This window comes from Actinoplanes sp. SE50/110 (genome assembly GCF_900119315.1).
GTDB lineage: Bacteria > Actinomycetota > Actinomycetes > Mycobacteriales > Micromonosporaceae > Actinoplanes.
The window spans coordinates 8,994,114-9,050,690 of record NZ_LT827010.1 but is presented as its reverse complement, the minus strand read 5'-3'; the positions used below and the strand labels follow the sequence as shown (position 1 = coordinate 9,050,690).

General features: G+C 71.2%; 54 protein-coding genes (2 of these 54 running past the window's edge). 26 read left to right on the top strand and 28 right to left on the bottom strand.

All coding sequences use genetic code 11. The annotated features are described in order from the left end of the window. Positions 1-281, bottom strand: partial view of a DUF4097 family beta strand repeat-containing protein gene (locus tag ACSP50_RS40560; RefSeq protein WP_014695146.1) — the 5' portion only. The gene continues 385 nt to the left of window position 1, outside the view; 281 of the gene's 666 nt are visible here — the first part of the coding sequence; it begins with the start codon at positions 279-281; its stop codon lies off the left edge, out of view. Positions 282-490: 209 nt separating this feature from the next. On the opposite strand from ACSP50_RS40560, the gene ACSP50_RS40555 reads away from it, so the two are divergent. From ACSP50_RS40555 to ACSP50_RS40540, 4 genes are all read left to right on the top strand, one after another. After that, the gene (locus tag ACSP50_RS40555; protein ID WP_014695145.1) at positions 491-1,210 is read left to right on the top strand and encodes a GbsR/MarR family transcriptional regulator; all 720 of its coding nucleotides are present in this window, start codon (positions 491-493) and stop codon (positions 1,208-1,210) included. Positions 1,211-1,252: 42 nt separating this feature from the next. Next, the gene (locus ACSP50_RS40550) at positions 1,253-1,474 is read left to right on the top strand and encodes a hypothetical protein (RefSeq protein WP_014695144.1); all 222 of its coding nucleotides are present in this window, start codon (positions 1,253-1,255) and stop codon (positions 1,472-1,474) included. A 2-nt stretch (positions 1,475-1,476) separates the two neighbouring features. Next, positions 1,477-2,613 (top strand): flotillin family protein, encoded by a 1,137-nt coding sequence (locus tag ACSP50_RS40545; RefSeq protein ID WP_014695143.1) that lies wholly within the window; start codon positions 1,477-1,479, stop codon positions 2,611-2,613. A 528-nt stretch (positions 2,614-3,141) separates the two neighbouring features. Next, positions 3,142-5,004 carry a trypsin-like serine protease gene (locus ACSP50_RS40540; protein WP_014695142.1) on the top strand — a complete coding sequence of 621 codons (1,863 nt, stop codon included), beginning with the start codon at positions 3,142-3,144 and terminating at the stop codon, positions 5,002-5,004. Between the two features lie 67 nt (positions 5,005-5,071). Here ACSP50_RS40540 and ACSP50_RS42875 read toward each other — a convergent pair whose 3' ends face one another. From ACSP50_RS42875 to katG, 10 genes are all read right to left on the bottom strand, one after another. Then, a complete protein-coding gene (locus ACSP50_RS42875; protein ID WP_014695141.1) occupies positions 5,072-5,212 on the bottom strand; it encodes a hypothetical protein in 141 nt (46 codons plus the stop codon). A 2-nt stretch (positions 5,213-5,214) separates the two neighbouring features. Further along, entirely contained in the window at positions 5,215-6,699 is a 1,485-nt protein-coding gene (locus tag ACSP50_RS40535; protein WP_014695140.1) for a GTPase domain-containing protein, read from the bottom strand. A gap of 5 nt (positions 6,700-6,704) precedes the next feature. Further along, positions 6,705-8,927 carry a GTPase-associated protein 1-related protein gene (locus ACSP50_RS40530; RefSeq protein ID WP_014695139.1) on the bottom strand — a complete coding sequence of 741 codons (2,223 nt, stop codon included), beginning with the start codon at positions 8,925-8,927 and terminating at the stop codon, positions 6,705-6,707. Beyond that, entirely contained in the window at positions 8,927-10,117 is a 1,191-nt protein-coding gene (locus ACSP50_RS40525) for a hypothetical protein (protein WP_014695138.1), read from the bottom strand. Before ACSP50_RS40525 ends, ACSP50_RS40530 begins: the two co-directional genes overlap by 1 nt. Positions 10,118-10,119: 2 nt before the next feature. Beyond that, positions 10,120-12,738, bottom strand: coding sequence for a fibronectin type III domain-containing protein (locus ACSP50_RS40520; protein WP_043513149.1), 2,619 nt, complete (start codon positions 12,736-12,738; stop codon positions 10,120-10,122). Then, positions 12,735-14,339, bottom strand: coding sequence for an Hsp70 family protein (locus ACSP50_RS40515; protein ID WP_014695136.1), 1,605 nt, complete (start codon positions 14,337-14,339; stop codon positions 12,735-12,737). Before ACSP50_RS40515 ends, ACSP50_RS40520 begins: the two co-directional genes overlap by 4 nt. A 7-nt stretch (positions 14,340-14,346) precedes the next feature. Next, positions 14,347-14,853, bottom strand: coding sequence for a hypothetical protein (locus tag ACSP50_RS40510; protein WP_014695135.1), 507 nt, complete (start codon positions 14,851-14,853; stop codon positions 14,347-14,349). A gap of 94 nt (positions 14,854-14,947) precedes the next feature. Further along, positions 14,948-15,499: a thymidine kinase gene (locus ACSP50_RS40505; protein WP_014695134.1), complete on the bottom strand. Its 552-nt coding sequence runs from the start codon at positions 15,497-15,499 to the stop codon at positions 14,948-14,950. A 49-nt stretch (positions 15,500-15,548) separates the two neighbouring features. Further along, the gene (locus ACSP50_RS40500) at positions 15,549-16,628 is read right to left on the bottom strand and encodes a serine hydrolase (protein ID WP_014695133.1); all 1,080 of its coding nucleotides are present in this window, start codon (positions 16,626-16,628) and stop codon (positions 15,549-15,551) included. Positions 16,629-16,751: 123 nt separating this feature from the next. After that, the gene (katG, locus tag ACSP50_RS40495; protein WP_014695132.1) at positions 16,752-18,944 is read right to left on the bottom strand and encodes a catalase/peroxidase HPI; all 2,193 of its coding nucleotides are present in this window, start codon (positions 18,942-18,944) and stop codon (positions 16,752-16,754) included. 221 nt (positions 18,945-19,165) lie between these two features. Here katG and ACSP50_RS40490 point away from each other — a divergent pair, with 221 nt between their 5' ends. From ACSP50_RS40490 to ACSP50_RS40470, 5 genes are all read left to right on the top strand, one after another. After that, positions 19,166-19,348: a hypothetical protein gene (locus tag ACSP50_RS40490; protein WP_014695131.1), complete on the top strand. Its 183-nt coding sequence runs from the start codon at positions 19,166-19,168 to the stop codon at positions 19,346-19,348. Positions 19,349-19,484: 136 nt separating this feature from the next. Continuing rightward, positions 19,485-23,408, top strand: coding sequence for a bifunctional nitrate reductase/sulfite reductase flavoprotein subunit alpha (locus ACSP50_RS40485; RefSeq protein ID WP_014695130.1), 3,924 nt, complete (start codon positions 19,485-19,487; stop codon positions 23,406-23,408). 399 nt (positions 23,409-23,807) lie between these two features. Then, complete coding sequence (locus ACSP50_RS40480) at positions 23,808-24,959, top strand: Gfo/Idh/MocA family protein (RefSeq protein WP_014695129.1); 1,152 nt, start codon at positions 23,808-23,810, stop codon at positions 24,957-24,959. Continuing rightward, entirely contained in the window at positions 24,959-26,101 is a 1,143-nt protein-coding gene (locus ACSP50_RS40475; protein WP_014695128.1) for a dihydrodipicolinate synthase family protein, read from the top strand. The genes ACSP50_RS40480 and ACSP50_RS40475 overlap by 1 nt, the downstream gene beginning before the upstream one ends. Next, positions 26,098-26,904, top strand: a complete 807-nt coding sequence (locus ACSP50_RS40470; RefSeq protein WP_014695127.1) for a sugar phosphate isomerase/epimerase — start codon at positions 26,098-26,100, stop codon at positions 26,902-26,904. The genes ACSP50_RS40475 and ACSP50_RS40470 overlap by 4 nt, the downstream gene beginning before the upstream one ends. On the opposite strand, the gene ACSP50_RS40465 is transcribed toward ACSP50_RS40470, so the two are convergent. After that, the gene (locus ACSP50_RS40465) at positions 26,889-27,290 is read right to left on the bottom strand and encodes a TfoX/Sxy family protein (protein ID WP_014695126.1); all 402 of its coding nucleotides are present in this window, start codon (positions 27,288-27,290) and stop codon (positions 26,889-26,891) included. The two genes, ACSP50_RS40470 and ACSP50_RS40465, sit on opposite strands and share 16 nt — an antisense overlap. Before the next feature lie 96 nt (positions 27,291-27,386). On the opposite strand from ACSP50_RS40465, the gene ACSP50_RS40460 reads away from it, so the two are divergent. The 6 genes from ACSP50_RS40460 (at position 27,387) to mgrA (ending at position 33,232) form a co-directional block, all read left to right on the top strand. Then, entirely contained in the window at positions 27,387-27,932 is a 546-nt protein-coding gene (locus ACSP50_RS40460) for an RNA polymerase sigma factor (protein WP_014695125.1), read from the top strand. Then, complete coding sequence (locus ACSP50_RS40455; protein WP_014695124.1) at positions 27,929-28,729, top strand: zf-HC2 domain-containing protein; 801 nt, start codon at positions 27,929-27,931, stop codon at positions 28,727-28,729. Before ACSP50_RS40460 ends, ACSP50_RS40455 begins: the two co-directional genes overlap by 4 nt. 225 nt (positions 28,730-28,954) lie before the next feature. Then, on the top strand, positions 28,955-29,755 hold the full coding sequence (locus tag ACSP50_RS40450; protein ID WP_014695123.1) for an ATP-binding cassette domain-containing protein: 801 nt from the start codon (positions 28,955-28,957) through the stop codon (positions 29,753-29,755). Next, complete coding sequence (locus ACSP50_RS40445; RefSeq protein ID WP_014695122.1) at positions 29,752-31,038, top strand: hypothetical protein; 1,287 nt, start codon at positions 29,752-29,754, stop codon at positions 31,036-31,038. Before ACSP50_RS40450 ends, ACSP50_RS40445 begins: the two co-directional genes overlap by 4 nt. Then, positions 31,038-31,724 (top strand): hypothetical protein, encoded by a 687-nt coding sequence (locus ACSP50_RS40440; protein ID WP_014695121.1) that lies wholly within the window; start codon positions 31,038-31,040, stop codon positions 31,722-31,724. The genes ACSP50_RS40445 and ACSP50_RS40440 overlap by 1 nt, the downstream gene beginning before the upstream one ends. 518 nt (positions 31,725-32,242) lie before the next feature. After that, on the top strand, positions 32,243-33,232 hold the full coding sequence (mgrA, locus tag ACSP50_RS40435; RefSeq protein ID WP_052311844.1) for an L-glyceraldehyde 3-phosphate reductase: 990 nt from the start codon (positions 32,243-32,245) through the stop codon (positions 33,230-33,232). Positions 33,233-33,456: 224 nt separating this feature from the next. Here mgrA and ACSP50_RS40430 read toward each other — a convergent pair whose 3' ends face one another. Continuing rightward, entirely contained in the window at positions 33,457-33,789 is a 333-nt protein-coding gene (locus ACSP50_RS40430) for a helix-turn-helix transcriptional regulator (protein ID WP_014695119.1), read from the bottom strand. A gap of 219 nt (positions 33,790-34,008) precedes the next feature. On the opposite strand from ACSP50_RS40430, the gene ACSP50_RS40425 reads away from it, so the two are divergent. Continuing rightward, on the top strand, positions 34,009-34,380 hold the full coding sequence (locus ACSP50_RS40425) for a hypothetical protein (protein WP_014695118.1): 372 nt from the start codon (positions 34,009-34,011) through the stop codon (positions 34,378-34,380). Here ACSP50_RS40425 and ACSP50_RS40420 read toward each other — a convergent pair. The 5 genes from ACSP50_RS40420 to ACSP50_RS40400 form a co-directional block, all read right to left on the bottom strand. After that, complete coding sequence (locus ACSP50_RS40420; protein WP_014695117.1) at positions 34,349-34,942, bottom strand: GNAT family N-acetyltransferase; 594 nt, start codon at positions 34,940-34,942, stop codon at positions 34,349-34,351. The genes ACSP50_RS40425 and ACSP50_RS40420 overlap by 32 nt on opposite strands. A gap of 79 nt (positions 34,943-35,021) precedes the next feature. Beyond that, positions 35,022-36,038, bottom strand: a complete 1,017-nt coding sequence (locus ACSP50_RS40415) for a hypothetical protein (protein WP_014695116.1) — start codon at positions 36,036-36,038, stop codon at positions 35,022-35,024. Between the two features lie 62 nt (positions 36,039-36,100). Then, positions 36,101-36,700 carry a biotin transporter BioY gene (locus tag ACSP50_RS40410; protein WP_014695115.1) on the bottom strand — a complete coding sequence of 200 codons (600 nt, stop codon included), beginning with the start codon at positions 36,698-36,700 and terminating at the stop codon, positions 36,101-36,103. A 143-nt stretch (positions 36,701-36,843) separates the two neighbouring features. Then, positions 36,844-38,787 (bottom strand): M4 family metallopeptidase, encoded by a 1,944-nt coding sequence (locus ACSP50_RS40405; protein ID WP_014695114.1) that lies wholly within the window; start codon positions 38,785-38,787, stop codon positions 36,844-36,846. Positions 38,788-38,951: 164 nt separating this feature from the next. Beyond that, entirely contained in the window at positions 38,952-39,527 is a 576-nt protein-coding gene (locus ACSP50_RS40400) for a hypothetical protein (RefSeq protein WP_014695113.1), read from the bottom strand. A gap of 28 nt (positions 39,528-39,555) precedes the next feature. Between ACSP50_RS40400 and ACSP50_RS40395 the strand changes: the two genes are divergently transcribed. The 6 genes from ACSP50_RS40395 (at position 39,556) to ACSP50_RS40370 (ending at position 45,010) form a co-directional block, all read left to right on the top strand. After that, on the top strand, positions 39,556-40,242 hold the full coding sequence (locus ACSP50_RS40395; RefSeq protein WP_043516439.1) for a response regulator transcription factor: 687 nt from the start codon (positions 39,556-39,558) through the stop codon (positions 40,240-40,242). Further along, on the top strand, positions 40,239-41,516 hold the full coding sequence (locus tag ACSP50_RS40390; RefSeq protein ID WP_014695111.1) for a HAMP domain-containing protein: 1,278 nt from the start codon (positions 40,239-40,241) through the stop codon (positions 41,514-41,516). Before ACSP50_RS40395 ends, ACSP50_RS40390 begins: the two co-directional genes overlap by 4 nt. A gap of 94 nt (positions 41,517-41,610) precedes the next feature. Continuing rightward, positions 41,611-42,390: a lytic polysaccharide monooxygenase gene (locus ACSP50_RS40385; RefSeq protein WP_014695110.1), complete on the top strand. Its 780-nt coding sequence runs from the start codon at positions 41,611-41,613 to the stop codon at positions 42,388-42,390. Then, positions 42,387-42,965: a DUF305 domain-containing protein gene (locus ACSP50_RS40380; protein ID WP_052311843.1), complete on the top strand. Its 579-nt coding sequence runs from the start codon at positions 42,387-42,389 to the stop codon at positions 42,963-42,965. The genes ACSP50_RS40385 and ACSP50_RS40380 overlap by 4 nt, the downstream gene beginning before the upstream one ends. Before the next feature lie 73 nt (positions 42,966-43,038). Further along, positions 43,039-44,100: a PQQ-binding-like beta-propeller repeat protein gene (locus ACSP50_RS40375; protein WP_014695108.1), complete on the top strand. Its 1,062-nt coding sequence runs from the start codon at positions 43,039-43,041 to the stop codon at positions 44,098-44,100. A 73-nt stretch (positions 44,101-44,173) separates the two neighbouring features. After that, positions 44,174-45,010, top strand: coding sequence for a phosphoribosylaminoimidazolesuccinocarboxamide synthase (locus ACSP50_RS40370; protein ID WP_014695107.1), 837 nt, complete (start codon positions 44,174-44,176; stop codon positions 45,008-45,010). Here the strand turns inward: ACSP50_RS40370 and ACSP50_RS40365 are convergent, their stop codons facing one another. The 5 genes from ACSP50_RS40365 to ACSP50_RS40345 form a co-directional block, all read right to left on the bottom strand. Then, positions 45,011-45,307 (bottom strand): DUF3040 domain-containing protein, encoded by a 297-nt coding sequence (locus ACSP50_RS40365; RefSeq protein WP_014695106.1) that lies wholly within the window; start codon positions 45,305-45,307, stop codon positions 45,011-45,013. A 162-nt stretch (positions 45,308-45,469) separates the two neighbouring features. Then, positions 45,470-46,081 carry a malonic semialdehyde reductase gene (locus ACSP50_RS40360; RefSeq protein ID WP_014695105.1) on the bottom strand — a complete coding sequence of 204 codons (612 nt, stop codon included), beginning with the start codon at positions 46,079-46,081 and terminating at the stop codon, positions 45,470-45,472. A gap of 57 nt (positions 46,082-46,138) precedes the next feature. Then, a complete protein-coding gene (locus ACSP50_RS40355; protein ID WP_014695104.1) occupies positions 46,139-46,459 on the bottom strand; it encodes a helix-turn-helix domain-containing protein in 321 nt (106 codons plus the stop codon). 58 nt (positions 46,460-46,517) lie between these two features. After that, complete coding sequence (locus ACSP50_RS40350; RefSeq protein ID WP_014695103.1) at positions 46,518-46,700, bottom strand: hypothetical protein; 183 nt, start codon at positions 46,698-46,700, stop codon at positions 46,518-46,520. Then, on the bottom strand, positions 46,697-46,984 hold the full coding sequence (locus ACSP50_RS40345) for a hypothetical protein (RefSeq protein WP_231956817.1): 288 nt from the start codon (positions 46,982-46,984) through the stop codon (positions 46,697-46,699). The genes ACSP50_RS40350 and ACSP50_RS40345 overlap by 4 nt, the downstream gene beginning before the upstream one ends. Before the next feature lie 324 nt (positions 46,985-47,308). Between ACSP50_RS40345 and ACSP50_RS40340 the strand changes: the two genes are divergently transcribed. Next, the gene (locus ACSP50_RS40340; RefSeq protein ID WP_014695101.1) at positions 47,309-48,199 is read left to right on the top strand and encodes a helix-turn-helix transcriptional regulator; all 891 of its coding nucleotides are present in this window, start codon (positions 47,309-47,311) and stop codon (positions 48,197-48,199) included. Positions 48,200-48,791: 592 nt separating this feature from the next. On the opposite strand, the gene ACSP50_RS40335 is transcribed toward ACSP50_RS40340, so the two are convergent. Beyond that, entirely contained in the window at positions 48,792-49,028 is a 237-nt protein-coding gene (locus tag ACSP50_RS40335) for a DUF397 domain-containing protein (RefSeq protein ID WP_014695100.1), read from the bottom strand. A 259-nt stretch (positions 49,029-49,287) separates the two neighbouring features. On the opposite strand from ACSP50_RS40335, the gene ACSP50_RS40330 reads away from it, so the two are divergent. Continuing rightward, positions 49,288-49,539, top strand: coding sequence for a hypothetical protein (locus ACSP50_RS40330; protein WP_043513139.1), 252 nt, complete (start codon positions 49,288-49,290; stop codon positions 49,537-49,539). A 28-nt stretch (positions 49,540-49,567) separates the two neighbouring features. Next, positions 49,568-49,906: a hypothetical protein gene (locus ACSP50_RS40325; protein WP_231956816.1), complete on the top strand. Its 339-nt coding sequence runs from the start codon at positions 49,568-49,570 to the stop codon at positions 49,904-49,906. A gap of 342 nt (positions 49,907-50,248) precedes the next feature. Here the strand turns inward: ACSP50_RS40325 and ACSP50_RS40320 are convergent, their stop codons facing one another. The 3 genes from ACSP50_RS40320 to ACSP50_RS40310 form a co-directional block, all read right to left on the bottom strand. Beyond that, positions 50,249-51,013 (bottom strand): SAM-dependent methyltransferase, encoded by a 765-nt coding sequence (locus ACSP50_RS40320; protein WP_043516434.1) that lies wholly within the window; start codon positions 51,011-51,013, stop codon positions 50,249-50,251. A gap of 127 nt (positions 51,014-51,140) precedes the next feature. After that, positions 51,141-52,715: a GGDEF domain-containing protein gene (locus ACSP50_RS40315; RefSeq protein ID WP_014695096.1), complete on the bottom strand. Its 1,575-nt coding sequence runs from the start codon at positions 52,713-52,715 to the stop codon at positions 51,141-51,143. Between the two features lie 196 nt (positions 52,716-52,911). Beyond that, positions 52,912-54,486, bottom strand: coding sequence for an MDR family MFS transporter (locus ACSP50_RS40310; protein WP_014695095.1), 1,575 nt, complete (start codon positions 54,484-54,486; stop codon positions 52,912-52,914). A gap of 107 nt (positions 54,487-54,593) precedes the next feature. Here ACSP50_RS40310 and ACSP50_RS40305 point away from each other — a divergent pair, with 107 nt between their 5' ends. Beyond that, entirely contained in the window at positions 54,594-55,187 is a 594-nt protein-coding gene (locus ACSP50_RS40305) for a TetR/AcrR family transcriptional regulator (protein ID WP_014695094.1), read from the top strand. A gap of 93 nt (positions 55,188-55,280) precedes the next feature. Here the strand turns inward: ACSP50_RS40305 and ACSP50_RS40300 are convergent, their stop codons facing one another. After that, a protein-coding gene (locus ACSP50_RS40300; RefSeq protein ID WP_014695093.1) for a cellulose binding domain-containing protein crosses the window boundary here: on the bottom strand, positions 55,281-56,577 show its 3' portion. 143 nt of this gene lie beyond the right edge of the window; the window shows 1,297 of its 1,440 coding nt (coding positions 144-1,440); its start codon lies beyond the right edge, outside the window; its stop codon occupies positions 55,281-55,283.

Below are 56,577 nucleotides of genomic sequence, written 5' to 3'. Positions count from 1 at the left end.
GCCCGCACTTCGACCCGGGAGCCGGCGGGCAACTGGACGGTCACCTCCACGGACCCGGAAGCCCCGAAGATCTGATTCTTCGCCTCGGCGACGATCCGCAGGATCCCGTCGGTGAAGTCGACCGCGGTCTGCTCGGCGACCTTGACGTCGCGGCTCTTCGCGGCGTCCAGCGGCCGGACCTCGACCACGGTGTCGGTGCGGTCGGCGGCGATGACCTGGACCCGGCCGGCCGGGATGTCGATGACGGCGGCGATGGCGGTGCGGGTGTCGTACTTCTTCATCGTTCTGCCCTGTCTGCTCGGTGTTTCTGACATGAGAAACGCTACGTTGCGTTCGCAGAACGGGCAACATACTCGTTGCGATGGGTAAGCATCACTGCAGCTCAGGGTTAGGAAATCATTGCAATGGTGATGAAAGTGAATGCAACGCCGTTGCAATGGAATAGCGGTGAACGCTACGCTGAGCCGGGACCGGGGAGAGGGAGTGCACGATGCCGGGCGGCAGGCTCAGTCAGCAGGAACGTCATCAGATCGCGCTGGGGTTGGCCGACGGCCTCGCCTACGCGGAGATCGCCCGGCGGCTCGACCGGCCCACCTCGACGATCACCCGCGAGGTGCTGCGCAACGGCGGTCCGGCCGGCTACCGCGCCGACCTGGCCCAGCACGCCACCGAGCGCCGCGTCCGCCGGCGCCGGCAGTCCGCCGCCCGCGGCCCGGAGACACCGGCGTCGCCCTCCGGTCGCGACGACGCCGCCATCCGGGAGTACGAGGAGTCCTTCACCGCCGTCCTGATGGCCTCCGGCCTGCCCCGGATGGTGGCCCGGGTGCTGACCTGCCTCTACACCTCCGACACCAGCCCGACCGCCGCCGACCTGGTCGGCCGCCTGCAGGTCAGCAAGGCCTCGGTGTCCAAAGCGGTCGCCCTGCTGGAGAGTCTCGGCCTGATCCGCCGCGAGCGCGACAAAAGTCGCCGGGAACGGTACGTAGTCGACGACGACGCCCTCTATCAGTCGATGATCGCCAGCGCCCGGGCCAACGAACGGCTCGCGGTGACCGCTCGGGAGGGGGTGCGCCTGCTCGGTCCGGACACGCTTTCCGCGGCCCGGCTGGAGAACATCGCCCGCTTCGCCGACTTCGTCGGGGAGAGCATCGTCCGCGCCGCCGAACAGGCCCGTGCCCTGCTCTCCACCAGGCCACCGGCCGCCGGCTGAATGGGGCGGCGCGGGCTCGCACGGCAGGAGCACAATGCAGGCGTGACGAGAGAAACGCTGGTCGGCCGGATCGGAACGGTGATCACCGCGATCCGCGGCGGCGAGCGTGCGGGGGAGGTGCGTCTGGTGGTCGCCGGTATCGCGCACTACTACCTCGCCTACGCGGCCGCACCCGTTCCTCCCGGTTCCGAGGTGCTCGTCATCAATCACCGTGGCGCACGCCAAATCGACGTCGAGCCATGGCCCATCGAAGAAGGGCTGTAGGAATGTTCGGTTATCGGGTGCCCGCCCCCAACGAGGCGCTGCTCATCAGCGGTCGGAAACAGCGGGGTGCGGACGCGTTGCCGTTCAAAATCGTCACCGGACATGGCGTCTTCGTCATGCCCGTCTTCTCCAAGGCCACCCGCCTCACGCTGGCGATGCAGGAGGCCGAGGTGGTCGAGGACTGCTACACCAAGCAGGGCCTGACCCTCGGCGTGCAGGCGGTGATCGCGTTCAAGGTCGGTGACGACCACGAGTCGATCGCCGCGGCCGCCCGCCGGTTCCAGGGCGACCAGGGGCAGATGCCCACGCTGGTCGGCCGGATCTTCTCGGGCCACCTGCGCAGCATCATCGGCAGCATGACGGTCGAGTCGATCATCCGGGAGCAGCAGACTCTCGCGGACGCGATCGTCGACGCCAGCAAGACCGAGATGGCCCGGATCGGCCTCGCCGTCGACTCTCTGCAGATCAGCAGCATCGACGACAAGGGTGTCGGCTACATCAAGGCGCTGGCGGCACCGCACCAGGCCCGGGTCAACCAGGAGGCGCAGGTCGCCCAGGCCGCCGCCGACCGGGAGAGCGCGATGGCCCAGCAGGAGAGCGCCCGCCACCAGGCGGAGTACTCGCGGCAGACGGCGATCGCCAAGGCCCAGTTCCAGGCCGAGATCGATCAGGCTCAACAGACCGCGTCCCAGGCCGGCCCGCTCGCCGCCGCCCGGGCCGCCCAGGAGGTGCTCGCCGAGCAGGCGCTGGTCGCGCAGAAGAACGCCGAGCTGCGTCAGGCCCAGCTGATCGCCGAGGTGGTCCGCCCGGCCGAGGCCGAGGCCGAGCGGATCCGCGCCCTGGCCCGCGCCGAGGCGGATGCCACCAAGCTGTCCGCCGAGGCCGCCGCCGCCCAGGACCGGATCGCCCTGGACCAGGCCATCATCGACAAGCTGCCGGAGATGCTCCGCGCCGCCGCCGAGGGCCTGCAGGGTGCCAACGTCACCGTTCTGGACGGCGCCGAGGGCCTGAACAGTGTCGTCGCCTCGCTCGCCGCCCAGGGCATGACCATGCTGGAGACGCTGCGCAGCGGCATGCGCCCCGAGCCGGCCCAGCCGGGCAACGCGGTCGCCCCGATCAACGCCAAGTCGGTCGCCTGACCCCGCCGCGGCGCCGGGCTCCGGCCCGGCGCCGCGGTCTTTCCCGTGCCCGGTACGCCGTGCCGACCCCCGTCGTGACCGGTCGCGGAGAGCTCCCGCCGGACGCCGCTCGATCGTCTCCGTCGAGCCGCACCGAGCGCCGATTCCCGTCCGGGAAAGTCACTGAAAATTCATCGCGAGGGCCTGTTTCGACAACCGTCTTTGGACGCCGGTACGGACCCGTACGTTCCGGCGGCGCAAGATAGCCGTTCGGACAGTTTTTCGCCAGTGGTGATCGCCTCAAACCCGCTGGCCAGGGCTTCGTCCAATTTGCTGATATCGAAACAGCAACTTTCCTGTGAAAGGGTCTTTCCAGGTCAAGATCTGACTTGTTAGCGTGTCGCTCCCGGCCTTACATCGAGCCACGGAAGATCACGGATCCATCGACATCCCTTGTGATCAACCGAGCGCTGACATGCGGTGTACGCCGGGTCACGAGGCCCCCTTGGCCTCGTGGCAAATCGGGGAAATTCCGACAGGAGACTTCGCGTGCCCAAGAAGACCACGCGTCGCCGCATCGCCAGTGCGCTGACGGGGGTGTCAGTGGCGGCCGCTGCGGTCGCGCTGGTTCAGCTTCCGGCCTCGGCGGCTGGAAGCACCGGCGGAAGTGCGCTGCTGCCGCCAATTCCGGCGAACGCCCGCCACTTCGCACTGCCCTACGACAAGATCCCGGCCGGAGCCGTGAAGGCGAAGACCGGTCCGCTGAAGGCCGGCAAGCGCGCCAAGGCCTTCCAGACGCCGGGCTCGAAGACGAAGATCGTCAACGGTGACATCGCCCACTCGGCGGACTTCCCGGGCGTCGTCGGCATCCAGTCCGACTTCATCGCCAATGACGCCAACGGCAACCCGGCGTGGTGGACCAGCACCTGCACCGGCACCGTTCTCAGCCCGACCCGGGTGCTCACCGCCGGCCACTGCACGGTCGACCTGCCCTACGGCTACACCCAGGTGATCGCCGGTCGGGACAACCTGGCCGACAACACCTCCGGTTTCGTCGCGCGGGTCTCCAACACCTGGCTGCACCCGAGCTACAACTACCAGGCGCAGGTCACCGACCCGCAGAACACCCCGCCGAAGAACGACGTCAGCGTCCTGGACCTGAAGGACGCGCTGCCCGACGTCTACAAGGCGACCGACCTGATCGCCCAGGGGGCGGCCGACCCGGCCGCCGGCCAGGACGCGACCATCGTGGGTTACGGCATCACCAAGGAGGGCGGCAGCGACTCCGGCGTGCTGCACTCCGCGACGGTGCAGACCCAGAAGGACAGCACCTGCACCCAGCCGAGCCAGTTCGGCACCCAGTTCGACCCGACGACGATGCTCTGCGCCGGCGACGTGGTCAACCACAAGGACACCTGCCACGGTGACTCGGGCGGCCCGATCTTCCTCGGCGGCCCCGCGGCCCGCGTCGAGATCGGCGTCACCAGCTGGGGCAACGTCTGCGGCGGTGCCTACTACGGCGCCTACGCGGCTCTGAACCAGCTCTCCGGGGCGGTCAAGGCGCAGGTCACCAACCTCCAGCCGACCAACCTGGACTTCACCGGTGACGGTCACTCGGACCTCATCGTCCGGGAGCCGGGCACCGGCTACCTGATCGTCGCTTCCGGCGCCGGCACCCTGGTCGGCACGCCGTACATCGACGAGACGTCGTCGTACGACGTGGGCTTCAACTACTACCGCTACCTGGACAAGAGCCACAACTACGAGGCCTACTCCAAGCTGTTCCGGGTCACCAACTGGAACGCGGACGGCAACGAGTCGATCTTCGGCCGGGACCGGAACGGCACCCTGTGGCAGTGGAAGGGTGACGGCCGCGGCGATCTGGTCTCCACCACGCCGACCAAGATCGGCAGCGGCTGGAACATGTTCACCGACATCGTGGTGACCAACAACTGGAACGGTGACGGCCGCTCCAACCTGCTGGGCCGCAAGGCCGACGGCACGCTGGTGATCTACAACAGCGACGGTGCCGGCGGCTGGGAGAACCCGCAGGGCACGGTCATCGGCTCCGGCTGGAACCAGTTCAACACCGTGCTGACCCCGGGCTCCTGGCTCGGTGACGGCCACCAGTCGCTGATCGGCCGCAACGCCGCCGGCGAGCTGTGGCTGTACAACAGCAACGGTCACGGTGGCTGGATCAACCCGCGCGGCACCAAGCTCGGCACCGGCTGGAACGGCATGCCGACCTTCATGTCCCCGGGTGACTTCGACGGTGACAACCTGGTCGACCTGATCGGTGTCCGCACCAACGGTGACCTCTACCTGTACCCGACCAACGGCAAGGGTGCCTGGAAGAACGGCCGCGGCAAGCTCCTCGGCTACAGCTGGGACTACTACAAAGCCGTGTTCTGATCCACCAGCTTCACCGGACGGCCCCCGCGGGATCTCCCGCGGGGGCCGCTCCGCTTTCCGGCCGGCCTCACTTCGTGAAGCTGTGCAGGAGGTCGATCAGTACGCTCACCAGCAGCAGCAGGGCGGCGAGGGTGAGCACGCAGACGACCGCCGCGGTCGCGTAGTAGAAGGCCCGGCGCCAGCGGCGGTAGGGATTGACCGTGACCATCGTCAGTTCACCCCGTATCGCCGGAGGGTCCAACCCAGCAGCTCGTGCACGTTCGGGTCGGTCGCACCGGGATCGAAGACCGCGGTGGTGTGGAAGTAGCGGACCTCCCCGAACGATTTCTCGATCGACCGCACCATGTTCGCCATCCCCACCCGGTCCCGGAGCCAGCCGCGCACGTCGTCGTCGATCCCGTCGCCGATCGGCAGGCCCGCGGTCAGGTCGCTCTTGGTCACCGCGACCGCCAGGGCCTTGTCCGCGGTCCGCACCCCCATCCCGGTCAGGTTGTCCAGCACCTGCTCGAAGATGTAGCTCGGCGGCTGCGCGGAGCGGATCGCCCGGTATCGCTGCTGTGTCGCGGGATCCAGCGAGTTCCACACGTCCGGGATCGCGAACGGGTCGATGACCAGGACGAAGGCGTGCGCCCCGCGGAGGAACCGGCGAGCCTGCAGGCGGGCCGAGTCGCTGAAGTCCTCGCCGGGCGGGTCGTAGATGTGGACCAGCCGCCGCACCCGGTTCGCGGTCAGGTTGAACGAGTACGCCCGCACCGCGTCCTCCGCGATGGTCTTCCGGGTGGCGCCCCGGACCTGCAGCGCCTCCCGCATCTCGGCGAGGGCGTTCCCGGTCGGCACATCCGCCGGGGTGGCCCGCGGCAGCAGGGTTTCCGCCAGGGCCAGCATCATCCGGGTCTTGCCGGCGCTGGTCGCGCCCAGCATCGGCATCACGATCTCGCGCGCGGTGCCGGCCCCGGAGGCCATCGCCGCGTGGCAGTGCGGGCAGTACGCCGTCATCCGGTGGCTGCCCAGCACCAGCAGTGTCGGCATCCGGTAGCCGCACGCGCAGGTGCGCCGCAGCAGCCCGTACCGTCCGGGCCGGACGTCCTCGTGCCGGTGCGTGCACTCCGGGTTGGGGCAGTCGTAGGCCGGATACACCACCCGGTGGTGGCAGGACGGGCAGGTCAGTTTGATGCCGCGCAGGTGGGACAGCGCCGAGTCGACGCCGCGCAGCAGGTACAGCAGGCTCTTGCCCAGCACGAACAGCAGGCCCCAGACCAGCAGGGCGCCGAGCGCCACGAAGATCATCACCAGGCCGCTGATCGCCGCGCCGCCGACCGTGCCGACGGTGACCAGAACGCCGACCGCTTTGCGATAACTGCTCATGCTGAACTGGAAGAATTCGCGTTTCAGCCAGCTCCGGGTGAGGTCCGCCTGCCGTTTCGTCTCCTGCGCGGTGAGCAGGGCGACCTGCTGCAGGTCACGCCCGGCCGGCCCGGACAGGTAATGGACGTGGGCGGGCACGTCCCGCGGCTCGGGCACCGGGACGGAGGCGTCCGGCCGTCGCACGCCCAGCGCCTGGCCGCTGGCCTTGAGGTAGGCGCCGGCGCAGCGGACGAGGATCACGCCACTGGTGATGATGATCAGCGGGATGCCGAGGATCAGGAAGGCGGCCCCGACGAGCAGATACCAGGCGATGGTGAACAGCAGGGGCATGGTGGTCACCGCTTCCGGGGGAGGAACCGGCTGAAACGGCCCGGCACGCGCGTCTCACGCCACTGACGGACGTACCCCGGCAAGCCTTTGATCGTGCTTTTCGCCAGAAATCTCTCCAGGTCGTCGAGATCGCGGGTCTTCCACCGGGCGACCGTCGCGGTCAGCACCTCGTCGAGCTCCGCATACCGCTTCGGGTGGGTGTGCAGCAGTTCGAACGTGGTGGCGGCGACGGCCAGGTCGGCCGGCCGCCGGTCGAGCGTGCGGCTCAGCTGGTCGCGGTAGTGGCGACGGATCTCCGGCGGCACGGCCGGCAGCAACTCGGCGAGTGCCCGGGCGTCCTGTGTAACCAGCAGTGCGGGCAGTTGGGAGCCGAGCCAGGCACGCGCCGGCTGGCCGACATGTCCAAAGTAGTCGACCACCGCGCGCGCCGGGGAAGCCGACCGGATCATCTCCCGGGCGGCGCGGAGTTGCTCGACGTGGGTCCGGGCGGCCGGCGACATCCGGCCGGTGAGTTCGCGGACCGCGGCGAAGTCGGCAGCGGCCACGTAGTGCGGCCATCCGCCCGGTGGCACCTGGGTCCGCGCCAGCACCCGGTCCAGCAGCTCGACCAGCGCCGCCGACTCCCAGAACTCGTCCGGGGCCTCGCGGATCACCTCAGCGGCCTCCTCCAGACCCCAGCCGCCGGCCCACAGCGCCGCGAGCACCGCGCGGTCCGGTCCGAGAAGGCGCAGTGCGGGCACCCGTTTCGCCGGATCGGTCGCCGCGCGGGACAGCTGCAACAGGCGCTGCAGCGCGGGGTAGGCCTGCAGTTCGGCATCCGGCGCGCCCAGCTGTTCGAGGGCGGGCAGCACCCCGGGATCGCCGGCGACCCGGGCCAGCCCCTGCAGCACTCCCCGCCGCAGTGCCGGCACGTCCCCGAGCGGGCGCGGGTCGACAAGGATCAAGGGCAGGATCAATTCTCGGCCGTACGCGGTCAACTCCTGATCCGTCAGCTCCACCCCGGCCCGGACGGCCAGGTCGAGCACAGCCGCCGTGTCCGCCCCCGGCACCGCCCCGTCGAGCCGGGTCAGCACCTGCTGCCGGGCATACCGCCGCGCTTCCGGCGTTTCCAGCCGCGGCGCGGGGGCCTGCGACGGATCGCGCAGCAGCATGTCGAACGCGCTGACCTCGGCCGCCGCTCGCAGATCCGGATCACCGGCGGCCACCTCGACCAGGGTGAGGCACTGCGGCAGGGTGAGCGCCTCGTGGTCGAGGCACGCCTCGGCGATCGGCGCGACCGCCCGGGGCCCGAGCCGGGCGGCGTTGCCGGGCAGCCAGTCCAGCACGGCGGCCAGGTCCCCGTCGGTGACCGGCAGCCGTTCGCAGAGCGCGGCGGCCGCCACCGCCGGGTACCAGCCGTCGAAATCCTCCGCCGCGGCGTAGTCGCCGGCCAGGTCCCAGAGGATCCGCGCGTTCTCCGGGCCGGCCGCGGTGAGCAGCTCGGCCAGCGGGTGCTCGTCGGCCGCCGACTCCGGCCCGCCGGTCAGGTCGAAGACCGCGAAGCTGCGCAGTACCGGCTCGGTCACCTCGAAGCCGCTGCCCGGAACCGTGCCGATCAGGTGTTCCCGGCCGCGGCCCGGCTGGTACTGATAGGTGGCGAAGGCGAAGCGCCGGACCATCCCCGGGGGCAGCAGGTCGCACAGGGCACCGATGCAGCGGGCCACGTCGGCGCTCCGCTCGGCCACGACGATCACCGGGCGGCCCTCGGCGACGACGGCCCGCGCGACCGCGGTGAGCATCCGTGGCAGCCGGCCGATCTCCGGTGACGGGTCCGGCCGGCCGGCCGGCACCGGGGTCAGCTCCGGCAGCTCGCGGGAGTCCGACTCGGTGTGGACCCAGAAATCCGCCGCCCAGAAGTCGATCGGCCGCGCACCCTCGAAGCCGGCGGGAAGGCTCAGCGCGTGCACGAAGTAGTTGCCGAGCCGGTGCGAGTAGTCGGTGCCGACGAACACCGTGCGGGCCAGGACGGCCGGCTCACCGGGCAGGTAGCAGAGGTTCACCGGGGCGTCCGCGATCTGCTCGGCGGTCGGCTCCCAGCCCAGCGAGCGCGGCGGCTGATACGCCGTGGCCTGCTCCACCCGGCGCAGCACGGCCTCGCTGATCCCGGGCGTCACCGCGTTGAACTGGAAGCCGGGGAAGCCGCTCAGCCCGGACAGGCACGACGTGTAGTACATCTGCGGGACGCCCATCAGTCCCTCCCCGTCTCGATCACCTTGAGCCGGCTGAGCAGCCAGAGGAACGGGTCGGCGACGCGGTGCGGCTGGATGCCGGACTCGGCCACCCGCTGCCGGGAGGCGATCCCCACGGACGGGACGGCGCCCAGGGCGGACAGCGCGAAATACCGGTACGTCCGGTAGTGCTTGTGCAGGAGCTGGTCGATCTGCCCGCCCTCCCATTCCTGCAGCAGCGCCTGCACGTGGTCGTGCAGGGCCACGCTGTCGCGTTCCGGGAAGAACGGCTCGTCCGGCGCGGGCTGGCGCAGCGGGCTGTCCGCGGGCAACGCCTCCCAGAGCACGTCCACCTTGGAGAACGCGATCGCCACCGGCACGTCGATCATCCGGTGCGGGCCGGTGCCGGGCAGGTTCTGCAGCACCTCGGTGACCCGGGTGAGGATGTTGAGCGGGGTGTCGCCGGCCGCCGCCGGGCCGGGCAGCAGGCTCGGGTCCAGGCCGAGAGTCGCCGGCAGCCCGGGCACGGTCAGCGGGTCGAGCAGCACGATGATCCCGTCCGCGCTGCTCAGATAGCCGACGTTCTGCGCCACCCCGCGCGCCGACTCGAGGTCCTCGCCGGCGGTGTCGAAGAACGACAGCACGGTGTGCCGCAGCGTGCTGCGGAACCGTTTCCGCTCGCCGAGCGAGAACTTGAAGACGAACGGCTGCCGCCCCTGCTCGTCGGCCCGGGCCGGCCGGGTGGTCGCCGGCAGCACCCGATCGGTGTAGAGCGCGTGCTCCTCGGCCCCGAACTCCCGGCGGGTCCGCTCGTCGGCGCCGAGCACCGCGGCGTCGAACCGCCGGCCGACCCGGTGGATCAGCTCGTGCATCAGCACCGTGGTGAAGACCGACTTGCCGCTGAACTTGGCGCCGATCATCGCCACCATCCGGGTGTCGAGCTTGCCGTAGTGCACCGGCAGCTGCGCGTGACAGTGCGGGCAGAGCTGGATCGTCGCGGTGTTGCCGCACTGCGGGCAGACCGCGGACAGCTTCCGGCCGTTGGCGACCACCACCGGCGGCACCTCGTCCCGGTCGCCCAGCTCCACCCGGACCGGATCGGGCGCCGGCCGGCAGAACTTCCCGTCGGCCGCGCGCAGCCCGCTGCAGCGGAACAGCATGTCCCGCTCGGCGAACTGCCGATAGCAGTACGGGCAGGTCAGTCGCGCCATGGTCAGCCGCCCCCCGGGATTCCCTTGAGCACCACGTCCGACCCGCCGCCGGCCGGATCGTCGACGAAACAGCCCAGCCGGTACGGCCCGCGCGCGCTCTGCACCGGCACCTCCACCGACACCGGGTGGCCCGGCTCGAGGCGCTGCGCCGGGATGCGTACCACCGCGGTGCCCTGATCGGCGCGCAGCGGCACGATCCGGCCCGGCGACTGCACCACCACCAGATCCGGCAGCGGGCACGGCTGTTCGGCGGTCAGCTCCAGCCGGGTCCGCCGCCGGAACGTGCCGGCCTGCACGAACCGGTAGTGCACCGGCACGCCGCCGCCGGCCACCCGCGCGGTGACCGGGGTGCCGACGGTCTCGCCCTCGTCGTCGCGGCTCACCGTGGACACCGCGACGGTGACCGCGCCGATCCCGGGGCCGATCTCCACGCCGCCGTCGTCCCGGTAGGCGCGCAGCCAGCAGTCGACCTGCCGGGCCTGCTCCGGGGCGTCGTCGTGCCACCACCGCACCCGGGCCAGCGAGACGCCCTCCGGCCAGGTCCAGCTGAGTCGCACCAGCGGGCCGACCCGCCGGGCCCGCAACCCGCTGACCGGCGCCACATTCGTCACCGTGACGGTCGGCCCGACCACCACCCGGCCGGCCCCGGTGCTGAAGGCGGTCACGAACACCCGCCCTGCGGGCATCGGGACCGTCAGCGAGGCGCGGTCCGCTTTCCCCGGCATTTCCCGGCCGTACGTCGACAGCTCCGCCCCGCTGATCTCCGCGCCCCGGCTCCACCGCGGCCGGTGTGCCGAGGCGCGCACCGTCACGTCGCCGCTCTCCGGCGGCGTCCAGGTCAGTCGCAACCGGGCCGGACCCGGCCCGGGCAGCGGCTCCGCGGTCAGGCCGGGCACCGCGGTCGGGGCGGCCTGCGGGGTGGCCGCCACGGTGATCCCGGCCGACAGCGCGGGATAGCCGGCCCGGATCCGGTAGCGGTACTCGACGTCCGGTCGCAGCCCGTCGTCGCTGAACCCGGTGCGCCCGGCCGTGACGGCGACCCCGCCCGGCTCCCGGACCACGGTGCAGCCGGTCAGGTCGGGCCGGGCCGACCAGGTGACCCGCACGCTCGTCTCGTCGGCCGCCACCTGCACCCCGGTGACCTCGGGCAGCAGCGACACCGGCCCGGCGGCGGCCCCCGGCGACCAGACCCCGTCGGCCCGGGTCGCGAACACCGTGTAGAAGAGGTCGTCGCCGGCCGGGGCGTCCGGATCGGACAGCTCGTTGCCACCGGTGCGGCCGACCACGTCACCGTCGGTGGCCGAGCCCGCCGGCCGCTGCCGGGTGCGCACCACCTGGTAGGTGACTCCGCCGGTGCGCGCCGGGCCGGGCGTCCAGCCGATCGTCACCCGGTCCCCGGCCGCGCTGCCGGCCCGCACCGCGGATGCCGGTGGTGGGGCCAGCGTGCGCAGCCGGTCGGCCAGATCGGTGTCGTCGGCGGCCTCGCGCACCGCGGTGGCCAGCACCTCGGCCGCAGACTCCGGGCGCCCCGCGGCGATCTCCCGCTGCGCCCGTGCGGCCAGCTCGCCGACCCGCGCGACGGCGGCCAGCACCCGGTCGCGCACCTCCGCGCCGTCCCCGGCGGGCAGGGTCGACAGCAGCCGCTCGGCCGCCCGCAGCGCACCCGCGGCGAGCAACTCCTCGATCTCGCCGGCCACGTCCCGGCGGGCCGGCGCCCGGCTGCCCCGGTTCAGCACGGCCAGCGCGAAGTCCTCCGCCTCCTCACGCTGCAGACCCAGCCGGGCCACCTCGCGGGCCACCACGCGCAGCTTGCCCAGCCCGGCGGCCGGGCGGACCGCCTCGGTCAGCTCCCAGAGCACCAGCTGGTCGAGGGTGCCGTCGCCGAGCGCGGCGGCCAGCGCGGTCAGCAGGTTGTCGGCCGCGGTCTTCCGCTCGTCCTGTCTGCGGCGTTCGGCCCGGCGGCGGGCCGCGTCGAGCTGTGCCACGGTCAGCGGGCGGCCGTCGACCCGCAGGCCGCGGCGCAGGGTGAACCCGGTGAGCGGCTTCTCGTCGGCCAGCACGTGCAGGGAGAGCGGCAGCCCGAGGGTGCGCACACTGCTCAGCACCGTGCGGGCCCGGGCCGGCGGGGTCTCCGGCAGCGGCCACAGCTCGTCGGCGACCCGGACCCGGCGCCGGCCCAGCAACTCCCGCAGCTGCGCCTCGACCGCCGCCCCGCCCAGCGGCGCGGCCGCGCTGGCCAGCGCGGCGGCGGACACCACCGGGTCGCCGGCCAGCTCCTTGACGATCTCGTCGAGCTGCCGGCCGGTCTCCCGCGCGGTGCGTTCCCGCTCGGTCCGGAAATGCTCGGCGGTGAGCCGGTCCTGCTCGCGCAGCCGCTGGTGGGCGGCGTTCAGGGCATCGACGATCTTCCGGTACGCGATCCGCTGCGCGCCCAGCGCCTGCCAATATTTGACGACGGTGGTGACGTGCGCGTCGAAGGCGGCACCGCGGGGCAGCCGGGCCGGGTCGAGCGCGTACCGCCGGCACAGGTCGGCCGGCGGGGTGTTCCCGTTGCGCCGGGCCGGGTCCAGCACCTCATCGCGGTACCGCTCGGCGTCGAACATCGCCCCGGCCGCCGTCACGCCGAGACGTGGTAGCGCGCCACCGCGTTCCGCGCCGCGGACACCTGCTCGTCGGTCAGCCCGCCCCGGATCTGCACCTCGATGTCCAGGTCCTTGCCGGTCTTCAGCTCCACCGCGTGCACGCGCAGCAGCCCGTCGGCCGCCATCTGGAAGCTGATGTCGATCGGCGAGCCGACCGGCAACGGCGGCAGGCCGCTGATCAGGCCCTCGGCGATGTGCTCGTTGTCCTCGACGGCGTCCGACTCGACCGCGCCGGACTGCTCCCAGATCTCCACCGCGACCTCGACCTGGTTCGGGTACGCGGTGCCGAACCGGTGCGGCTCGGTCTCGGCCGGCAGCGGCGTGTTGGCCCGCAGCACGTGCGTGACGGTGAAGTGCTCACGGCCGCCGGACAGGTCGACCACCTTGACCCCGAAGGCCCGCGGCACCACCGTGGCGACCCGCTTGCCGGCCAGCGCGCGCACCTTCTCCGCCGGGATGTTCAGCCGCTCGGCGACCTCGTCGACCACCTCGGCCGGGGCCTCGCCGCCCGACGCGGGCAGGTGCACCTTGACCGACTCGATCAACGCGTACCGCGCGGCGCCCTTGGCCACCGCCAGGTCGGGGTCGTGCATCCGGGGCGTGAGGCCGAGCGACTCCAGCGCGGCGCTGACCGCCGGCATCCGGCTCGAACCGCCGACCAGCAGCACGTCGTCGAAGTCGGTGACACCCCGCCCGGCCGCGGTCTCCAGGGTGCGCCGGGTGATCGTGACGGTGCGCTCCAGCAGGTCCGAGGTGAGCTCCTCGAACTTCTCCCGGGACACCTCGATCTGCGCGGTGTCCCCGCCGAACCGGGCGTTGAACCGGCGGCTCTGCATCCGGCTCAGCTGCTTCTTGATGTCCTCGGCGCCGGCCGCCAGCCCCTGCAGGAACTCCTCGTCGTCGGCCGCCTCCGAACCGGGGTGCTCGGCCAGGAACCGCTCCAGCAGGTACTCCGCGAGGCGGTCGTCCCAGTCGGCGCCGCCCAGGTGGTGGTCGCCGTCGGTGCAGACGACCTGGATCTCGTCGGGGGACACGCGGATGACGGTGGTGTCGAAGGTGCCGCCGCCCAGGTCGTACACGAACAGGGTCTTCGTTCCTCCGGTGTTGATCGCGTCGTAGTGCAGCGCGGCCGCGACCGGCTCGTCCACCATGCTCAACACGTTGAGGCCGGCGATCTCGCCGGCCTTGCGGGTGGCGTCGCGTTCGGCGACGCCGAAATACGCCGGGACGGTGATCACCACATCCCGGACCGGCTCGCCCAGGCTCTCCGTGGCGGCGTCGGCCAGCTCCCGCAGGATCAGCGCGGAGATCGACTCCGGGGTGTGCGTCTGCCCGTGCACGGTGATCTCGAACGGCCGGCCCATCTGCCGCTTGATCAGTGAGACCACCTGATCCGGATGGATCTTGGCGACGGCCTTGGCCTCCTTGCCGACCACCACGTTGTCCGGGCTCTCGAAATAGACGACCGACGGGGTGGTGTCGTCACCCGGCCGGTTCTTGACGATCGCCGGCCGGCCGGTGTCGTCGATGTGCGCGACGCACGAATACGTCGTGCCGAGGTCGATGCCGAAGGTCGCCATGGGGGGATCACTCGCTTTCGGTGAGCTCTTCGTAGCGGTAGAGGCGGGCCCGGGCGGCCCGGCGCACCCGGCCGGTCTCGATCTCGACCAGGCCGGCGGCGAGCGGCTCGGCCACGGTCCGGTCCCGCGACGGATCCGCGGTCGGCACGCCGGCGCCGGCCGGCGCGTGCCGCCCGGTGACGAACGGCTCGCCCGCCACCGCGGCGAACACCTCATACCCGCAGCGCTCCACCGCGAGCGTGACATCGTCGGCATAGCTGGCCAGCAGTTTCGCGGCCCGCGGATCGTCGGCGGCCAGGCGCCGCGCCTCACCGGCCATCGCGTCGTGCAGCCGCAGCAGGTCGGTGACGACCGGCTCCAGGATCACCCGGCGCAGCCCGTCCCGGAACTGCCGGTTCTCCTCGTGCAACCGGTCGATGATCGACTCGCGGTGCGCCGAGCGGCGGTGGAAATCGGCGAGCTGCGCCTCCACCCGCTCCAGCCGCGCCAGCACCGGGTCGGGGACCTCGTCCACGCGCCATCGCCTCCCGTGCGCCCGTTCCGGCACTGTCAGTTTTGGAACGTAACGGGTCTTCGCGGGCGGCGCTACGCCCGGGCGCGCCGTTTCGCTACGGGAGGACGACGCAGCGGCGGCAGCGGGCCTCGTACGTATAGGTGCCGTCGTCCGGCAGCGGCGTCGACGGGGCCAGCTCGCGGATGAACGGCTTGCCGTGCTCCAGCACCTGGGTGTGCGTCGCGTCCAGCGACCGGCACACGTCACACACCGCCCGGCGATAGATCACCTTTTCCGGCGCCAGCTCGAACAGCGCCCGCACCGGTGCGAACAGCTCGCCCCGGTGATCCAGGTCGATCCCGGCCACCACCACCTTGATCCCGCGCCGCACCGCCACCCCGAGCTCGGCGATGTCGTCCACGGTGAACATGTGGATCTCGTCCACCCCGATCACCTCGACACCGCCCTCCGCCGCCCCGGCCAGCGTGTGCACCTTCAATGTGTCCAGGCTGCCGCCGACCCGCGACATCACCGCGCTGTCCCGCCCGTGCCGCGCCGACTGGTAGATCCGGTGCGGGATGCCGGTGTGCTGCAGCGGCGACAGCAGGCTGATCATCTCCAGCGACTTGCCGCCCTTCATCGGGCCGAGGATCACGGTCAGGTCCATAGCCGCCCAGCCTGCCACCCGTCCCGCAGGACGGGTGGCCGGGGGTTGATCAGGCGCAGAGGGCGTCGTCGACGGTGCCGAGGACGGCGGCGGCGGCCTGCTCGGTGGCGGGCATCGTGGTGACCGCGACGGTGGCGGCACGGCCGTCCATGGTCACGCCGGTGCGGGTCTCGTAGCCGGGGATGTCACCACCGTGGCCCCACGCCACCCCGCCGCAGCTGAGCGGGAAGCTGACCAGGCCGAGGCCGTACCGGGCGCCGGGCCACAGTTCGGCCGGGACCGTCTTCTCCATCTCGGCGAGCTGAGCGTCCGGCAGCAGACGGCCGTGGATCAGCGCGCTGAAGAAGGTGTTGAGGTCGGACGGGGTGCCGACCATCTGGCCGGCCGCCCAGCCCCACGACGGGTCCAGGTCGGTGATGTCGAAGAGCTGCCCGTCGGCCAGCGTCAGGTAGCCCTGCGGATGCCGCTCCCGGATCCCGGTCTCGCCGTCCGCCGGGAAGTAGGTGTGGCGCAGCCCGGCGCGGCGGATCACCCGCCGGGTGATCTGCTCGGCCAGCGGTCGCCCGGTGACCTTCTCCACCAGCAGGCCGGCGACGATGTAGTTGGTGTTGCTGTACGCCCAGCTCGTCCCGGCCGGGAAGGTGTCCGGGTGGGCCAGCGCGAGGTCGAGCAGCTCCCGCGGCGCGAAGTGCCGGTAGCGCAGGGACAGGTCGTCCAGCGCCAGGTATTCGGTGTAGTTGGCCAGCCCGCTGGTGTGCTGCAGGATCTGCCGGACGGTCACCCGGCGGCCGTGCAGCAGGCCGGGCAGGTACCGCTCGACCGGGTCGTCCAGCCGCACCCGGTGCTCGGCGACCAGCTGCAGGACGACCACCGCGACGAACGTCTTGGTGTTGCTGCCCAGCCGCACCTGCCCGTCGGCGGGCACCGGACGCCCGGTCGCGGTGTCTCCGGTCCCGGCGACCGGTCTGCGGATCCGGCCGTGCTCGTCCCGGACGACCGCCAGCGCGCCGGGGAAGCCGTCGGCGACCAGATTCGCCAGATCCTTGCGGACCGGGTCCCGGGTGGCGGCGACGGCGGGCTGGGCGGTGAGCAGGGTGGCCGCGAGAACCGCGGCGACGATCTTCAGCATCGGAAGCTCCTGGTGATCGGTGGCGACACCGTTCAGCCTTCTCGATGCGGGACGACGATCCCATCTGGACAGCGGGCCATTCGGGGGTACGGCTGGCCATACCCCCGAGTGGCCGCGGACGGATCAGATGTCGAAGCGGTCCAGCTCCATGACCTTGACCCACGCCTTGGCGAAGTCCTGGACGAACTTCTCCTTGGCGTCGTCGGCCGCGTAGACCTCGGACTGGGCGCGCAGGATCGAGTTCGACCCGAAGATCAGGTCGGCCCGGGTGCCGGTCCACTTCACCGCGCCGGTGGCCCGGTCGCGGCCCTCGAACAGCTCGCCGTCGCTGTCGACCGGCGTCCAGACGGTGCCGAAGTCGAGCACGTTGACGAAGAAGTCGTTGGTCAGCGCGCCGGGCGTGGCGGTGAACACGCCGTGCCCGGTGTCCTGGTGGTTGGCGCCCAGCACGCGCAGACCTCCAACCAGCACGGTCAGCTCGGGAGCGGTCAGGGTGAGCAGCTCGGCCCGGTCGACCAGCAGCTGCTCGGTCGGCCGGCGGTGGCCCTTGCCCAGGTAGTTGCGGAAGCCGTCGTGGGTGGGCTCCAGCACCGCGAACGACGCGACGTCGGTCTGCTCGGCGGTCGCGTCGGTGCGGCCCGGGGTGAACGGCACCTCGACGGTGACGCCGGCGTCGGCCGCCGCCTTCTCCACCGCGGCGGAACCGGCCAGCACGATCAGGTCGGCCAGCGAGATCGGGGCGCTCAGCTGCGACCGCAGGGTCTCCAGCGTGCCCAGGACGCGGGCCAGCCGGTCGGGCTCGTTGGCCGCCCAGCCGTTCTGCGGGGCGAGGCGGATCCGGGCGCCGTTCGCGCCACCGCGCTTGTCGGTGCCGCGGAAGGTGGAGGCCGACGCCCACGCGGTGAAGACCAGGTCGGCGACGGTCAGGCCGGAGGCGAGCACGGCGGCCTTGATCTCGGCGATCTGGGCCGCGCCGACCAACTCGTGGTCGACGGCCGGGACCGGGTCCTGCCAGATCTGCGGCTCGGCCGGGACCTCCGGGCCGAGGTAGCGGGCGATCGGACCCATGTCACGGTGGGTCAGCTTGAACCACGCCTTGGCGAAGGCCAGCCGGAACTCCTCCGGGTTCTCGTAGAACCGGCGGGAGATCGGCTCGTAGATCGGGTCGAACCGCAGCGCCAGGTCGGAGGTGAGCATGGTCGGCACATGCCGCTTCGCCGGGTCGTGCGCGTCCGGCACGGTGCCCTCGGCGTCGGGCGAGGTCGGCACCCACTGCTTGGCGCCGGCCGGGCTCTCGCTCAGGGTCCACTCGTACTTGAAGAGCGTCTCGAAGAACGTGTTGTCCCACCGGGTGGGGGTGGGCGTCCAGATGCCCTCCAGGCCACTGGTGATCGCGTCGCCACCGACCCCGGTGCCGTAGGAGCTCTTCCACCCGCTGCCGAGCTGCTCGATCGGGGCGGCCTCGGGCTCCGGGCCGACGTGCGAGGCCGGGCCGGCGCCGTGCGTCTTGCCGAAGGTGTGCCCGCCGGCGATCAGCGCGACGGTCTCCTCGTCGTTCATCGCCATCCGGCCGAACGTGTCGCGGATGTCGCGGGCCGAAGCCAGCGGGTCCGGGTTGCCGTTCGGGCCCTCCGGGTTGACGTAGATCAGGCCCATCTGCACCGCACCGAGCGGGCTGGCCAGCTCGCGGTCACCGCTGTAGCGCTCGTCGCCCAGCCAGGTGTCCTCGGAGCCCCAGTTGACCTCTTCCGGCTCGTAGACGTCGGCGCGGCCACCGCCGAAGCCGAACGTCTCGAAGCCCATCGACTCCAGGGCCACGTTGCCGGCCAGGATCATCAGGTCGGCCCAGGACAGGTTCTTGCCGTACTTCTTCTTGACCGGCCAGAGCAGCAGCCGGGCCTTGTCCAGGTTGCCGTTGTCCGGCCAGCTGTTGAGCGGGGCGAAGCGCTGCTCGCCGGCGCCGCCGCCACCGCGGCCGTCGAAGGTCCGGTAGGTGCCGGCGCTGTGCCAGGCCATCCGGATGAACAGCGGGCCGTAGTGCCCGAAGTCGGCCGGCCACCAGTCCTGCGAGTCGGTCAGCAGGGCGGTGATGTCGGCCTTCACGGCCGCCAGGTCGAGGCTGGAGAACGCCTCGGCGTAGTCGAAGTCGCCGCCCAGCGGGTTGCCGACGACCGGGTTGCGGTGCAGGACGGTCAGGTCGAGGGCGTTGGGCCACCAGTCACGGTTGCCCCGGCCGCCGTGCGACGCGGTCCCGTGCGCGACCGGGCACTTGCCCGCGCGTTCGGCGCGGTTTTCTGCGGCGAGTTCGTCAGCCACGGATCCTCCAGAGACGGCGTTCAGACCCGCCGAGTCTCGCCAGTTTTCTGGAGTGAGTCAAGAAAACATCGGGTGATGTAACACCTATGCACGGGACGGCGCATGATCCGTTGCTTGACCCGGCTATGGCGCGCGTCACAGTGATCGGCCCGGTCGGGCAGTGTCCGGATAAAGATGGATGGGGGAGGCTTTCGTCCCACGCGCCAACCTCGGGAGCCCACATGCCCGTCACCACCGCAGGCCGTCTGGTGGCCGGGGCCGCCGCCGTCTTCATCGGCGCCGCCCTGGTGATCCTGAGCGGTTCTCTTCCCGCGGACGTCGGCAACGCCGTCTACTTCGTGCTGCCGGTCACCTGGCTGGCGATCTGCTGCGGGCTGGCCGGCATGGCCCTCTCCCGGGTGTGACCTGCCCCCTCACAACCGCCCCGGCGCCCCGGTGAGGATCGGGTAACTCGCGGCGCACTCCACAGTGACGGTGCGGTAATCGCGGCTTCCTAGCGTGACCGTTCGAGGACGACTCGTCGGACGGAAGGGACTGCCTGTGGCCGCCGATGTCACCCAGGTGCGCACCGTGTGCGGCTATTGCGGCGTCGGCTGCGGCATGGTGCTCGACGTCGCCCGGGATGCCGCCGGGCACCGCCGGGTCCTCAAGGTGACCGGCGACAAGGATCACCCGGCCAACCGTGGCCGGCTCTGCACCAAGGGTGCCACCAGCGCGGACATGCTGGCGGCCGAGGGCCGGCTGGGATACGCGCTGGTCCGTGCCGAGCGCGGCGCGGAGCCGGCCAAGCAGCCGCTGGACCGGGCGATCGCGGAGACCGCGCGCCGGCTGCGGGAGATCGTCGACGAGCACGGCCCGGACGCCTTCGCCATGTACGTTTCCGGGCAGCTGACCCTGGAGGCCCAGTACCTGGCCAACAAGCTGGTCAAGGGCTTCATCGGGACCAACAACATCGAGTCGAACTCGCGGCTGTGCATGGCCAGCGCGGGCACCGGCTACAAGCTGTCGCTGGGTGCGGACGGGCCACCCGGGTCGTACGACGATCTCGACCACGCCGACGTCTTCCTCGTGATCGGCGCGAACATGGCCGACTGCCACCCGATCCTGTTCCTGCGGATGATGGACCGGGTCAAGGCCGGCGCCAGGCTGATCGTCGTCGACCCGCGGCGCACCGCCACCGCCGACCGGGCCGACCTGTTCCTGCAGATCCGCCCCGGTACCGACCTGGCGCTGCTCAACGGCCTGCTGCACCTGGTGGACAAGGACGAAGAGTTCATCGCCGCGCACACCGAGGGCTGGGCGGCGATGCCGGATCTGCTGGCCGACTACCCGCCGGAGCGGGTGGCCGAGCTGACCGGGATCCCGGAGGCGGACATCCGCACCGCCGCCGCGTGGATCGACGGGGCGGCGAACTGGGTGACACTGTGGACCATGGGGCTGAACCAGAGCACCCACGGCACCTGGAACACCAACGCGATCTGCAACCTGCACCTGGCCACCGGAGCGATCAGCCGCACCGGCAGCGGCCCGTTCTCGCTCACCGGGCAGCCGAACGCGATGGGCGGCCGGGAGATGGGCTACATGGGCCCCGGCCTGCCCGGTCAGCGGTCGGTGCTGGTCCCGGCCGACCGCGAGTTCACCGAGCGGATCTGGGGGCTGCCCGGCGGCACCCTGCGCACCGAGGTGGGCAAGGGCACCGTCGAGATGTTCGAGCGGATGGCCGCGGGGCGGATCAGGGCCTGCTGGATCATCTGCACCAACCCGGTCGCCTCGGTCGGCAACCGCCGCACGGTGATCGCCGGGCTGGAGGCGGCCGAGCTGGTCATCACTCAGGACGCGTTCGCCGACACCGAGACCAACGCGTACGCCGACATCGCTCTGCCGGCCGCGATGTGGTCGGAAACCGACGGCATCATGATCAATTCGGAGCGCAACCTGACGCTGGTCCACCCGGTCGTCGACGCACCCGGCGAGGCGATGCCGGACTGGATGATCATCGCGCGGGTCGCCGCCGCGATGGGCTACGCGGAGGCCTTCTCGTATGCCGACGCCGCGCAGATCTTCGAGGAGATCAAACTCTTTGCCAACCCGCAGACCGGGTACGACCTGAGCGGCGTCTCCTACGAGCGGCTGGCGTCCGGACCCGTGCAGTGGCCGGCCGCTCCCGGTGGCCCGGATCGCAACCCCGTCAGGTACGCGGACTTCACCTTCGCCACGGCCGGCGGCAGAGCCGTCTTCCACGCCCGCCCGCATCTCGATCCGGCCGAGCTGCCCGACGACGACTACCCGTTCGTGCTGAACACCGGCCGCCTGCAGCACCAGTGGCACACCCTGACCAAGACCGGCAAGGTGGCCAAGCTCAACAAACTGAACCCGGGCCCGTTCGTGGAGATCAACCCGGTGGACGCCGCGGCGTACGGCATCGCCGAGGGCGACCAGGTGGAGATCGCGTCCCGGCGCGGGCGGGCCGTGCTGCCCGCGGTGCTCACCGACCGGGTGCTGCCCGGCACCTGTTTCGCGCCGTTCCACTGGAACGACCTGTTCGGCGAATACGTCAGCGTGAACGCGGTGACCAGCGACGCGGTCGACCCGCTCAGCTTCCAGCCGGAGCTGAAGGTGTGCGCGGTGGCGCTGACCAGGGTCGCCGCGCCGGCGCCGGCCGACATCCCGGCCGGGCTCGGGCTCGACCTGACACCGCCGGCGCTGAGCGAGGGGCAGCGGCGATACCTGGCCGGATTCCTGGCCGGTCTGCCGCCGGGGCGGGTGGGCGCGCCGGTGCTGCCGGGCAACGCGCCGTTCGACCCGGACACCACGATGTGGGTGAACGGCTTCCTGGCGGGGATGTTCACCGACGTACCGGACAAGGGTCTCGATCTGCCGCAACCGGCCGCCGGGCCGCGCCTGCAGGTCCTCTGGGCCTCGCAGACCGGCAACGCCGAGGACTTCGCGCGCGGGCTGTCCGAACGGCTGGCCGCGACCGGGCACCAGATCACCGTGCGCGGGATGGACGCCGCGGCCGCCGAGCTGCTCGATCCGGGCGCCGACCTGCTCGTGGTGACCAGCACCTTCGGGGACGGGGACGCGCCGGACAACGGGGCCGCGTTCTGGCAGTCGATCGCCGGGGACGGCGCGCCGCGGCTGGACGGGCGCCGGTACGCGGTGCTGGCCTTCGGCGACTCGAACTACGACGACTTCTGCGGGCACGGCCGCCGGCTCGACGAACGGCTGGCCGAGCTGGGCGGCACCCGGCTGGCCCCGCGCGCCGACTGCGAGCCGGATTTCGAGGACACCGCGGCCGGCTGGCTGGAATCGGTGATCACGGCGCTGACCGCCAAGGCGGTGAAACAACCCACCAAGGCCGCCCCGCTGCCGTCCGTTCTGGTCGGGAACCGCCTGCTCAGCGGCCCGGGCTCGGCCAAGGAGGTGCGGCGGTTCACCTTCGACACCGGCGGGCTGCTCGACTATCGGGTGGGCGACGCGCTCGGGGTGTGGCCGGTCAACGACCCGGACCTGGTGCAGGAGTGGCTGACCGTGACCGGCCTGAGCCCGGACACCGCGGTGGAGCTCGACCGGATCGGCATGGTCCCGCTGGCCGAGGCGCTCACCCGGCACCTGGACATCACGAAGATCACCGGCGACCTGCTCCGGTTCACCGCCGAGGTGGGCGGCGATCCGCACCTGAAGACCCTGCTCCGCCCGGACAACAAGGGCGAGCTGGCCAAGTGGGCCTGGGGGCGGCAGGCTGTCGACCTGATCGCCGAGCAGGGCGTGCGGGCCCCGGCGCAGGAGTGGGCCGGGGTGCTCAAGCGGCTGCAGCCCCGGCTGTACTCGATCAGCTCCACTCCGCTGACCGAGCCGGACCGGGTCAGCCTGACCGTGTCGGTGGTCCGCTTCGACAGCCTGAGCGGCCGCCCCCGCAAGGGCGTCTGCTCGACGCATCTGGCCGACGCGGCCGGCGACCGCGAGGTGCCGCTGTTCGTGCAGAAGGCCCCGCACTTCCGGCCGCCGGCCGACCCGGCCACCTCGATGATCATGGTGGGTCCGGGCACCGGGGTGGCACCGTTCCTCGGCTTCCTTCAGGAGCGGCAGGCCACCGGGGCGTCCGGTGCCAACTGGCTGTTCTTCGGCGAGCAGCGCCGGGAGACCGACTTCTACTACCGGGAGGAGCTGGCCGCGCTCTCCGCGGCCGGCACCCTCAGCCGGCTCGACCTGGCCTTCTCCCGGGACCAGCGGGCCAAGATCTACGTGCAGGACCGGATGCGGGAGCAGGGCGCCCAGCTGTGGGCCTGGCTCGCCGAGGGCGCCCACTTCTACGTCTGTGGAGACGCCAGCCGGATGGCCAAGGACGTCGACAAGGCGCTGCACGAGATCGCGGTCAACCACGGCCGGCTGTCCCCGGAGGCGGCCACCGCGTATCTCAAGCAGCTGGCCGCCGACAAACGCTACGTCCGCGACGTGTACTGACCAGCAGCAGGACCACGTCAGTGGGCGACGGCAGGGCCACGGCTCGCATCAACGCCGACCCTGGCCGGTTTGAGGAGGCGCTCCGGCCACTCAGTGGTGACGACCCGGGGCCGGTCGAGTGATCGACGGGCCCGCCGGCCTGAGGGCTCAGCGCATCAGGGGTGCCGGATCGGTGACGAGCAGGTCGCCATGGCAGCGCAGTGGCGGCAGCCGCTCGCTGAACGGCAGGGTCGTGCGGTAACGCGGCGTACCTGCCGGCCTGCCCCGAAAGGGGCGTCCGATCGGGGCGATCTTGTCGCGTCGGTTCCGACGTGGCTGCGGCCTTGTCTCGACATGGGCGTCGGCCTTACGCTGCCAACAGCAGGAAAGCGCTTTCCTCAAACTCGGAGGTAACCGTACATGGCAGCGCGGAGATCGATCGGCATCGTCGTCAACGGAGTGACCGGGCGGATGGGTTACCGGCAGCATCTGGTCCGGTCGCTGCTCGCGATCCGGGAGCAGGGCGGCGTGCCGCTGCCCGGCGGCGGGCACATCTGGCCCGAGCCGATCCTGGTCGGCCGGGACCCGGACCGGCTGGCCGCGATCGCCGCCCGGCACGGCCTGGCCGAGTGGACCACCGACCTGGCCGCCGCGCTCGCCCGACCGGACGCCGAGATCTACTTCGACGCGCAGGTCACCCAGCAGCGGGAGAAGGCGATCCGCCAGGCGATCGCGGCCGGCAGGCACGTCTACACCGAGAAGCCGCTGGCCGAGAGCTCCGAGGCGGCCGAGGAGCTGGCTGAGCTGGCCACCGCCGCCGGCATTCGCCACGGTGTGGTGCAGGACAAACTGTTCCTGCCCGGCCTGCGCAAGCTGAAGCGGCTGATCGACGGCGGTTTCTTCGGCCGGATCCTGTCGGTGCGCGGCGAGTTCGGCTACTGGGTGTTCGAGGGCGACTGGCAGCCCGCTCAGCGCCCCAGCTGGAACTACCGGCTGGCCGACGGCGGCGGCATCGTGATGGACATGTTCCCACACTGGAACTACGTGCTGGAGGAGCTGTTCGGCACGGTCCGCGGGGTGCAGACGACGATCGCGACGCACGTGACGCGGCGGGTCGACGAGCGCGGCGAGGAGTACACCGCGGACGCCGACGACGCCGCCTACGCGATCTTCGAGCTGGCGGGCGGCATCGTCGCCCAGATCAACTCGTCGTGGGCGGTCCGGGTCAACCGGGACGAGCTGGTCGAGTTCCAGGTCGACGGCACGCACGGCAGCGCGGTCGCCGGCCTGCGCGGCTGCAAGATCCAGCACCGGGCGACGACGCCGAAGCCGGTGTGGAACCCGGACCTGCCGCTGACCGGCCGGTCGTTCCGCGACGAGTGGGCCGAGGTGCCGGACAACGACGAGTTCGACAACGGGTTCAAGGTGCAGTGGGAGGCGTTCCTGCGGCACGTCGTCGCCGGCGAGAGCTTCCCGTGGGACTTCGCGTCCGGTGCCCGCGGGGTCCGGCTGGCCGAGGCGGGGCTGCGGTCGGCGCGCGAGGGGCGCCGGATCACGCTGGGCGACGCCTGATGGCCACCGTCGACCTGCCCACCGGGCGGCTGACCCTTTCCGGTCACTCGCCCTTCCCCGCGGCGCCGGTGCCCGCGGCGCGCAGCCGGATCGCGTACGCCGCTGCCCATGTCGTCGCGGACCCGCGCGCGGAGAACGCCCCGGGTGCGCCCGCCGCCCTCGACTGGGCCGCCACCCTGGCCTTCCGTCGGCACCTGTGGGCCCACGGCCTGGGGGTCGCCGAGGCGATGGACACCGCGCAGCGCGGAATGGGCCTGGATTACACGGCCACCAGGGAGCTCATCCGGCGCAGCGCGGCCGAGGCCGCGGCCTGCGGCGGCCGGATCGTGGCGGGGGTTGCGACCGATCAATTGCCGCCAGGTTCGCCGTCGCTCGAAAAAATCCGATGGGCGTACGACGATCAGCTCGCGTTCGTGCTCGACGCCGGCGCCGTGCCGGTGTTGATGTGCAGCCGGCACCTGGCCGCCGCCGCGCGGGACGCCGACGACTACCTGACGATCTATCGCGCCCTGCTCGACAGCACGAGCACTCCGGTCGTGCTGCACTGGCTCGGCACCGCGTTCGATCCGGCGCTGGCGGGTTACTGGGGCTCGTCCGACGTGGACAAGGCCACCGAAACCGTGCTGGAGCTGATCAACAGCAACCCCGGCAGGGTCGACGGCATCAAGATCTCGCTGCTCGACGCCGATCACGAGATCCGGCTGCGCCGCCGGCTGCCCGCCGGGGTCCGCCTCTACACCGGCGACGACTTCAACTATCCGCAGCTGATCCGCGGCGACGACCGGGGGCACTCGGACGCCCTGCTCGGCATCTTCGCGGCGATCGCCCCGGCCGCGGCCGCCGCCCTCGCCGCCCTGGACCGGGGTGACCTCGACGGGTACGACCGGATCTTCGCGCCGACCGTGCCGCTGTCCCGGCACATCTTCGAGAAGCCCACCTTCTACTACAAGACGGGCATCGTCTTCCTGGCCTGGCTGGCCGGGCACCAGTCGCACTTCACCATGGTCGGCGGTCTGCAGTCGGGCCGGTCGGTGCCGCACTTCGCCCGCCTGATCGCTCTCGCCGACGCGGCCGGGCTGCTGCCCGACCCGGACCTGGCGGCCCACCGGGCCAACCGATTCTTCGAGGTGATGGCCGGATGAGCCGGTTCTCGTTCAATCAGATCACCGCCCGGTCGTGGGACCTGCCGGACCTGGTCGCCGGGTGCGTCGAGGCCGGCGTCGGACAGGTCGCGCTGTGGCGCGAGCCGGTCGCCGAATACGGGTTGGAACGCTCCGCGGCCCTGGTCCGCGAGGCCGGATTGACCGTCACCACGCTCTGCCGCAGCGGCTTCTTCCAGGAGCCGGACTGGTTCGACGACAACCGCCGGGCGATCGACGAGGCCGCCGCGCTCGGCACCACCGTGCTGGTCCTGGTCTCCGGCGGCCTGCCGGACGGATCCCGGGACCTGGCCGGGGCGCGCCGGCACGTGGGCGACGCGATCGCCCGGCTGGTCCCGCACGCGGCCGCGGCCGGGGTGACCCTGGCGATCGAGCCGCTGCACCCGATGTACGCCGCCGACCGCTGCGTGATCAACACCTGGGACCAGGCCGTGGCGATCGCCGAACAGCACCCCGCCGGGCAGGTCGGGGTCGCCGTCGACACGTACCACCTCTGGTGGGACGACACGGTGCTGGACAAGATCGCGGAGGCCGGTGAGCGGATCGCGATCTACCAGCTGGCCGACTGGATCACACCGCTGCCGGCCGGGGTGCTGACCGGCCGGGGGCTGCCCGGAGACGGCTGCGTGGACATGCGGGCCTTCCACGAGGCGGTGGACAGGGCCGGATATGCCGGGCCGATCGAGGTCGAGGTGATGAACGCCGACCTCTGGGAACGGCCGGGGCGAGAGGTGCTCTGGGCGGCGCTCACGGCGTACGAAAGTGTGTTTCAGAGGTCCTTGTGAAGCCGGGACCGGTGCGGCCGACGATGTCCGGGCCGGTCCCTTCCACCTTTCTCCTCGTGCTGTTTCGGCGGCAGGGAGCCGGCGAAATCCACGCCGGCGCGCAGCCATCGGGCCAGGTCCTCGTCGTCCAGGCGGGCGCCGTCGACGACGATCCAGTTCCGCATCGGGCGACCGGTGAAATCGAAGACGCGGGTGCCGGGCTCGGCGAGGGCCGGTGCGACGGCTGGTGCGCCGAGGCGGACGATCAGATCGTCGCCCATCACGCCGGCCGCCATGTTGCCGTGGACCAGAAAGGTGATGCCGCCGAACATCCGTTTGCCGGTCACCCCGTCGACGTCGCCGAGCTGATCCCGGATCCGTTCCGCGAGTACCTCGTCAAAGGCCATGCGATCACCGTACGCCCGCAGCCGCGGCCGCCTTAGATGTGACTCACGTCACGCTGGCTCGAAAACCGGAGGCCGCTTGGCGTCGTCTTGCCTGTTGTGAAACGAAGTCTGGACGCGGTCGACGAGGCGGAGCTCGTGCGCCGCACCGCCGCCGGTGACCGGCACGCGTTCGACGAGCTCTATCGCCGCACGTCGCCGTGGCTCGCCGTGCGGCTGCGACGCCGCTGCTCCGACCAGGACGTGATCGCCGACGTCATGCAGGAGACCTATCTGGCCGTCTGGCGGGCCGCCGGCGACTTCGCCGGCACGACCGTCGCCGGCAGCGCGGCCGGCTGGCTCTGGACCATCGCGGCGAACAGACTGGTCGACGCCTTCCGGCGCCGCGCCCGCCAGCAGCAGGCGCCCACCTTCGTGCCCGAGCCCGCGCCCGCCGCGGAGGACGAGGTGATGGCCGGCCGGGTCGGCCAGGAGCTGGAGCAGGCGCTGCTCACCCTCCCGGCCGAGGTCCGGCAGGTGCTGCGCGCCATGGTTCTCGACGGCCTCTCGGTCCGGGAGACGTCCGTGCTGCTCGGCGTGCCTGAGGGCACCGTCAAATCGCGGGCGCGGCGCGCCCGGATCGCACTGCGGGAGGCGCTGTCATGACCGGGCACCCGAGCCCCTCGGTGATCTCCCGATACGCCGACGGCGACCTGAGCCTCGACGAGGCCACGGTCTGGACGGTCGAGGTGCACCTCGAGGAGTGCGCCGACTGCCGGACACGGCTGTCCGGTGCGGTGCCGGCCGACGTCCTGATCCTGCTCGACCGGGTGAGCAACGGGGTGGATCAGGGCATCGCGTCGGGTCCGCCGCCGATCCCGCTGCGGCGACGACGCTGGTCGGCGGCGCGGCACCGGTGGCTGGTCTGGCACCTGCTGCCGTGGCTCGGCATGACCGCGGCGGCCCTCGGCTGCGCGGTGGTGCTCCAGGCGCTCGCACCCACCCTGCCGTCGCTGGTGCTGCTGCTGGCCCCGATCGCCCCGCTGCCCGGGGTGGCGGTCGCCTGGAGTCGGGGCGCCGACCCGGCCTGGGAGCTGATCGCCAGCACCCCGGCGGCCGGGCTGCCCCTGCTGCTGCGCCGCACCGCGACGGTCCTGGCGGTGATCGTGCCGGTGCTGGCCCTGATCAGCAACGGCGTCGGCGTCTCGCTGGCCCTGACCCTGCTGCCGTGCCTGGCCTTCACGACCACGGCGATCGCGCTGGGCGCCGTCCTGGGCGTCCGCCTCGCCGCGATCAGCCTGGCCAGTGCCTGGGTGGCGATCGTCGCCGTCCCCGCCGTGTTCGTGATGCACCTCCCGGCGATCCTGCTCCCGGGCAGCGTCGCGATCTGGGTGTCGACCATCGTCGTGGCGGCCGCTTTCACGCTGAGCCCCGCCATCCGCTCCCGCCGGTTCTCCCGATGAGCCGCACCGATCTCTTCCACCGGTTGTTCTGATGAGCCGCACCGACCTTTCCCGGCGGTTCTTCCGATGAGCCGCACCGACCTTTCCGACCGGTTCTTCCGATGAGCGGTGCCTGTTTCCGCTGGATCTTCCGATGAGTCGCATCGATCGCCGTCGGGCGGTCGTGAGTGACCTCTGTGCTTCGCTGCCCGGGTTGCCGGGCGGCGCTATTCGAAGGGACATCGCATGCGTACGGTGAGCGCGGCTGAGACCGCCCCCACCCTCCATCCCTGGGTGGTGCAGGCCGAGGGCCTGCGCGTCCGCGCCGGCCGGCATCTGGCTGTCAACGGCCTCGACCTCGCGCTCGGCGGCGGCGTCCACGGCCTGCTCGGGCCCAACGGCGCCGGCAAGACGACGCTGATGCGCGCCCTGGCCACGGTGATCGAGCCGGCCGGCGGGCAGCTGACCCTGCTCGGCGAGTCCGTCGACGGCCGCGCCGACCTGCGCCGGGTGCGGCGCGGGCTGGGCTATCTGCCGCAGGCCTTCGGGTTCTATCCGCGCTTCACCGTGCGCGAGTTCGTGGAGTACATGGCCTGGCTCAAGGAGATGCCGAAACCGGCGGTGCCGGGCGCGGTCCAGCGGGCGATCGAGCGGGTCGGTCTCGCCGACCGGGCCGACCGCCGGATGAAAACGCTGTCCGGCGGCATGCTGCGCCGGGCCGGCATCGCCCAGGCGATCGTCAACGACCCGGCGGTGCTGCTGCTCGACGAGCCGACCGTCGGCCTGGACCCGGAGCAGCGCCTCGACTTCCGCGAGCTACTGCGCGACCTGGGCACCGACAGCTGCGTCCTGGTCTCCACCCACCTGGTCGAGGACGTGGTCGCCGCCTGCACCGACGTCGTGATGATCAGCGAGGGCCGGCTGGTGTTCCAGGGCACCCCGGAGTCGCTGATCGCCCAGGGCGGTCCCGACGACGCGGGTGACAGCCCCGCCGAGCGAGGCTATTCCGCGCTGCTGCGCCGCCACCGTTCGGAGGCCGCCCGGTGACCCGCATCCTCGGCATCGAGCTGCGTCGTTCGGCCGCGCTCGGCTCCGTCCTGATCCTGACCGCGATCGGCGTCGCCCTCATGTTCTACTTCGAGGAGGCCGACTGGACCACCGGCTGGGTCCAGATGGTCATGTCCGAGCGGCTCTACCTGGCGCTGCTCTGGCCGCTGTCCCTGGCCGCCGGCGCCTGGCAGGGCCGCCGCGAGTCCCAGTCCAACGTGGCCGAGCTGTTCGCCAGCACCCCGCGCCCGCGCGCTCAGCGTGCCGCGCCGACCCTCGCCGTGATGGCCCTGGCCGTCGTCACCAGCTACCTGCTGATCGCCCTCGCCGCCGGCACGACCCTGATCGGCCGGGCCGGCTACTTCCCGGCGGCCGTGCCGGCCATCGCCGCGGTCGGCGCCCTGTCGATGCTCGCCGGCGCCTGGTTCGGCCTCGCCGTCGGCCGTCTGCTCCCCTGGCTGATCACCGCGCCCGCCCTGGCCGTCGCCGGTCTCGGGCTGCTGCTCGGCCTGCCCTCCACCAGCCGGCACCGGGGCTGGCTGGCCACCATCTTCTCGCCGATCTTCGACATGAACATGCCGGACAAATACTCGACCGTGCCCGGCCGGGCCAGCGTCTCGCAGGCGATCTGGATGATCACGTTCGCCGTCACCGGTGCGCTCCTGTTCGCCGCGGCCGGCTGGCGCACCCGGGTCGCTGCCCTGCTCCCGGTCGCTCTCGGCGCGGCGGTGGCGATCGCGGTCATCCCGCACCAGGACCGGCTCATCGTGGACTCGGTCGACCCGGTCGCCAAAGAGCTGGTCTGCGCCCGCAACGAGCCCCGGGTCTGTGTCAGCCGGGTGCACGCCGGCCTGCTGCCCGAGCTGCTCCCGCAGGCCCGCGAGGCGCTGACCACCCTGGCGAAACTGCCCGGCACCCCGACCCGGGTGCACGAGGACAACAGCACCTACGTCCCGGACGTTCCCGCGCCGAAAAGTCCGGACGTCGCCCTGATCCGCATCGACGTGAACAAGAGCGGCCACCTGGACACCGACCTGGCACCGCGGATCGTCGCCGCGGCCTTCAGCGGACGGCCCGACTGCGACGGCTCCCCGCGCCAGGCGGAGACGCTGGCCGCGGCGTACTGGCTGATCGGCCGTGCTCCGGCGATGCTCGCCGACTTCCAGGACGAGCAGGACACCGCCAACGCCGCCGCCGAGTGGCAGAGACTGCACGCTCTGCCCGCCGACAAGGCCACTGCCCAGGTGATCGCCATCCGCGCCGCCGCCACGAGGTGCGAGTGATGCCGCGCGCCTCGTCGCCGCTCACGGCGGGCAGCCCGGCCCGGCGTCGGCTGATGCCTTCGCTGGGCGCGGCCGGCCTGTCCTCCCGCTGGCTGATGCTCTACCTGCGTTCACGGCGGGCGCCCTTGGCGCTCGCCCTGGTCGGAGCCGGCACGGTGCTGCTGTGGATTCTGTGGGTCACCACGTCCAAGACCCGCGACGTCGACTGCCGGATGGTGCAGGTCGCGGTGCTGCTCGCGGTCGCGGCCCTGACCGCCACCCTGGGCGCGCCCGACGACGCACTGGAACGCACCGGCGCGGTCAACTGGCCACTCCGCCGGACCGTGCACCTGCTGGTCGCCCTGCTGATCGTGGTCGGCCTGCTGACCGTCACGCTGCTCACCCCGGCCCGCTTCGGCCCTGCGAGCTTCGTCCTGCGCGACGCGGCCGGACTGCTCGGCCTCACCGCCCTCGGCGCCGCCTCGATCGGCCCGGCCCGCTCCTGGTTCGCACCGCTCGGCTGGACCTTGACGGCCGTCATGTTCCCGCTGGGCGACGGCACCATCCAGCAGATCGTCACCTGGCAGGCGCAGCCCTCGGGCAATGCTCCCGCCACGGTCACGGCTTTGCTGCTGGCCCTCGGCGGCCTGGTGGCCTATGCCAACGCCGGCCCGTCCCGGAGAGCACCCGCCGAGGTCCCGGTCTAGACAGCTACCCCGTCGTGTCCCGTCGGACCGAACGCACCCGCCCCGACTCGACGGGTCCGTTCGGTCAGGCGGGTCCGTTTCGTCGGGCGGGTCCGTTCGGTTTGGCGGGTGCACTTGGTTCGGCGGGTTGGTTTCGTCGGGCGGGTGCGCTTGGTCCGGCGGGTCCGTTCGGTCGGACGGGTCTGTTCAGCGGAGTTCGTTCGGATCGGCAGGCCTGACCGGCTGCCGGGTCCGGCTCACCCGCCTGCTCCATCCTGCCTTGCTCGGCGGGCGGCTGGCCCGCCTCGACTCGCCTTTCGCAGGTCATCGCCCTTCCCGGCGGCGGCTTGTTCTCACGGGGGCCCGGCTTGGCTGCCGTCGACCGTCGTGGGTGATCGGCCGCTGGGCGGGGGAGCGCGCCGGCGGTGGGTGACATGTGCCGGACGGAGGCGGAAGGGGTTCCGGGGGCGAGCAGGTGGAGATTGGGATAGGAATCAAGGGTGACTTCCTATGCGGCGGCGGCCGCTCGTTATGACGCCATGGAATATCGCCGGTGTGGGCGCAGCGGGTTGAAGCTGCCGGCGATCTCGCTCGGGCTGTGGCACAACTTCGGGGACGACAAGCCGATCGAGACGCAGCGGGCGGTGCTGCGCCGGGCCTTCGACCTCGGTGTCACGCACTTCGACCTGGCCAACAACTATGGGCCGCCATACGGGTCGGCGGAGATCAACTTTGGGCGGCTGCTGGCCGAGGATTTCCGGTCGTATCGGGATGAGCTGATCATTTCGACCAAGGCCGGGTATGACATGTGGCCCGGGCCGTATGGGGACCGTGGATCGCGGAAGTATCTGACCGCGTCGCTGGACCAGTCGCTGCGGCGGATGGGTCTGGACTATGTGGACATCTTCTACTCGCACCGGTTCGACCCGGAGACACCGCTCGAAGAGACGATGGGGGCGCTGGACGCGGCGGTGCGGGCCGGCAAGGCGCTCTACGTCGGGATTTCGTCCTACTCGCCCGGGAAGACCGCGGAGGCGGCGGCGATCCTGCGGGAACTGGGTACGCCGTTGCTGATCCACCAGCCGTCGTATTCGATGCTGAACCGGTGGGTCGAGGAGGATCTGCTCGGTGTGCTGGAGCGGGAAGGGGCCGGGTGCATCGGGTTCTCGCCGCTGGCGCAGGGCATGCTCACCGACCGCTACCTGAACGGGGTGCCCGAGGGTTCCCGGGCCGGCGAACAAAAATCGTTGACGACCGACTGGCTCAACGACGAGAACCTGGGCAAGATCCGGGCGCTGAACGCGATCGCTGAACGGCGTGGGCAGAGCCTGGCGCAGCTGGCGATCGCCTGGGCGCTGCGGGATCCGCGGATGACGTCGGTGGTGCTCGGCGCCAGCAGCGTGGCGCAGCTGGAGAACAATCTCGCGGCGCTGGGCAACACCGCGTTCGCCGCGGACGAACTGGCCGAGATCGACAAGTATGCGACCGAGTCCGGCATCAACCTGTGGGCGCGCTCGAGCGATTACTGACCGGCCCGCCGCCGCCGAACGCGATCCAGCGTGCGGGGCGGCAGCCGGAGCGCCGGATGGTGCCGCGTGGCGCCGAGGATGGTCGCGCGGTGCCACGGTGGGTCGCGCGGTGCCACGGTGGGTCGCGCGGTGCCACGGTGGGTCGCGCGGTGCCACGGTGGGTCGCGCGGTGCCACGGTGGGTGGCGCGGTGCCACGGTGGTCGCGAGGTGCGGACTGCTCGCTCTAACGCTTCTGCGAGCGCAACTCCACCAGCAGGCCGTCGCGGTCGGTGAGCACCGCGCCGAGGATGCGGCGTCCCGCGGCGAGCAGGTCGGCGACATCCGGGGTGCTCAACGCGTACATCACCAGGGCGCCCTCGCGGAACGAGGCGACGATGCCGGCGCGGCGCAGGACGGCGAGCTGCTGGGAGAGGTTCGAGGCCTCCACGTCGATCTCGGCTAGCAGGTCGCGGACCGGGCGCGGGCCGTCCTGCAGCAACTCCAGGACCCGGATCCGGACGGGGTGGCCGAGTGTCCGGAACATCTCGGCCTTCGCCTGATACAGCGGCACGGACACGGCGGGTCCCCTCCAGTCATTCACACCGACCAACGCGGGGGAGGCGGCCCGGTTACGTGCCTTGTGCAGTTTCGAAGTTGCAGAAATCTTCAACTGCCCGGCCGCCAGGAAAAGCATCGCGGGTAGTCGACTGTCCAAGCCGGACATCATGTGCGACGGGGTTGCCGCCGGGTCGGTGACAGTCGATGTCGACCGGAGCGAGACATCGGAGGAGACCGGATGCCGGACATGGACGTAGCCCTCAAGGACGCGATGCAGATCGACGGCGCCATCGGCGTCGCTCTGGTCGACCGCAGCAGTGGAATGGCCCTCGGTGTCGCCGGCGGCGACCGGAATTTCGATCTGACCGTGGCGGCCGCCGCCAACACCGAGGTCGTCCGGGCCAAGCTGCGCACCATGGAGATGCTCGGCCTGCGCGAGAACATCGAGGACGTGCTGATCACGCTGGAGTCGCAGTACCACCTGATCCGGCCGCTGACCGGGCGGTCGGGCCAGGGCCTCTTCCTCTACCTGGCGCTGCACAAGGAGCGGGCCAACCTCGCGCTGGCCCGCCACCAGCTCAAACGGATCGAGACGAATCTGGATATTTAGCGAACCACTCGTCGGAGAGGATCGCGAAGTCGACCTCGGTGCTCCACTCGCCCTTGAACAGCTCGTTGTGCACGAGCCGGGCCTCCTGCCGCATGCCGAGGCGGCGCAGCACCCGGGCGGACGGCTCGTTGCGCTCGTCGATCCGCCCGATGATCCGGTGCAGGCCGAGCTCCTCGAAGCCGAGCCGGAGCATGGCCTGGGCGGCCTCGGTGGCGTAGCCCTGGCCGACCGCGTCGGGGCTCAGCACATAGCCGACCTCGCCGCCGCGGTGCCGGCGGCTGTGCCAGAACAGGATCACGTCGCCGACCAGCCGGCCGGTCTCGGCGTGCTCGATGCCCAGGGTCAGCGACTGCCCCTCGTCGGTGAGGACCGTCGCGGCCCAGTAGGTCGCGAGCCGGTCAGCGATGACCTCGGGGGTCATCGGCTCGAACGGCAGGTAGCGGCAGACGTCGGGGCGGCTGCGGTAGGAGAGCAGCGCCTCGGTGTCCGCCTCGGTCAGCGGGCGCAGCAGGAGACGCTCGGTCGTGATCGGATACGCGGGACGCAACTCGTTGGGCGACACGCGAACATCTTGCCATCCGCGTGCCGCCGTTCGCACACACGTTCGAGTTATCCACAGGCTGTGTGCACAGCCTGTGGGTTCAGCGGCGGGCGTCCGCGTAGCGGAGCAGCGCGGCGACACCGCCGCGCAGGTCGTGCTCGTCCGGGTCGCAGAGCAGGATCGACGCGTCGGTGGCGGCCAGCGCGCGCAGCATCGCGGCGTCCGCCCGGACCAGCGGCGGGTGCGCCGCCCCGGCCGAGCGCAGTTCCTCCGGGTCGTCGCTGAGCTGGTGCGGGTCGGGGCCGATCCACAGCCGCTCGGTGGACGACGGATCGTCGATCATCAGCAGCGTGTCCACCTGCCCCCGCGACAGGTAGCTCACCACCTCGGACAGGCCGTTGCCGGCCGAGCCGTCGTGCGCCAGCTGGGCGTGCAGCCGAGCGAGCGTGTCGCGCCGCAGCGCCTCGGCGCAGTCCGTCATCGCCTGCACCGGGACGGCGTTCTCGGTCTCCACCACCCGTTCGCGCCACCGGTCCGGAAGCTGGGTGACGAGCCGGGGGCGGGCCTGCGGGGCGCCGGCCACCAGGATCAGCTCCGGGCCGGTGCGGTCGGCCAGCTCGGTGACCGCGTCGGCCGGGTCGCCGGCACCGGCCCGCCAGGTCAGGTCGGTCAACGGCGGGGACCATCCGCCGCCCGGGATCAGCCGGCCGGTGGCGGCCGCGTCGATCGCCGTGCCGGACGGGGCGACGGCCACCCGCAGGTAGTGGATCTCGCCGGCCAACTGGGCGACCATCGGCATGGCGTCGGGGAGTGGCTCGTACGCCGAAATCGTCGTGGCCGGCGGCGCGTGCAGCGCCTGCCGCAGGATCACCTCCCCCGCGGTGGCGAACAGCGCGAGTCCGTGCCGCCCGGGCCGGGCCGGATGATCGAGGACCGCGTCCTCCAGCGCGTGCACGGTGAGCGGGTCGCAACCGGCCTCGGCGAGGATCTCCCGGGCCGCGTGCCAGCGCTGCTCGATCAGCCGCGCGGCGTCCGCGGTGTCCCGCGACGTGTCGAGATATACCGAAGCCCACGGTCCGGGGCGTTCGTACAACCGGCGGAGCATGGTGAGTCGCATGGGTCTGGCCTCCCTGTGTCCCGAGCGTGCAGGTCCCTGCCAGTTTCCCCCGCCGAGCGGCCTCAGCCGGGGCGTTTGCGGTTCAGCAGGGCCCAGGCGCCGGGCAGCAGGGCGGTGGCGAGGGCGATTTTGAGCGCGTCGCCCATCAGGTAGGGGACCAGGCCGTGGCAGAACGCGCCGGGCACGTCCATCGTGGTCATCAGGGCCAGCCAGGGAACGCCGAACAGGTAGATCAGAAGATTTCCGATCAACATCAGACCGATGGTGTACGCCGGTCGGCGATCCGCCCCGAGCGCCGCGAGCTGCCCGACCAGCGCCGCCGCCACGATGAAGCCGATGAGGTATCCGCCGGTGGCGACCGGCCACCCCGAGGTGCCACCGGCGAACCAGGGCACGCCCAGCACCCCGGCCAGCGCGTAGAGCACCATGCCGGCGGCGCCGCGGCCCGGGCCGAGCACCGCCCCGGCCAGCAGCACCGCGAACGTCTGCCCGGTGATCGGCACCGGCGAGCCGGGCACCGGGACGGCGATCTGTGCGGCGGCGCCCACCGCGCCGGCGGCGCCCACGATCAGCAGGAGGTCGCGGACGGCGGACCGGCCCCAGACGTCGGCGAGCACCCCGGTCGGCCGGCCGGGCACCACCGCACCGAATACGTCAGTCATGGGTGACCTCCCGTCCAGCGTTGCGGGAACCGTAAGCGTCGAAGATCACGGTCAGGCGTCACTGTGGCCGGTATCGCACCACATCGGACCACGCGAGGGGCGCTGCCGGGTGGCAGCGCCCCTCACGTCGATCGGTCGAGGGATCAGACGGTCAGGGTCCAGCTGTTGATGTAGCCGGTGTCCTGGGAGTAGACGTCCTGGACCCTGAGGCGCCAGGTGCCGTTCGCCGCCTCGCTGGACAGGTTCTTGGTGTAGGTGGTGATCACGTTGTCGGCGCTGTCGCTGCCGGACGTGGCCTTCAGGTTGTAGACCGTGCCGTCCGGGGCGACCAGGTCGACCCGCAGGTCACCGCGGTAGGTGTGGACGATGTTGACCGCGATGGTGGAGGTCGCCGAGGCGCTGCGGGCGCAGCCGCTGATCACGATGTTGCTGTAGACCGCGGCACCCGCGTCCGGGATCGAGACGTCGGTGTCGTTGGTGGCGCTGCAGCCGCCCGGCGGGGTGGTCGTGCTGGTCGACGGGCTCGGGGAACCGGTGCCGCCGCCGGAGCAGGTCGGGTCGGCGGACTGGGCCGGCACGTTGACCGCGTCCCACGCCGCCTTGGTGGTGTTGAACAGGCCGCAGCTCGAGTCCAGCGCCTTGGCCGCGGTCAGCGTCCAGGTGCGGTACTTCAGGTACGACGAGCTGGAGGTCTTCATCAGCATCGCGTTGTACATGATCTTGATGGCGTTCTGGATGCCGACGCCGCTGATCGCGCCGGAGCCGGAGCACCGGGTGCTGGTGGGCTGGCCGTCGGTCGGGTTGGTGCCCTCGGCGAGCAGGTAGAACCAGTGGTTGCCGGGGCCGGCCGCGGCGTGCACCTCTTCGCTCGGGATGCTGCTGGAGTAGCAGTTGTCGTCACCGGCGAGCGACGGGTTGTACATGTACCGGATCGGACCGCTGCCGACCAGGTTGACCTCCTCGCCGACCTGGAAGTCCGGCGGGTCGTTCGGGTTGTTGGCGAACCACTCGGTCGACGCGCCGAAGGTGTCGGCGACGAACTCCTGGGTGTTGCCGTTCGAGATGCCACCCGGGGTGTTGTCGTCGATGCCGTGGCCCAGCTCGTGGCCGACCACGTCGGCGGAGGCGATCCACTGACCGGCGGTGTTCTTGCCGATCTGGACCTGGCTGCCGTCGTAGTAGGCGTTCTGGTCGTTCAGGCCGACCCGCAGGGGCCAGCCGCCACCGCTGCCGTTGAAGCCGTTGCGGCCCAGCCAGGTGGACAGCATGGCCTTCTCCCGCTGCGCGACGTAGAGGGCGTCCGCACAGCCGGTCTCCCGGTTGGTGCCGGTGCCGTTGCCCCACACGTTGTCGGAGCCGGTGAACGTGGTGTTGGACGCCGCGTCCTGGCACTTCAGGGTGGTCATGGTCGGGTCGGTCATGCTGTACGTGGAGCCGGAGAGCGTGGTGTCCAAACTCACCGTGCCGTTGATCCAGCCGTTGCCGGTGCCGGTCACGTCGGTGACGTGCTCATGGGTCCGCAGCACCCGGCCGGTGGCGGCGTCCACGTCGACGGTGAGCCGGCTCGGCCCGCCGGCGTTCGTGCCCCGGATCGTGGATTCCCAGGCCAGGGCCGGGGTGCCGGTGGTGGCCAGCACGACGAGACGGGTGCCTTCGACGGTGGTGACCGTCTTCAGCTGACCCTTGGCGACCTTGAGGGAGGCGGCCGCGGTCAGCGCCGGGGTGGTGTTGACCGCGCCGAGCGGCGAGCTCTGCGCCGTCGACGTGAACTTGACCTGGCCGGCCAGGTCGGTGACGACGACACCGTCACCGCCGATCACCGGGAGGCCCTTGTAGGTCTTGTCGAACGGCACGTACTGGAGGTGGTCGGTGGAGATCACGTCATGCTGGACGAAGGCCTCGTCGGCGGCCGCGTGCAGGGCGGCGGGGCGGGCCGCGAACAGGGATGAGGCGGCCGATGCGGCCGCGGCGGCGGGAGAGGCGGCCACGTTGGGCTGGGCGGTCGCCGGACCGGCGACCGCCACCGCCACCGAGGCGACCGCTGTTGCGGCGACCGCGGCGACGACGACAGGGGTACGGGATTTCACGCACTGCTCCTTTCCCGCCCGGGGGGTTGGCGGGCGGGCTAGACCGTCCGTGGACGATGGGTCACGTCTCGATGACTTGTGGTGAGACGTTAAGCATCGACGAACGTCACCGAATCAGGGAAAACCCTCGTTCAGTTCGGAGAGCGCTATCTATCCGGTAGCTGCTAGGAGCCGATCTCGTCGACCTGCGCATAAGGCGCGTTGTTGTACCAGATGGCGTGGATGATGAAGCTGTGCGCGGTCTCGTTGAAGTAGACCGCCATGTCGCCCGGCGAGCTCTGCGTCTTCTCCACCGCGTACCCGTCCGCCGGCGTCGCGGTGACCAGGGAGACGACGCCCTCGCTGGTCATCCTGATGACCGCCTGGCCGCCCTTGAGACTGAAGGAGCGGACGTACGTCCGGACCCCGGCACCGTCGGTGGTCACCGTCCACCCGTTCTCGTTGGTGGTGGACGGCTTGCCGGTGGGGACGGCCGCCGGTGATTTCGACGGCTTCCTGCTCGGCTTCGCGGACGGCGACGTGGGTGCGGGCGCCGGCGTCGTCGGGGTCACCGCGGGGGATGGCAGAGGGGTCCGCACGTCGGCGGCCGGCACCTGATCGATCTCGGGCAGCGCCCCGGCATCGGCCCGGGCCGCATTCAGCACCGGGAGCAGCGCCACCCAGGAGAGCACGATGCTGGTCGCGGTAGCCACGAACCAGCCCGCCACCGGAACCCACCGGGAAGATCGCACGACGCCCATCCTCTCACCTGGTCCTATGGTGTACGCCATGGCGTTGATCCTGTTGGTCGAGGACGACCGCAACATCGCGGCCGCACTGACCCGTGCGCTGACCGATGCCGGGCACGTGGTGCGTGCCGTCGGCCAAGCCGCCCAGGCGCTGAAAATCGTCACCCAGGAACGGCCCGACCTGGTCATCCTCGACCTCGGGCTGCCCGACATCGACGGCACCGACGCGCTGCGGATGATGCGCACCGTCTCCGACGTGCCGGTCATCGTGGCGACCGCCCGGCGCTCGGAGGCGGACATCATCGCACTGCTCAGCGCCGGCGCCGACGACTACGTGACCAAGCCGTTCTCCGGCGGGCACATTCTGGCCCGGATCTCGGCGGTGCTGCGCCGCGCGCGGACCACCACCGAGCAGGCGCCGAATGCGATCACCGTGGGCGAGCTGGTGATCAAGCCACGGCAGCGCCGCGCCGAGCTGCGCGGTGAGCCGCTGCAGCTGACCCGCCGCGAGTTCGACGTGCTGGCCTACCTGGCCGAACGGGTCGGCCAGGTGATCAGCCGGCGGGAGCTGATGAACCAGGTGTGGAACCAGGCCCGGATCGGCGAGGAGCAGACCATCGACGTGCACATCTCCTGGCTGCGCCGCAAGCTCGGGGAGACCGCCGCCAAACCGCGGTTCCTGCACACCGTCCGCGGTGTCGGCGTGATGATGGTCGACCCGCAGTGAGGTGGGCGCTGAACCGCCTCGCCCTGGCCATCACCTCGATGGTGGCCCTGGCGTTCCTGGTCCCGCTGGCCGTGGCGATCTGGCAGATCGCCCACGACAAGGCCGTCTCCGAGGCGCGGCAGCAGGCCACCTCGATGGTGACCGTGCTCGGCGTCAACGCCGACCCGACCGCGCTCACCAACGCGGTGGCCAGCACCTCCGCCGGAAGCGCCGGGCTGCTCGCCGTGCACCTTCCGGGCCTCGACCCGATCGGCACCTCGCATCTGACCGCGACGACCGTCGAGAGCGCCGCGAAACAGCGCCGCTCCGGGACCGTGGCGGCCGCCGGCGGAGTCGCCTACCTGCAGCCCACCGTGCTCACCGACGGCCGGACCGTGGTGGTCGAGGTGTTCGTCACCGACGACGAGATGCGCCGCGGCGTCTGGTCCGCGTGGCTGGCCCTCGGCGGCCTGGCCGTGCTGCTGGTCGGCGGTTCCACGCTGCTCGCCGACCGGCTCGGCGCCCAGCTCGTCCGGGCCACCCGGCAGCTCGCCGCCTCGACCCGCCGGCTCGGCGCCGGCGAGCTCGGCGAACGCATCGAGCCGACCGGCCCGCGCGAGCTGCGCGACGCCGGGCAGGCCTTCAACACGATGGCCGGCGACCTGCGCCGGCTCCTGGACCGCGAACGCGAACTCGCCGCGGACCTCTCGCACCGCCTGCGGACGCCGTTGACCGCGCTCCGCCTCGACGCCGAAGCCATTCCCCCCGGCCCGATCGCCGACCGGATGCGCGACGCGTGCGACCTGCTCGACGAGGAACTCGACGCGATCATCAACGGCGCCCGCCTGGGCGTCGAGGAACGCGGCAAGGAGCAGTGCGACCTGGTCGAGGTGCTGGCCGACCGGCTGGCCTTCTGGTCGGTGCTGGCCGAGGATCAGGAACGCCCCTGGGAGGTGGTCGGCGGGCACGAACCGGTGCCGATCCCGCTGTCGATGAGCGACGTGATCCTGGTGGTCGACGCGATGCTCGGCAACGTCTTCTCGCACACCGACGAGGGGGTGGCCTTCCGGGTCAGCGTCTCCTCCACCGGCTTGCTGGTCGACGATGCGGGGCCGGGGATCGACGACCCGGAAGCGGCGGTACGACGAGGGCACAGCGGCGCCGGGTCGACCGGGCTGGGACTCGACATCGTGCGGCGTGCCGCTGACAACGTACGCGGTCAATTGATCGTCGGGCGAAGCCCGTTGGGTGGAGCCCGCGTCGGATTGCTGCTCACGTCTCCCGCCGGGTCTTGAGGCGGGTTTTCGGTCTCCTTAAGGCTGCGTTATGGCAGCTCTCCCTAATGTTTCGCCCGGTAAGAGAGCCAGGACGAAATGTCTGGAGACCGACATGCGCAGGAAGATCGCCTACCCGCTGGCCATCCTCGGGATGGCCGGATCGACCCTGGTGATCACCTCACCGGCTCTGGCCCACGGCTACGTCTCGTCGCCCCCGAGCCGGCAGGCCCAGTGCGCGGCCGGCACGGTCGCGGACTGCGGCGCGATCCGGTTCGAGCCGCAGAGCGTCGAGGCTCCGAAGGGTTCCCGGGAATGCAACGGTGGCAAGGCCGACTACACGGTCTTGACCGACGACTCGCGCGGCTGGGCGGCGACCTCCGTCGGCACCTCGGTGAAGTTCAGCTGGGTGCTGACCGCCCGGCACCGGACAGCGAGCTGGGTCTACTACGTGGACGGTACCGCGGTCGCCACGTTCGACGACGGGAACGCGATCCCCGAGGCCACGGTCAGCCACACGGTGAACCTCGGCAGGTTTCCGGGGCGGCACACGGTGCTGGCCGTGTGGAACATCGCGGACACGGCGAACGCCTTCTACAACTGCGTGGATCTGAACATCGGCGGCGGAGCTCCGTCCACGCCGGCGCCCACGCCGACGGCCGCGCCCACGCCGACGGCGGCGCCCACCACCGCGGCTCCGACCACCGCGCCGACCGCGACCAGCGCTCCCGCCTCTTCGGCCGGCAGCGGTACGAAGTGGGCGCCGGGCGTCAGCTACAAAGCCGGTGACGTGGTGACCTATCAGGGTGTCTCGTACCGGTGCCGCCAGCCGCACACGTCGATCCACAGCTGGGAGCCGTCCGGGTTCACTCTCGCCCTCTGGCTGCCGCTGTGAGGCGCCACGTCGTGGCCGGCGCGCTGCTCCTCTCGCTGGCGGCATGCGGAACAGCGCCGTCCGCCCCCGCCCCCTCGACCCCCTCGGCTTCCGCGGCGGCCGCCGGCGCGACCTTCAACGCCCGGGACGTGATGTTCCTGCAGATGATGGTCGACCACCAGCAGCAGGGGCTGCGGCTGGCCGCGATCGGCGCCGGCCGGGCCAGCCGCCCGGACGTCGCCAACCTGGCCCGGGCCGTCGACCTCACCGAGACCGACGAGCTCACCATGATGAAGAGCTGGCTCACCGGATGGGGTAGGTCCACCCAGGTGGACAAGCGGGTGAGCGTGCACGCCGACCACGGTGGTCTGCCGAGCACCACCGACGCCGAGATCGAGTCGTTGAAGACGGTGAAGAAGGCGGACTTCGAGACCGCGTTCCTCAACCTGTTCCTGGCGCACCAGCACAACGCCGTGGAGATGGCGCAGCTGGAGCTGGACACCGGCGCGAACGAGCAGACCAGGCAGTTCGCGGAGCGGGTCAAGGAATCCCGCGCCGACCAGGTCCAGCAGATGCTCCGCCTGTTGAACGGTTGATCTCCATCTAACGGATGGCTCGTCTGGCGGGCGGGCCATCCGTTAGTGACGTATTTTTCCTGATATGCAGGTTATGGCGGGTCTTCTGGTCGGCGCCCTCCTCGTCGCGCCCACCTGGGACCATCCCGGATACGACGCCGAGGACAGCTACTTCAACCCGTCCGCGATCGCCGTCCGGCAGCTCACTCCGACCTGGTCGGCGAGCCTGCGCCAGGTCGACGAAAGCTGCTCGGGCTTCTCCGCCCCGATCGTCGGCGACGACCAGGTCTACGTCACCGACCGCGAGGGCGTCTCGAGTTACGGCCTCGACTTCGGCGACCTGCGGATCCGCTTCACGTGGGATTACGCGTACGACAACAGCACGCCGCGGATGGCCCTCGCCGGCGGCCTGCTGATCCTCGCCGACGACGACTGCAATTCGGCGAGCGCCCCGCACGGCCGGCTGACCGCCCTCGACCCGGCCACCGGCCGGCCCCGCTGGGACCACACCGTCGGCCCGATCGTCTCGGCGCTGGTCGACAAGAACGTGATCCTGGTGTCCGGGTCGTCGCCGTCCGACGAGCAGTCCGTCGCCGCCTATCGGGTCAGCGACGGCCACCTGCTGTGGAGCCGGGTCGACTACGCCTCCAGCGGCGTCTCGGCGAACGGCGTCGTCCCGCTGGAGAAGGGCGACACGACCATCGCGGTGGGCGTGTCCACCGGAACGGTGCGCTGGTCGCGACCGTCGCCGGCCCGGGTGCAGGCGGCGAGCCCGCACGCGGACCGCTTCTACGCCACCGACGGATCGGGCGCGCTGCTGGCGCTGGACGCCGCCACCGGGCGCACGGTGTGGACGGCGGCCGGTCGGGCCAGCACGCTGGTCGCCGCCGACGGGACCCGCGTCTACCTCGCCTCCGGCTCGACGGTGACGGCGCTCAGCGCGGCCACCGGCCGGGTGGTGTGGTCCCGCAAGCTGTCCGCGGCGGCCGGCCAGCCGGTGGTGGCGGCCGGCGTCGTCTACACCGGCAGCCGGATCCTGAACGCGGCCACCGGTGTGCCCACCGGCCGGACGCTCGCCGGCCTCGTCACGCCGGCCGGCGACCGCCTCTACCAGGTCGACGGCGCGCGCCTGACCGCGTACGGCCCGGTTGCCTAGTGCCCGGGTTCCCCACGGTCCGGTTCGATAGCGTGGACGTGCACGCCAACCGGCCACAGACATAGGGGAACACGTGGAGCTGCTGCACTCCGGCAAGGTTCGGGACGTCTATGCGGACGGGGGCGACCTCATCCTGGTCGCGTCGGATCGGATCTCGATCTACGACGTGATTCTGCCGACCCCGATCCCGGACAAGGGAAAGATCCTCACGCAGCTGTCGCTGTGGTGGTTCGACCAGCTCAGCGACATCGTGCCGAACCACGTGATCTCCTCGACGGATGTGCCGCAGGAGTGGGCGGGGCGGGCCATCCGGTGCCGGCGGCTGGACATGGTGGCGGTGGAGTGCATCGCCCGGGGGTATCTGGCCGGCTCGGGGCTCAAGGACTATCAGCGGGACGCCGCCGTCTCCGGGGTGCCGCTGCCGCCGGGGCTGGTCGAGGGATCGCGGCTCCCGGAGCCGATCTTCACGCCCAGCACCAAGGAGGCGGTCGGCGCCGGGCATGACCAGCCGATGACCTTCGAGCAGGTGGTGGAGCAGGTCGGTAAGGACCAGGCGGAGGAGCTGCGGCGGATCACCCTGGAGATCTACCGCCGGGGGTCGGAGATCGCGGCCGGCAAGGGGATCCTGATCGCGGACACCAAGATCGAGCTGGGGCTGGCGGACGGTGAGCTGATCCTCGGGGACGAGGTGCTGACGCCGGACTCGTCGCGGTTCTGGGCGACCGAGGAGTGGGCGCCCGGCGACGTGCAGCGGTATCTGGACAAGCAGGTGCTGCGGGACTGGGCGACCCGGGAGACCGACTGGGACCGGACCGAGCCGGGGCCGGACCTGCCGGAGCACGTGGTGCAGGCGACCCGAGGGCGGTATGTCGAGGTTTACGAGCGGCTGACCGGGGACCGCTGGAGCTAGTCAGACGGTGGGCCGGCGGTCGGTGGACGACGGCCACGACGGGGCGTCCGCCGCCCGGCGGCGTTTGCGCAGCAGCCATCCGCCGTACGCGGCGGCCAGCACCGCTTCCAGGGCGCCCGTCCAGCCGCCGTAGAGCAGGCAGATCGGGGCGATCGTCCACAGCAGGATGGTCAGGATCAACCAGCGCCGGCGTTGCCGGGGGTGTATCCGGTCGACCCGGCGGGTAAAGCCCGGGTCGGCGTCCCGCAAGCGGGCCACCATGCCGTCGAATTCCCGCTCTTCCCGCGGCTCGAGCACGCCCCGTCACCTCCATAGCGAGGATGGACGGATCGAAACTACCCCGAACGGGGGGCGGTCAACCCGGAATGCGGCCAGAGCGGCGTTACGGAGTGAGCGAGAACGGACGTATCGCCGCAGGTGGGTCGACGGCCCGGTGGAGCACCGGGCCGCCGAGGAGGCTCAGGCCCAGTGGAGCGTGGTCTCGTGGTCCAGCCGCGGGAGGCGGTCGCGGTACGCGTTCTCGGCCGGGTGGCCGAGGTTGACGACGGCCAGCGACCGGAAGCGGCCGTCCGGGAAGAACTCGGCGTCGACGCCGGCCTTGTCGAAACCGGTCATCGGACCGGCGTGGAGGCCGACCGCGCGGGCCGCGATGATGAAGTATCCGGCCTGCAGCGCGGCGCTGAACGTGCCGTCCGCGATCCGCTTGTCGACGTTGCCCTCGAAAAGGTTCTTGAGCCCGGGATTGTGCGGGAAGACCTGCGGTACGTGCTCGTGGAACTCGGTGTCCAGGGCAAGCACGGCGACCACCGGCGCGCTCTGCGACTTCGCCCGGTTGCCCTCGGCGAGGTGCTTGATCAGCCTTTCCCTACCGTCGGCGGTACGCACGAACAGCACCCGCAGCGGCTGCGTGTTGGCCTGCGTCGGCGGCCACTTGGCCAGCTCCCAGATCTCGCGGAGCTCCTCGTCGGTGACCGGCGTGGGTGCGAAGAAGGAGGCGGTGCGCGCGTCGGTGAACAGGAGGCTGCGGCCCTCGGGGGTCAGGCTCGACCGCGCTTCAGAAAGAGTATCCACTTCTGAAAAGCTAGCTACTAAAGATCAGAAAGCCATGAACGTACGCCGTGAGCTACTTCACCCGGGCAGATGCTGATCGGCCCACCGGGCGATCTGACCCAGCGCCGGCATCAGCGCGCGACTCGCCGCGGTCAGCGAATAGGACACCGTGACCGGCGGCCCGGCCTCCACGTCACGCGCGATCAGACCCGCCTTGGTCAGGCAGGACAGCCGGTTGGAGAGGACCGAGTCACTGATCCCGTCGATCGCGCGGGACAGCTCGCGGAAGCCGGCCGGACCGCCCTCCAGCACGCCGAGCACCTCGGCGTTCCACCGGCGGCCGAGGAACTCGAAGGCGCGGGCCAACCCCGCCGCCGGGGTCTCCTCCACCGCCGTCATGCCGGCAAAGCTACACGGGCCGGGCACCGCCGGATGCCGGTGACCGCGCCGGTCGGACCTAGTGCTGGCTGGCGGTGGCCTGCTCGGGCCAGTGCACGCTCATCTTGCAGTCGCCGCAGGTGAGCTGCTCGCCGCAGGTGGGGCACCAGTCGTTGGTGCGCCGCAGATACCACCCGAGGGCGACCCCGGAGAAGAGGCTCAGCAGGCCGACGATGGCGGCCACGGTGACGGCGCCGGTCATGCCAGCGGCCTTCGCCGGACCAGGCGGAGTCCACGGTTGTCGAGCATCGGGTCATCGTCCTCGCGGGAGGTCACGTAGGGAGCCGTGAAGGTGTCGACGCCGGTGCCGCGATGCGTGCCGGGGTGATACGTCACCGTGACCGCGCGCGGAGAGGCAGCCTCGATCACGCCGGCGCGCCAACCGTCCCGATAGACCCAGACCGGGTCAGCCGGGCGGTAGCTCTCGGCCGGCGCCACATCCGCCGGATCCCGCTGGGGCGGGGTGACCGTCGGTGTGGACGTCATCCAACTCGACATCACGATGCCTCCAAAAGCTATCGAGGCGGCGTCAGGGGCGCTGCGAACGGAGCAGACTGAGCGCAACGGCCGAGCAGCCGAGAATTTTCGGCACGTCGCCATCGCAGCCAGTACGTGTGCGTTAGCAGTCGGTACGTGTCTTTCCGCTATCATGCTCGTCATCAAGTGCGTCCGCAAGGCCGTCTGCACGTGCATCTGAGCGCGCATCGGCTCGGGCCGACTAGGCTGGACACCGTTTCGCGGTAGACGATCTCCGCTTTAGGATGCATGCGGCTGCATTCCGGCAGTCACGACGCGGCGACGAGGAGTCAGGTGAGCGAGGCCACGCAGGAGGATGCGGCGGGCGGCGGCCCGACCGTGCTGCGCATTCTGCTCGGCTCCCAGCTCCGCAAGCTGCGGGAGTCGAAAGGGATCACCCGCGACAAGGCGGGATATGAGATCCGTGCCTCCGGTTCCAAGATCAGCCGTATGGAGCTCGGCCGGGTCAGCTTCAAGGAACGCGACGTCGCCGACCTCTTGACCTTGTACGGGGTGGAGAGCCCCGCCGAGCGCGAAATGCTGCTCAGCCTGGCCCGGCAGGCCAACAGCCCCGGCTGGTGGCAGCAGCTCAACGACGTCCTGCCGTCCTGGTTCCAGGCGTATCTCGGGCTGGAGGCGGCCGCCTCGCTCATCCGCACCTATGAGATCCAGTTCGTCCCGGGTCTGCTCCAGACCCCGGAGTATGCGCGCGCCGTGATCATGCTCGGGCACGCCGGCGCGTCCGCCGAGGAGATCGACCGCCGGGTCGAGGTGCGCCGGCAGCGGCAGCAGATTCTCACCCGTCCGGGTGGCCCGCAGCTGTGGGCGGTCATCGACGAGGCGGTGCTGCGGCGGCCGATCGGCGGGGTCGCGGTGATGCGCGCCCAGATCGAGGCGCTCATCGAGGCGTCCAAGCTGCCGAGCGTGCGGCTGCAGGTCATCCCGTTCACCGCGGGCGGGCACGCGGCGGCCGGCGGCCCGTTCTCGATCCTGCGCTTCCCCGAGCCGGAGCTGCCCGACGTGGTCTACGTCGAGCAGCTGACCAGCGCCATCTACCTGGACAAGCGCGAGGATCTGGATCAGTACGCGATGGCGATGGAGCGGGTCTGCATCGACGCCGATCCGCCGAACGACACCCCGGAGATCCTCGGCAAGCTGCTGCACGAGGTGGGACGGCCGCTCTGAGGCGGGGGCGGACGTGCCCTGTGCGGGGTTGGTGGGCGGGCTTCGGCCCGCCCTGCGTTTTTTAGGTGCTGGGCCGTGTGTGTGGCTTTCAGGGCCTTTGGCGCCCGCCTTCCGTGCCGGGCCGGCTGCCCACCGGCGCCGGTGGCGCGGGATCGGAGCCTCAGCGCGTCGGCATCCGGTGCGCAAGGGGTCAGGCGCGTTGGCATCCGGTGCCCAGGGCGCGGTGCGGCGGCATCTGGTGCCCAGGGCGCGGGTGCGGCGGCATCCGGTGCGGAGGGGGCGGGAGCGGCATCCGGTGCGCAGGGGCGGGCACGTCGGCATCCCGTGCGCTCGGAGGGAGCACGGCGGCGTCCGGTGCGCACGGCGTGGGCACGTCGGCATCCCGTGCGCTCGGAGGGAGCACGGCGGCATCCGGTGCGCACGGCGCAGGCGCGTCGGGGCCGCCTGTTTCGCCCGGCGACGCGCTTCCTGCTTGTGCCGGCCCCGTGTGCGGGCCCGGTGGTACCCGTTGGGTCAGGGCCCGGCCGGTTCAGTCCGGCCGGACCGCTTTCTCTGCACGCCCGGCGACCACGGCCGGGGCGCACCGTGGCCTTCAGGCCACCAGGTTGTCGAAGTCCCCGTCCCGGACCCCGCCGAGAAACGCCTCGATCTCGGCCCGGGTGTAGATCAGCGCGGCACCCTCGGGGTCGCGGGAGTTGCGCACGGCGACGTCGCCGCCGGGCAGGACGGCGCACTCCACACAGTTGCCACTCGGGTTGCTGCGACGGCTCTTCTGCCAGGTCACGCCCTGCAGCTGACCGGCAGGCATGCCGTTGACCACGTAGGTCATTCCAAGCTCCCTCGGTTCGCCCGGGTCGCCGATCGACCCGGGAGGTGTGTCCACATGGCTAATTCCGGCGGGAATGCAAATGCACGTGCATCTGGCCTTGCGTAGTCACGGGATTCTGAGCATGATAACGCACGTGAGTTCATCCGCGGAGGGTTACTCAGAGTTAACTCCGAGGGTGACGGGTCGGTCGCGGAGCGACGTCTGCGGCACCGGCGCAAAAGGCTCCCTGGCGGGGGCGTCCGAGCGAGAGGTGACGAGCGTGTCGATTCCCAACATCGGCCCGGAACATCCCGAACCGGGTGACCCCGGCGCGGCCGACAATCCGCGCCGGGGCAACCCGCCGCCGGTCCATCGCGACCCGGCGATCACCGATGACGTGGTCGCCGCGTCGTCGCGGGCCAGCACGGTGTCACAGCGGTTCGGCGGTGGGCGTTACACACTGAGTCGGCCCGGCGGGGTCTCCACCGCCGAGCCGCCGGCAGAGGAGGATGAGTCCGACGCGGGTGAGTGAGCTCGTTCGGTGTCACGGGCATCGTTCCGTGGCGCATCCGCACGCCCGGTCGAGGTGGATGGCCTCGGCGCCGCGGGTCCGTGACGACCGGCTGCGGCCGAGCCGGCCACGCTGGCCGGTCCACGAGTTCGCCGAGGCCGACTACTGCTACGGCATCGGTCCGATCCGGTTGCGCGTCGTGCGCGTCGACCGGCACCGGCCGATCCCGCACGAGGGCGAGGTCTGGCTCGCGGTGCAGGGCATCGTGGTCGACCCGGACGGCCGCGAGGGCGCGGTGCGCGAGGTGTTGATCCGGGCCGGGTGCGTGCCGGTGCCACCGGTCGGCAAGCGGACCCGGCTGCGGGTCCTGCGGGACACGCCGGTCTGACGGCGGTTCGCGACAGACCAGGTGGCGACGGGGGGTGTCGCGAGATACGCCCGGCAGAGGTCGCCGGTGTACGGCTGAGGCTCGGGTGTCGAGGGACGCCCGTCTGACGCCGGGTGGTTGGCCCGGTTCCCCGTGCTGGGCCACCCACCCGGTCCTACCCGGTAACGGTTGTCCGCCGGGGGTTCGTCAGGGTGTGGGAGTGAGTGGTGGCCGGCGATTCAAGGGGTTGTGCCGCCGGCCGCGGGATTTCACCGAGTGATGCGGATCGGCCCCGCCCGGGCAGTGGGCGGGGCCGATCCTTGTGCGCCTCAGGCGATGTGCGTGGAAGAGCCTGATGGCACGTCAGGGTTTGCGGGCCACCCCGGCCCAGTAGTAGGCCGCCTGCGGATCGTCCGCCTCGATGTCCGGCCGCCATGACGACACCGGCACCAGCCCCGGCTCGAGCAGCTCCCAGTCGCCGAAGAGGCGGGCGACCGCGTCCCGGGTGCGGGCGACCAGCGTCATCCCCGCACCGGTCGCCGCCGCGACGGCCCGGCCGACCTCGTCCGGGTTGAAGTCCGCCGTCGGGTGGGTGATCGCCAGGCAGCTGCCGGACGGCATCGCGTCCCGCAGCGCCGCGACCTTGCCCCACGGATCGTCGTCGTCGGCGAGCAGCATGAGGATGGCGATCAGGGTGAGCCCGACCGGTTTGCTCAGGTCGAGGGTGTCGGTGAGCACCTTGTCGTCGAGGATCGAGCGGGGGTCGCGGATGTCGGCGCTGATGTATTCGCTGCGGCCCTCGGGGCTGCTCAGCATCAGCGCGCGGGCGTGGACCAGCACGATCGGGTCGTTGTCGACGTAGACCACCCGGGTCTCGGGGGCGATCTTCTGCGCGATCTCGTGCAGGTTGGGCCGGGTGGGTATGCCGGTGCCGACGTCGAGGAACTGCCGGATGCCCTCCTTGGCGACCAGGTCGCGGGCGGCGCGGTGGACGAACTTCCGGTTTTCCCCGGCCATGTAGCGCATGCCGGGGATGGCCTGGATCATCGCTTCACCGACGGCGCGGTCGACGGCGAAGTTGTCCTTGCCGCCGAGCCAGTAGTCGTAGATGCGGGCGGAGTGCGGCACGTTGATGTTCACGCCGGGTGGCGCGACCTCGTGGGGTGCGGAGTTGTCACCGTCCTGCACGACCGCCTCCTTGCGCCGGACCGTCGATCTTCGACAGTCCGTCCAGCCTAGCCCCGACGCTTGATCGTTAGGCGGCCGAGAAGTGGTCGACGCAGCCCAGGAGGCCGGCGCCGGAGACCACCCGATCACGTCCGCCCCGCTTGGCAGCGTACAGACGACCGTCCGCAATGGACAGAAGGGGTGCCTGACCGGGTGTGGCCGGCTCGCCGACACCGGCGATGCCGATACTCACCGTGACCGGCAGGTGGCTGGTGATCGGTGCCCAGTGCTGGCCGCGGACGGCCCGGCGGATGGCGTCGAGCACGGTCGCCGCCCGGCGTACCGGAGTGTCGGGGAGGACGACCAGGAATTCCTCGCCACCCATCCGGGCCACGAAACCGTCCGGGCAGGCGGCCGCGACCTCACCGGCCAGCACCTGGGCGACCTGGACGAGCACCCGGTCGCCGACGTCGTGCGAGAGCAGGTCATTGATCTGCTTGAAGTGGTCGAGGTCGACCAGGGCCACCGCCAGCGACCGGTCGGTCTCGATGAGCCCGGGCAACCGCTCGTCGACGTACCGCCGGTTGTGCAGTCCGGTCAGCGGATCGCGCCGGGCCTGCTCCCGGAAGCGTTCCGCTTCCTGCCGGGCCTCGGTCGTCTCGAACATCGCCTGCCGGGTCCGGGCGCGGGCCTCCTTCTGCAGCGACTGCTGCTGGTGGTGCATCTCGAAGAAGTTTTTGTGCGCGTGGAACGCGGCCGCGAAGTCACCGGCCGCGGCGAACAGCTCGGCCTGCTCCTGGAGCACCCGGACCAGGCTCTCGCCCAGGTCACGTTCGATGCAGAGCCGGCGTGCCTCGTCGAGGCTGGCCTGGGCCGGCGCCAGCTCCTCGAGGCCGCGCTGAGCCTGGGCCAGGGTGACCAGGTATTGCGCCATGTCGTTGGCGTCGTCCCATTTGCCCTCGGCGTGCCGGGCGATGCAGATCCGCATCGTCTCGGCGGCGGCCGCGTAGTTTCCGTTGCTGACCTGGATCGAGCCGATCGTGTCGAGGAACGCGGGCTCGAGCGGGATGCCCGATTCGGCGGACAGCTGTTGCAGCCGGTCGGCCAGCGCCTCGGCACGTTCGCGGTTGCCGGTGCTGGCCTCGACGTAGGCGAAGTTGTTCAGCACGCTGGTCAGCGCGGGTGACTGGAGGTGCTGCGCCATCTGCTCGGCCTGCGTGTACCGTTCGCGGGCGGCGTCCAGATCACCGGCGAAGTAGAGTGCGTCGGCCAGCTTGGTCCGGTGCCAGACCTGCATGTGTTCGGTGGCGCTGTCGTCGAGCAGTTCGACGGCGAGCACCGCGTGTTCCAGCCCCTGCTCGGCATCGCCCAGGTGCAGGTGGATGGTGACCCAGACCAGGTGGGTGCGAGCCAGCAGCCGGCGGGCGTCGTGGTCGACCGCCCACTGGTGCACGTGCCAGATCTCCTCGGCGGCCCGGGCCACGTCGCCGCAGCGCATCCGCATGTTGATCTGGCAGAGCCGGGCGCGGGCGGCGAGCAACTCGTCGCCCAGGCCGACGGCGATCCGCTCCAGGTCGATGGTGCGGGCCAGCTCGGCCGTGGCATCCCAGGATCGACGGTCCTCGATGGTGAGGAGGACTGCTGACAGGGTCTCGGCGTCCATCTCGTGCGGTTCTCCTCTCCCAGGTCGCTGGACTGATCGACCGTGCCGCTCCGGGGCTGAGGAAAACGTGGATGATCAGCACTCCGTTATCCGAGGTTAGCTCTCCGTCAACGGAGAGTTTCCGGTTCCGTGCCGTGATCTGAATCGCGGAAAGGGCGCCCGGAGATCCCGGACGCCCGCATAACAGTTGATATGTCTATTTCGCGCCGAGGGCCGCCGGCTCCGGCGTCGCGGCCGGAGCGGCAAGATCCACAGTGCTCCGCAGCTTGGTGGGTTTCATCGCCACCGCCGCGATCACCCCGACCACCGCGATCGCCATCGAGATCAGGAAGATGTGCCCGGTCGCGTCGCCGTACGACACCCGCACGATGTGCTGGATCGCCGGCGGCAGGCTGCCCAGGTTCAGCGCGCTCACCCCGGAGCTCGACTGCCCGGCCGGCACCCCGAGGGCGCTGAGCTGGTCGGTCATCGAGTCGGCCACCCGACGGGCGAGCACCGCACCGAGCACCGACACCCCGATGGTGCCGCCGAGCGAGCGGAAGAACGCCACGGTCGACGAGGCCGCTCCGATGTCCCGGAGCGCCACCGTGTTCTGCACGGCGAGCACCAGGTTCTGCATCGACATGCCGACGCCCGCGCCGACCAGGAACATCGCGATCCCGACGTACCAGAGCGGGGTGTCGTGGTCGAGGACGGAGAGCCCGCCGAAGCCGGCGACCAGGACCAGCGTGCCGGTCACCACGTACGGCTTGATGTTGCCGCTGCGGGTGATCAGCCGGCCGGCGATCGTCGAGGCGAGCGCCAGGCCGAACATCATCGGAATGGTGAGCAGGCCGGCCTTGGTGGGGCTGTAGCCCCGGCCGATCTGGAAGTACTGGCCCAGGAAGACCGCGCCGCCGAACATCGCCATGCCGACCGCGAGGCTGCCCAGGATGGCCAGGGCGGTGGTGCGCTGCCGGACGATCGGCAGCGGAACGACCGGCTCGGCGGCCCGGGACTCGACGAGGGTGGCCAGTGCGAGCAGCACCAGACCGGCGCCGACCATGGCGAAGGTCTGCCAGGAGAGCCAGCCGAACGAGTTGTCCACGAACGACACCCAGACCAGGATGACGCTGACGCCGGCCGCGATCAGGGTGGCGCCCAGGTAGTCGATCTTCACGTCGGCCCGGCGGACGACCGGCAGGTGCAGAGTCCGCTGCAGCACGATGAGCGCGACGATGGCGATCGGGATGCCGATGAAGAAGCACCAGCGCCAGCCGAGCCAGTCGGTGTCGACGATGATGCCGCCGAGCAGCGGGCCGGCGACCGTGGCCAGGCCTATCACGCCGCCGAGGTAACCGTTGTACCGGCCGCGCTCGCGGGGCGGGATCATCGCGGCGATGGCGACCTGGACGAGCGCCTGCACGCCGCCCATGCCGAGGCCCTGGAACGCGCGGGCGGCGATCAGCTGCTCGGTGTTCTGCGTCAGGCCGGCCACGATCGAACCCAGCACGTAGACCACGATCGAGATCTGGACCAGCAGTTTCTTGCTGTACAGGTCGGCGAGTTTGCCCCAGATCGGGGTGGACGCGGTGGCGGTCAGCAGGGTGGCGGTGACCACCCACGTGTACTGCGTCTGGGTGCCGTTGAGCTTGCCGATGATGGTCGGCAGTGCGGTGGAGACGATGGTGGAGCTGGACATCGCGACGAAGAGCACGAGAAGCAGGCCGGAGAGGGCCTCCAGGATCTCGCGGTGGGTCATCGCTCCCGGCTCTGAGCGCGACGCGGACATGGCGGCTCCTCGGGTAGTGGGTTGCACTTCCCACTATCGGCCAGTGTTGCGCACTGGGCAAACTTTCTCACTGGGAAGTGATGCAGGTCGCCGGTAGGCTGCCACGCATGAGCGACGACGGTGGCCTGCGGGAGCGGAAGAAGGCGGCCACCCGCCAGGCCCTGCACGAGGCGTCGCTGCGCCTGGCGTTCGAACACGGCCCGGACCGGATCACCGTCGAGGCGATCGCCGACGAGGCCGGGGTCTCCCGGCGTACCTTCTCCAACTACTTCGCCAACAAGGAGGAGGCGCTGTTCTACGGTGACCTGCAGCGGATGCGCCTGCTCGCCGGCAAGGTCCGCGAGCAGCCCGCCGGGACATCCCCGTGGGAGGCGCTGAGCAGCGCGGCCGAGGCCTTCTACGGTGAGCTCGGCGATCTGGACCCGGAGTGGATCGCGCGCAGCCGGCTGGTCCGCCGGCATCCCTCGCTGGCCGCCACCCAGGTGCAGACGTTCGCCGCGCTGGAGCAGGGCCTGGCCGACGAGCTGGCGGCCCGACTCGGTGCCGCCGACCCGATCGGCATGCGGTCCCGGCTGATCGCCGCCACCTTCCTCACCGTGCTCCGCGTATCGCTCAACGTCTGGCTGGAGCGCCGCCCCGACCTCACGTTCTGGGACCTCGCCCGGGACGCGATCGCCGACGCCGGCCGCGGCTTCGCCTAGGACCAGGGTCACCACCCGATGACGGTGGTACGACGTGAGCGCCGCACCCCCCGATGCCCTCCAGGGTGCGGCGCTCACGTCGTACGAAATCGGTCAGCCCTTGAATCCTGCGAAGATCTTCGAGAACTCGAACGCCGTCTGGCTGATGTTGGTGCACTGGAACAGTGCGCCCTGGCAGGCGTTCTTGTCGCGCTGCATCTCCCAGAAGGAGACGAAGCCGACGTGGTTGGCGTTGGCGAAGGCGACCAGGTCCCTGGCGTCGCTCTGGGAGAACGTGCCGCTGTCGTCGTTCTTGCCGATCATCGGGGTGACGCCGACCATCTTGAAGGCCGCCGCGTCGCTGTTGCCGTAGATCGACCTGATCTGGTCCTTGGTCGATTTCACGGCCTGGATCGCCAGGTCACCGTAGTCCTGGCCGGACCGGCCGTAGTCCATCGCCATGATGTTGACCAGGTCGAGGTCGACGCCGGCGTTCTTGGCCGACTTGACCACGTTGAGACCGTCCGCGGTCAGGCCCTCCGGCAGCACCGGCAGGGTCAGCGAGATCTTCAGGCCCGGGTTGGCCTTCTGCAGACCGGCCAGCGCGGTCGAGCGGCGGTTGATCGAGGCGGTGTCGGCCGAGGCCGCACCCTCGATGTCCAGGTCGATGTACTTCAGGTCGTACGCGTCGACGACCGCCTGGTACTCGGCCTGCAGCGCGCTGGTCGAGGTGCAGGCCTGGGCCAGCTCGACGCCGGTGGCGCCGCCGAAGGAGACCTTGACGTCGCCGCCGGCCGAGCGGATCGCACCGATCTGGTCGGCGAACTGCCTGGCCCGCGGGTCGAAGGCGCCGAACCAGCTCGCCTTGCAGCCGGAGGCGGTGACGAAGGCCAGGCTGAACGACTTCACATTGCCGCCGCCGGCCAGCGCGGACAGGGTGCCGCCGTTGGACAGCACACCCATGTCGACGTACGGCGCGACCAGCACCCCGCTCGCCGAGCCGGTGCCGCCGGTGGCGGTCGGCGTCGCGGTCGCGGTCCTGGTCGGGGCCGGGCTGGTGGCGGTCCGGGTGGGCGTCGCGGTGGGCTTGGCGGTGGCCGTCGCGGTGGCGGTCGCGGTCACCGTGGGGGCCGCGGTCGCGCCGCCGGCGGTGCAGGACGCGCCGTTGATCGTGCAGCTGGCCGGGTCACCCTTGCCGGCCACGACGAAGCCGAATGAGATCTCGCCGCCGGCCGGGATCGTCGGGTTCCACGCCGCGTTCGTCACGGTCTCGACGTTGCCGCTGGTGGTCACCGCGGCGTCCCAGACACTGCCGAGCTTCGCGGTCGACGGCAGGCCGAAGACCAGCTGCCAGCCGTTGACCGGCGCGTCGGTGCCGTTCTTGATCGTGTAGTGCGCCTGGTAGCCGGTG

What these genes read in the sequence shown, in the direction of transcription:
- ACSP50_RS40555 (WP_014695145.1), top strand. Translation starts at nt 491, where the DNA reads ATGCCGGGCGGCAGGCTCAGTCAGCAGGAACGTCATCAGATCGCGCTG.
- ACSP50_RS40545 (WP_014695143.1), top strand. Translation starts at nt 1,477, where the DNA reads ATGTTCGGTTATCGGGTGCCCGCCCCCAACGAGGCGCTGCTCATCAGC.
- ACSP50_RS42875 (WP_014695141.1), bottom strand. Translation starts at nt 5,212, where the DNA reads ATGGTCACGGTCAATCCCTACCGCCGCTGGCGCCGGGCCTTCTACTAC.
- ACSP50_RS40535 (WP_014695140.1), bottom strand. Translation starts at nt 6,699, where the DNA reads ATGCCCCTGCTGTTCACCATCGCCTGGTATCTGCTCGTCGGGGCCGCC.
- ACSP50_RS40530 (WP_014695139.1), bottom strand. Translation starts at nt 8,927, where the DNA reads ATGGGCGTCCCGCAGATGTACTACACGTCGTGCCTGTCCGGGCTGAGC.
- ACSP50_RS40525 (WP_014695138.1), bottom strand. Translation starts at nt 10,117, where the DNA reads ATGGCGCGACTGACCTGCCCGTACTGCTATCGGCAGTTCGCCGAGCGG.
- ACSP50_RS40515 (WP_014695136.1), bottom strand. Translation starts at nt 14,339, where the DNA reads ATGGCGACCTTCGGCATCGACCTCGGCACGACGTATTCGTGCGTCGCG.
- ACSP50_RS40505 (WP_014695134.1), bottom strand. Translation starts at nt 15,499, where the DNA reads ATGGACCTGACCGTGATCCTCGGCCCGATGAAGGGCGGCAAGTCGCTG.
- ACSP50_RS40500 (WP_014695133.1), bottom strand. Translation starts at nt 16,628, where the DNA reads ATGCTGAAGATCGTCGCCGCGGTTCTCGCGGCCACCCTGCTCACCGCC.
- ACSP50_RS40490 (WP_014695131.1), top strand. Translation starts at nt 19,166, where the DNA reads ATGCCCGTCACCACCGCAGGCCGTCTGGTGGCCGGGGCCGCCGCCGTC.
- ACSP50_RS40480 (WP_014695129.1), top strand. Translation starts at nt 23,808, where the DNA reads ATGGCAGCGCGGAGATCGATCGGCATCGTCGTCAACGGAGTGACCGGG.
- ACSP50_RS40475 (WP_014695128.1), top strand. Translation starts at nt 24,959, where the DNA reads ATGGCCACCGTCGACCTGCCCACCGGGCGGCTGACCCTTTCCGGTCAC.
- ACSP50_RS40470 (WP_014695127.1), top strand. Translation starts at nt 26,098, where the DNA reads ATGAGCCGGTTCTCGTTCAATCAGATCACCGCCCGGTCGTGGGACCTG.
- ACSP50_RS40465 (WP_014695126.1), bottom strand. Translation starts at nt 27,290, where the DNA reads ATGGCCTTTGACGAGGTACTCGCGGAACGGATCCGGGATCAGCTCGGC.
- ACSP50_RS40455 (WP_014695124.1), top strand. Translation starts at nt 27,929, where the DNA reads ATGACCGGGCACCCGAGCCCCTCGGTGATCTCCCGATACGCCGACGGC.
- ACSP50_RS40450 (WP_014695123.1), top strand. Translation starts at nt 28,955, where the DNA reads ATGCGTACGGTGAGCGCGGCTGAGACCGCCCCCACCCTCCATCCCTGG.
- ACSP50_RS40440 (WP_014695121.1), top strand. Translation starts at nt 31,038, where the DNA reads ATGCCGCGCGCCTCGTCGCCGCTCACGGCGGGCAGCCCGGCCCGGCGT.
- mgrA (WP_052311844.1), top strand. Translation starts at nt 32,243, where the DNA reads ATGGAATATCGCCGGTGTGGGCGCAGCGGGTTGAAGCTGCCGGCGATC.
- ACSP50_RS40425 (WP_014695118.1), top strand. Translation starts at nt 34,009, where the DNA reads ATGCCGGACATGGACGTAGCCCTCAAGGACGCGATGCAGATCGACGGC.
- ACSP50_RS40415 (WP_014695116.1), bottom strand. Translation starts at nt 36,038, where the DNA reads ATGCGACTCACCATGCTCCGCCGGTTGTACGAACGCCCCGGACCGTGG.
- ACSP50_RS40410 (WP_014695115.1), bottom strand. Translation starts at nt 36,700, where the DNA reads ATGACTGACGTATTCGGTGCGGTGGTGCCCGGCCGGCCGACCGGGGTG.
- ACSP50_RS40400 (WP_014695113.1), bottom strand. Translation starts at nt 39,527, where the DNA reads ATGGGCGTCGTGCGATCTTCCCGGTGGGTTCCGGTGGCGGGCTGGTTC.
- ACSP50_RS40395 (WP_043516439.1), top strand. Translation starts at nt 39,556, where the DNA reads ATGGCGTTGATCCTGTTGGTCGAGGACGACCGCAACATCGCGGCCGCA.
- ACSP50_RS40385 (WP_014695110.1), top strand. Translation starts at nt 41,611, where the DNA reads ATGCGCAGGAAGATCGCCTACCCGCTGGCCATCCTCGGGATGGCCGGA.
- ACSP50_RS40375 (WP_014695108.1), top strand. Translation starts at nt 43,039, where the DNA reads ATGGCGGGTCTTCTGGTCGGCGCCCTCCTCGTCGCGCCCACCTGGGAC.
- ACSP50_RS40355 (WP_014695104.1), bottom strand. Translation starts at nt 46,459, where the DNA reads ATGACGGCGGTGGAGGAGACCCCGGCGGCGGGGTTGGCCCGCGCCTTC.
- ACSP50_RS40350 (WP_014695103.1), bottom strand. Translation starts at nt 46,700, where the DNA reads ATGACCGGCGCCGTCACCGTGGCCGCCATCGTCGGCCTGCTGAGCCTC.
- ACSP50_RS40345 (WP_231956817.1), bottom strand. Translation starts at nt 46,984, where the DNA reads ATGACGTCCACACCGACGGTCACCCCGCCCCAGCGGGATCCGGCGGAT.
- ACSP50_RS40335 (WP_014695100.1), bottom strand. Translation starts at nt 49,028, where the DNA reads ATGACCTACGTGGTCAACGGCATGCCTGCCGGTCAGCTGCAGGGCGTG.
- ACSP50_RS40315 (WP_014695096.1), bottom strand. Translation starts at nt 52,715, where the DNA reads ATGGACGCCGAGACCCTGTCAGCAGTCCTCCTCACCATCGAGGACCGT.
- ACSP50_RS40310 (WP_014695095.1), bottom strand. Translation starts at nt 54,486, where the DNA reads ATGTCCGCGTCGCGCTCAGAGCCGGGAGCGATGACCCACCGCGAGATC.
- ACSP50_RS40305 (WP_014695094.1), top strand. Translation starts at nt 54,594, where the DNA reads ATGAGCGACGACGGTGGCCTGCGGGAGCGGAAGAAGGCGGCCACCCGC.